The following is a 52,053-nucleotide window of genomic DNA, read 5'->3' as shown; positions in this document are numbered from 1 at the left end:
TATAAGAGACCGGTCCGGCGGCCGGCGCCGCGCCGACGGACCCGGCCGGCTCCGTCACCTCCGGCAGTGGTCCCACCGTCACCCCGGGGCCGTCGGCGTCGGCCGGCAGCTCCAGCAGCCAGCCCTCGCGCAGCACCAGCGGATCGGTGAGCCGCGCACCGTCCGGCTGCAGACGGTCCCGATTGAGGTCGAAGATCTCCCGGAACCGGTTGCCGTCGCCGAGGGTGCGTGCCGCGATCTGGTACAGGAACTCCGGTGCGCCCTGATCGGTCGCGCCGACGACGTAGTACCGGGTCGTGGCGGACCCCGTGGTCGCCGGTGTCGGCGTGTCCGCAGGTGCGGCGGCGCGGGCCGGGCCGGCAGTCGCGAGCGCCAACAGGGCGGACACCAGCACCACGGCAGCCAGGCCACCGGTACGGCGTCGACTGACGCGAAGCCCCATCGTCGACCGTCCCTTCCCGACTGGAATCCACTCCGGACCACCGGCCCGCTGCACCCGGGTTGCCGCACCCACTACGCACGCCGCCACCGTCTGGTTCACACGGTGGCGGGAGCGCGGTGATCGGTCAACGGCCGCGACGGACCCGGGTATCTTGCAAGACGGCGGGGCAGTCGTGACGGGGCCGGCTGGGGTGACCTGGAGGTGTGATCGTTGGGAGCACCACGGCGGTTCGTCGCACCGTTGGTCGCCGCCCTGCTGTGTCTCGGCGCCCCGGTGCCGGCCCGGGCCGAACCGGTGCCGAATCCGGCCGGTTCCCACGTCAAGTACTACGTCGTGCGGGGCACCGGCAGCGGCGCGCCGGAGTCGCTGTGGGACATCTCGACCCGGCTGCTGGGCAGTGGCGACCGCTACCTGTCGATCGTCGCGCTGAACGAGGGACGGATCCAGCCGGACGGTGGCGTGCTCACCGACCCGACGGCGCTCCGGGTCGGCTGGTTGCTCGTCCTGCCCTGGGACGCGTACGGCGACGGGGTCCTGCACGGACTCCTGCCGACCCGCGTACCGACCCCGCCCACGCCACCGCCGCCGAGAGCGGACGGCCGCTCCTCCGGCGACGGTTGCGGTTCGGCGGCCACCACCAGCGACATGGCGGTGCCGTGGGCGCAGTTGCGGCTCGCGCCGAGCGTCGCCTGGCAGCGGAGCACCGGCAACGGGGTGACCGTGGCCGTGGTCGACTCCGGCGTCGACGCCACCGTGCCGGCGCTCGCCGGGCGGGTCCGCCCCGGTGCCGACGTGAACGTCGTCGACGGCCGGGGCGACACCGACTGCCTCGGGCGGGGCACGGCCCTGGCCGGCATCGTCGCGGCACAGGCACGCCCAGGAAGTCACTTCACCGGGATGGCACCCGGGGCCGTGATCCTCCCGGTCCGGATCCCGTTGCGTGACGGGAAGGCTGCCGGCGACGACGTGGTAGACGCCGTCGGGCTGGCGATCGACGCAGGTGCCGACGTGGTGATGGTGCCGGCCGAGGTGACTCTGACCGAGGCGCACCGCGCCGCCCTGCTCGGCTTCGCGGCCGACGCCGACGTGGTGCTCGTGGTCGCCGCCCCGCCGGCCGGCTCCGCGCTCGGCGACGGCCCGTACGACGGTCTGCTGCGCGTCGGGGCGGTCGGCACGGACGACGAACCGGCGTACCCGTACCCGAAACGGGCCGTGGACGTGCTCGCGCCCGGCGTCGCGGTGGCCAGTGTCGGGCTGGGCGGCACCGGGGAGGTCGAGGCCAGCGGCACCGACTTCGCCGTGCCGTTCGTGGCCGGCCTGGTCGCGCTGGTCCGCTCCGCCCACCCGGACCTGGACGCCGCCGCCGTGGTCGCCCGCGTCGTCTACGGCGCCGAACTGGGTCAGGAACGGGCGCCGGATCCCCGGTACGGCTGGGGTGTCATCGACCCCGCCGCCACCGTCGGTGCCGCCGCGCAGGCGGAGACCACAGGCGGGCGGACCGGCACGTTCACCGTCGACCGGGGTCCGGGCCTCGCCGTCGTGGTGGTGGTCCTGCTGGGGATGATCGGGTTGCTGGTGGTCGGTGTCCGACAGGGGCGACGGCGACAGTGACCGGTGTGCGGGTCCCGCTGCCTACCTGAGGAGCCTCGCCAACATGCTCCAGGCGACAGCGCGGACGCCGACGAGACGTCAGGCGATGCGGTCGTCGGCGCGCTTCGAGGCGGCCCGCTTGTCGACTCCCGGCAGCATCTTCGCCGGGTCCCGGGTCACCACCACGTCGACGACGCTCGGGCCGGGCGTGGTCACCGCCTCGGTGAGAGCCGGCGCCAACGCCTCCGGGTCCTCGATCCGGACGCCGTGGCAGCCGAGTGCCGACGCCACCGCGCCGTAGTCGATCTCGGACAGGTCGGAGGACTGGTAGCCGCCGTCGAAGAGCACGTGCTGCAGGGCCTTCACGTATCCGGAGGCCGCGTTGTTCACCACCACGATGGTGGCGTTGACGTCCGCTCGACGCAGTGTCTCGAGGTCACCGAGGGACATGTTGAGACCGCCGTCGCCGGAGAGCGCCACCACCGGGCGGTCGGGCACGGCCAGCGCCGCGCCGAGCGCACCGGGTACGCCGTAGCCGATCGAGGCGAGGCCGCGGTCCGCCACGTACCCGCGCCCGGCCTGTTTGGTGTCGTAGAGCAGCCCGGTCCAGTGGGCGGCGAACCCGCCGTCGGCGATCAGCACGGCGTCGGCGGGCAGCATGCCGTTGAGTTCGTGCACCAGGCGGGCGACGTTGATCGGACGCTCGTCAGTGGTCAGTCTGGGCCGGGTCCGCTCCTGCCAGGTCCGGCGCCGCCCGTCGATCTCCTCAAGGTAGCCGGTCCGGGTGGTGGCGGAGGAGGCAGCGGCGAGATCGGTCAGGGTGCTGGCCGCGTCGCCCCACAGCGCGACGGTGGGTCGGGCGGTTCGTCCGAAGTCCTCGCTGAGGACGTCGATGTGGATCATCGGGGTGGCCGGCGGCAGCAGGTCGTACCGCTCGGTGGCTATCTCGCCCAGCTTGCACCCCGCCACCACGACGAGGTCGGCGGTTTTGATCAGGTCGTTGGCGTAGCGCGAGTAGCGCCCGAACAGACCGATCGACAGCGGGTCGAGACAGGACACCGAGCCCTTACCGCTCATCGTGTGCGCCACCGGGACTCCCCAGGCGCGGACGAACGCAGCCAGCGCCTCATGTGCACCGGAGAGATGGATGCCGCCGCCGGCCAGCAGGACGGGACGTTCGGCAGTGGCCAGCAGCGCCACCGCGCGGTCCAGCGTGTGCTGGTCGGGCCGGGTGCGTCGGGCCGGTACGCGGTGCGTCTCGGCGTCGGTCCAGAAGGCGTCCTCGGGCATCGTCACCTGGGCGTGGCAGACGTCCTCGGGCACGTCCAGGACCACCGCGCCGGGTCTACCGGAGGTGGCGATCGTGTAGGCCCGTCTGACCAGTTCCGGGATCCGTTCGGGCTGTTCCACCCGCAGCAGTGCCTTGGCCGCCGGGCGCAGGATCTCGACCTGCTGGGTCTCCTGAGTCATGTGCCGGCCGCTGTATCCGCGGTGGGTGTCCCCGGTGACGGCGATCAGCGGTACTCCCGCGTTGGTCGACTCCGCCAGTGCGGTGACGAGGTTGGTCGCGCCCGGGCCGAGGGTGGCGTCACACACGCCCGGGCGGCCGGTCATCCGGGCGTAGGCGTCGGCAGCGAACGCGCCCGTGCGTTCGTCGTTGATCAGGTGGTGGCGCATGCCGAGCGTGCGGACGGCGGCATAGAACGGCAGCAGTTGGAAGCCGCCCATGCCGAACATGTCGCCGGACTCGTGCGCGGCGAAGGACCGGGCGAGCGCTTCGCCCCCGGACATCGTGCTGGTCATGACGCCTCTTTCGGGGTGTGGCGGCGAACGCGGGAGACGACTTGTGGAACGGTCATGCCGGGCCGTATCCCGGCGGCTGCGGCGGGTTCGTTGACGACGGTGACGATGCCGTCGGCGTAGGTCGAGCGGGCGTCACCGATGCGGGCGGTGTCGGCGCCGACCGTGACGGCCGGGATGCCGCGGGCGGCGAGCGCCGGTAACCGGGTGGTGCCACGCCCGTCCGGTCCGCCGCCCGCGTCGTTGAAGACGGCGGCGCGGACGTCCACCTTCACGGCGGAGGCCGGTACGCCGCCGAGCAGTGCACCGTGTGACCCGGTCACCACCACCAGGTCGCGGTCGGCGGGGGTGACCAGGGAGACGGAGTCGAGACCCACCACGCCGGGGGCGAGGGTGTGCCGGGCCTCCTCGACGTCGTCGGCGAAGTCCAGGTCGGACGGGGCGGCGAACTCCATGGACACGGCGACGCGGGCGGGCTGTCCGGGCCGGCATCCGTGGGCGGCGGCCGTCTCGTTGACCACGGAGACCACGCCGGTGTCCAGGACCGCCTGTCCGTCCCCGATCGGCGCGCTCAGGTGCGAGACGGCGATCCCGGGTACGGCGTACCGGTCCAGCCAGGCCAGGCCGGACACGCCGGCGCGGTCCCGGCCGAGCCCGGCGTCGTTGAACACGGCTGCGGCCACCCGGTGCCGGGCTGCGGTGACGGCGGCGAACAGTCCGCCGTGCGAGCCGGTCACCGCGATCACCCCGGCGGCGGGCGCCTCGAGGCGGGTCACCGAGTGCACCACGACGACGGTCGTCACATCAGGTCCCGGACGGCGTCGGCGATGCGCTGCGCGGAGGGGACCGCTGCCTGCTCCAACGGTCTGGTGTACGGGATCGGCACCGGCGCCGCGCAGATCCGTCGTGGCGGTGTCCGCAGCGCCGACAGTGCCGCCGGGTCCTCGCAGACCGACGTGACGATCTCGGATGCGATCGAACACGCGGCGGGTGCCTCGTCCACCACGACGAGTCGACCGGTGCGCCGCACCGAGGCGGTGACCGTCGCGGTGTCCAGCGGCGCGAGGGTACGGGGGTCGATCACCTCGGCGTCGATTCCGGCGGCGGCGAGGTCGGCGGCGGCGGCCAGCGCCTCGTGCACCTGATGGCCGATTGCCACGATGGTCACGTCGTCGCCGGCCCGGGCGGTGCGGGCGACGCCGAACGGGATGGGTTCGCCGAGCGTGTCGGGGACGACGGCGGCCTGCGGGGACAGCCGGACGCCTTCGAAGAACACCACCGGGTTGTCGTCGAGCAGGGCGGTGCGCATCAAGCCGTACGCGTCCTCGCCGGTGGACGGCGCGACCACCTTGAGGCCCGGCATGGCGGCGAACATGGCGTACGGCGACTGCATGTGCTGTGCGGCCAGGCCGGTGCCGGCGCCGTAGCTGACCCGGATCACCAGGGGGATGCGCACCTGCCCGCCGAGCATGAAGCGCAGCTTTGCCGCCTGGTTGAAGACCGGGTCGAGCGCGCCGAAACCGAAGGTGACGTTGCGCCACAGGAAGATCGGGCGGAGCCCGCACATGGCGGCGCCGACGCACATGCCGGTCAACGACGGCTCGGAGATCGGTGTCTGGCGCACGCGCTGCGGGCCGAAGTGCGCGGCCAGCCCGTCCGGTGGGTCGGTGGCGAGGAAGAAGATCCGAGGGTCGCGTTCCATCTCGTGCCGGACCGCGAGGTCGACGGCCTCGTCGTAGGTGGTGGCCGCACTCATCGGGTGACCTCCGCGAAGACGTCCTCGGTCAGGGTGGACGGGTCGGGGTACGGGCTGGCGTCGGCGAAGGACACTGCCGCTTCGATCCGGTTCCGGACCTCGGACTCGACGGCCGTCAGGTCGTGTCCGTCGGCGCGTAGCCGGTTGCCGAGCAGGACGATCGGGTCTCGGGTCGCCCAGTCGTCCCGCTGCTCCTGAGGGCGACGGTCGGGCTGGTTGGCGTACCGGAAGCTGTGCCAGGTGGTGCGGAAGGTGACCGCCTCGATGAAGGTCGGTCCGTCGCCGGACCGGGCCCGGTCGACCGCCTCGGCCGCCGTGGCGTGCACGGCTTCCACGTCGTTGCCGTCGACCCGCACCGACGGCATGCTGGCGGGCGGGACGAGTTCGTGGATCCGCTCGGTGGGCAGCGCGTCGGCGGCCGGGGTGTGTACGGCGTACTGGTTGTTCTCGCACACCCAGACGGTGGGGAGCTTCCAGGTCGCCGAGAGGTGCAGCGACTCCCACAGTGTGCCCTGCCCGGTCGCGCCGTCGCCGAAGAACGCCACCGACACCCGTGGCTCGCCGAGGTAGGTGGCGGCGAAGGCGGACCCGAGGATGAGTGGGACGCCGGCCGCGACGATGCCGTTCGCGCCGAGAATGCCGAGGTCGACGTCGGCGACGTGCATGGATCCGCCGCGACCTCGGCAGTAGCCGTCCACCCGGCCGAACAGTTCGGCCATGGTGCGGTCCGGGTCGCCGCCCTTGGCCAGCAGGTGGCCGTGTCCGCGGTGGGTGGAGGCGATCCGGTCGTCGGTGCCGAGTGCCGCGCACACTCCCGTGGCGACCGCCTCCTGTCCGATGTACGGGTGCACCGTCCCGTGGATGCGGCCCTCGCGGCGCAGCTCCACCGCGCGCTCCTCGAAGACGCGGATGAGCACCATCCGCCGGTAGAGGTCGATGAGGTCAGGGCTGTCCGGCATGGGTGTCTCCTTCCCGGCTGCGGCGCAGGGCCTCGCCCGGGTCGCCACCGACGTAGACCGACATGACGATGTCCTCGGTGAGGTCCGCGCTGGGTGCGTCGAGCACGGCCTGACCGCCGCGCAACAGGACGCACCGGTCCGCGACGCCGAGGGCCAGCTGGACGTTCTGCTCGATCAGCAGGATGGTCACGCCCTCGGCGCGCAGTCGCCGGATCACTTCCGCGACCACTTCGACCTGGGCCGGTGAGAGTCCGAGCAGCGGTTCGTCGAGCAACAGGACCCGGGGTCGGGCCATCAGACCCCGGGCGATCGCCAGCATCTGTTGTTCGCCACCGGAGAGCTGGTGCGCCAGTTGCTTGCCGCGTTCGGCCAGGATCGGGAAGAGCGAGTACGCGTGCTCCTCGGACGCCACGCGGTGTTTGCGCGCCTGCTTGAGGGTGGCGCCGAGGAGCAGGTTCTCGCGTACCGAGAGATAGCCGAAGAGCCGTCGGCGTTCGAGCACGTGGCAGATGCCGAGCGGAACCCGCTGGTGTGCGGGCAGGTGTTGCACCGGTTCGCCGGCGAGCAGGACCTCGCCGCCCCAGGAGCGGTGCACCCCGGACAGCGCGGCCATCATGGTGGATTTTCCGGAGCCGTTCGGGCCGAGAATGGCGGTGATGCCGTGTTCCTCGAGGGTGAGGTCGACACCCCAGAGCACCTGGTAGTCACCGAAACCGGAGGTGATGTCGCGGGCTTCCAGCAGGGGCGTGGTCATGCCTGCCCTCCCAGATATGCCTGGCGGACGCGCTCGTCGGCGATCACGTCGGCGGGTGGGCCGAGGGTGAGTACGCGTCCGAGGTGCAGGGCCAGCACCCGGTGGGCCAGTGACTCCATCACCCGCATGTCGTGCTCGATCAGCACGATGCTCACCCCCTCGGCGTTGAGTCCACGGACCAGGTCGACGAGTTGTTGGCGGGCGCCGGGGTCGACCCCGCCGGTGACCTCGTCGAGCAGCAGCAGCCGGGCGCCGGTGGCCAGGGCGCGCGCCACCTCCAGTCGCTTGCGCTGTCCGGTGGAGAGCCCACGGGCGTGCACGTCGCGGCGGTGTTCCAGGCCGACCCGGTGCAGTGCCGCGTCGGCCGTCTGTCGGGCCCTGGACGTTCGCCGCTCGCCGACCAGCGCGCCGATCATCACGTTCTCGAGGCAGGTCAGGTCGGGGAAGGGCCGCAGCTTCTGGAAGGTTCGGACCACGCCCCGGCGGGACACCGCGGACGGGGACAGGCGGTGGATCGGTCGGCCGGCGTGCAGGATCTCGCCGGAGTCCGGGTTGACGAAGCCGGAGACGAGTTCGAACAGGGTGGACTTGCCGGCGCCGTTCGGACCGATCACGCCGAGGATCTCGCCCTCGTCGACGGTGAAGCTGACGTCGCGGGTGGCGTGTACGCCACCGAAGCGTTTGTCCACGTGGCGGAGTTCGAGCAGGGCGGTCACGAGCGCACCTCCTCGGGCGCGGTGGTGGCCGTCGCCGGTGGTGGGGGCATGGCCGGTGGTGTCGGACCGGGTCGGATCCGTCGGTACGCGCGGGTGGCCAGGTCGACCACGCCGCCGGGGGCGTACCGCAGCACGATGACCAGCAGGAGGCCGTACACGGCGAGGTAGAGGGCGCCGAACCGGCCGCCCAGTTCGGCGCGCAGCAGGAACTGCAGCGGGATGATGCCGATCGCGCCGATCAGCGGGCCGGCGGGGCTGCCCATGCCGCCGATCGCGGCGATGAGGGCGACCTGGATGGACAGTTGCAGGGTCATGGTGCCGGTCGGGTCGACGTAGCCGATACGTGCGGCGTTGAGTGCGCCCATGGCGGCGGCGATGGCGGCCGAGACCGCGAAGACGGCGAGTTTGAGCGCGGTGACCCGGACGCCGAGCGAGGCGGCGGCGACCGGGTCGTCGCGGATCGCGCGCAGGAAGAGGCCGGTGCGTGAGGGGGCCATCCAGGCGGTCGCGGCGGCGATCAGGACCGCGCAGAGCAGGAAGATGATGGCGTAGGTCGCGGGTGATTCGAACATGAGGTTGGCGGGCCCGGGTTCGAACGGCAGGAAGATCCCCTCTGCCCCACCGGTGACGTCTTTCCAGTTCAGTGCGGTGATCGAGGCGACCTGGGCGAAGGCGATGGTGGCGATGGAGAAGTACGGTCCGCGCAGGCGCAGCGTCAGCAGTCCGACGATGGCCGCGATGGCCGCGGCCAGGACCACGCCGAGGAGCAGGCCGACGAGCGCGTTGCTGGTCAGTTTGGTGGCGGCCAGCGCGGTCGAGTACGCCCCGATCCCGCTGAACGCGGCGTGACCGAGCGAGACCTGGCCGGTGTATCCGGCGAGCAGGTTCCACGAACCGGCCAGTGCCGCCCAGAATCCGAGCAGTGCCAGCATGTCCAGCCAGTACGGCTCGTTGGTCAGCGCCAGTGGGAGGGCTATCGCGACCAGGGCCGCGGCGAGGTAGGGGATCGCTCGTCGCATCAGGCCACCCGGAACTCTTCGGCGCCACGGGTGCCGAAGAGGCCGGCCGGACGCAGGAGCAGGACGATGATCAGGGCGATGAAGTAGCACGCCTGTTTGACGGCTTCGCCGATGAAGTAGCCGCTGACGGTCTCGATGACACCGATCAGCAGACCGCCGGCGAGCGCGCCGCCGAACGAGCCGAGCCCGCCCAGCACCACCACGACGAATCCGACGAGCACGAGTTGCTCGCCGACCCCCGGATAGATCGGAATGATCGGTACCAAAAGGCTGCCCGCGACGGCGGCGATGGCGGCGCTGACCGCGACGGTGAGCAGGTAGATGCGGTCGACGCTGATGCCGAGCGTGGACGCGGCGGCCGGGTCCTGGGCGGTCGCCCGGATGGCCCGGCCCCACGTCGTGTGGTGCAGGTACGCCCAGAGCGCCAGCGCGACGACGACCGCCACCCCGAACGCCGCCAGCCGGGTCGTGGACACGACCGTACCGAAGATGCGGACGGTGTTGTCGGTGTAGCTGGTCGTCACTGTGCGATAGGTGCCGCTGACCAGGTAGAGCATGCCGTTGAGCAGCAGGAGTGACAGGCCCAGCGTGGCGAAGACCTGGACGAAGAAGCCCTTGCCCATGATCGGGCGGAGGACGACCACGTACACCAGGGCACCGAGCAGGAATCCGGCCGGAGCGGTGATCAGCACCGACAGGAACGGGTCGATGTTCCACCACTGGTGCAGGAAGTAGGCGGCGAACATCGAGAGCATGACGAGCTCACCGTGCGCGAAGTTCACCACCCGCAGTACTCCGAAGACCAGGTTGAGGCCGACGGCGATCAGCGAGTAGAGGGCGCCGATCAGTACGCCGGAGACGACCAGCTGGGCCAGGGGCATGGCTATCCCGCCGTCCGCGAGGGTGTGGACTCGGACGGGATGGTGATGCCGAGGATGCGGGCCAGGTTGCCGCCGAGGATCGCGGGCATGTCCTCCTCGGCGACACCGGACCATTTGGTGATCTTGTCGAGTTCCTGGCCGTAGGGGAGGTACGGGATGTCCGATCCCCACAGGACCTTGTGCGCGCCGACGATTCGGACCGCTTCGGAGATCCACCACGCCGGGTAGAACTCGGTGGTGTCCAGGTAGAGGTTGTCCAGCCGCTTGCCGAACGCGAACGCCTCGTGGTGGAACCCGTAGAGGCCCATGTGGCCGACGATGAAGTTGATGGTCGGGAAGTCCATCGCCAGGTCGGCCATCAGCGCCGGGGTGGCGGTCCAGACCTCGCCGCAGTGCGCGATGACCGCGAGTTCCCGCTCGGCGATCGTGTCCATCAGTGGCTTGACCAGCCGGGCGTCGTTGATGGGGTAGGCGCCGTCGAGCAGCGGGTGGAACTTCAGTCCCTTGACACCGGCGTCGGCCAGGTCGTTGATCAGGGCTATGTTGTGTTCCACGCCGTAGTTCGGGTTGATCCGGCCGAAGGCGATGATCCGGTCCGGGTGCTGCCGGCCCGCCTCGGCCAGCACCATGCTGGCCTTGGAGTAGTCCGAGATCGGGTTGGACGTCGGGAAGAAGCAGGCCATGTCGACGCCGGCTTCGTCCATGAACTCGATCGCCAGGTCGGGTCCGAACACCCCGGATCGGACGTCGGAGGTCTTGGCGACCAGCTGGCTCTCACCCACGTGGGCGTGCACGTCGACGATGAATGCGTCGGTGCCGTTCGGCAACGTGATCATGGGTTCGGGTCTCCTAAAGTCAGTTGCCCCAGGCAGGCAGTGGCAGGTCGATGGGCTGGGCGGTGGTGAACTCCTTGGGGTAGACCGTCACGAGCTTGCCGTCCTGCCACTGGGTGACAGTGGTCAGCGCCCGGGTGTTGAGGCCGGCGTTAGCCTCGTCGGTCGAGTACTTGATGCCGTAGCCCAGCAGGGTCGAGCCGAGCGGAAGGTCGAGGCTCTGCGCGGCGGCCCGGATGTCGTCGGTGGAGAGTGAGGCAGCCTTCGGCAGGACCTCGTTGAGCAGTACCCAGGTGCCGGAGAAGCCGAGGTCGGAGTTGGTGGAGAGCTTCTCCTCGCCGTACGCCTCGATGTAGCGCTTGCGGTATTCGTCGCGGACGGCCACCGCGTCCGGGGTCAGTGCGGAGTCCGGCAGCGAGGCCGACGCGGGGGTGTCGCCGACCAGGATGCCGTTGGTCTTCTCCTTGAAGGTGTTGAGGAAGGCGGGGTTGGAGACGCCACCGGTGACCAGGACGGCCTTGGGGGCGAAACCGGTCTGTGCGGCCTGCCGGAAGAACAGCACCGTGTCGTCGACCAGCAGGGCGCCGATCATCACGTCGACCCGCTGCTGGTTGAGCTTGAGCACCAGCGACGAGAAGTCCCGGGTCTGTGCCGCGTTGTAGCTCTCGTTGGCCACCACGTTCAGGCCGAGTTCCTCTGCCTTGGCGAGCGCGGCCGCTCCGATCGTCGCGCCGTACGCGCTGTCCTCGGCGACCACCGCGACCCGCAGCGCGCCGGGTGTGGTGTTCAGCGCCGGTGCCAGGAACTCGGCGACCGCGCTGGCCTGCATGGTGCCGATCGCGGTGCCGGTGGCGTTGTACTGGAAGACGTTCTTGAACCCGCGTTTGGTGATCTGGTCGGAGGTGGCGACGGTCTCCCAGTAGATCTTGCCGGCCCGCTCGGCCACCTGAGTGGCGGGCAGGCTCAGCGCGCTCGACTGGGTGCCGATGATGATCGGCACCCGCTGCTGGTTGATCAGGCGGGTCGCCTCGCTGGTGGCGGCGTTCGCGTCGGGCGCATCGGCCTGGGCGAACTCGATCTGACGGCCGTCGAGACCGCCGCGCTCGTTGAACATCTGTCGGGCGATCTCGGCGCCCTGGAAGGTCTCCGTGCCCAGCACCGCGTTGGGGCCGGTGAGCGGGAACAGCGCGCCCAGCCGGACCGGGCCGCTGTCATCGCCGTCGGCGGAGGAGTCGTCGCCGCACGCGGAGGTCGCGACGAGCCCGAGAATCACGAGGGGAATGAGGAATCTATTGCGGAAAGCCATTGCCGTTCTCCTTGTTCGACGGCGGGAACACCTCGAGGTAGATCGCATCGGCCTGGCCGACACCGCCGCAGATCGAGGCGATGGCCAGGCCACCGCCCCGTCGCCGCATCTCATGAATGAGGTGGACCACGATCCGGGCGCCGGACGCGCCCACCGGATGACCGATCGCCACCGCTCCCCCGTCCACGTTGGTCCGGGCACGCAGCCCGGCCACGTCCATCCCGTAGGTCTCCCCCAACTTGTGGGTGGTGACCAGCGCCGTGGCCGCGAACGCCTCGTTGACCTCCAGGAGGTCGACGTCGGCGAGCGTCGCTCCGGCGTTCTTCAGCACCAGCTCGATCGCATCGGCGGGCAGTGCCGCGGCGTACCGCGGATTGCCGGAGACCGAGGCGAAGCCGAGGATCCGCGCCAGCGGGCGCAGCTCCCGTTCGGCGGCCGTCCGTGGTGTCGCGAGCAGCACGGCCGCGGCGCCGTCGTTGAGGCCGGGCGCGTTGCCCGCGGTGACGGTCGGGCTGCCGTAGACCGTCTTGAGCTTGGCCAGATGCTCGGGGGTCACGGCGGGGCGCGGCGGCTCGTCCCGGTCGACGACGCTGCCGTCCGGCCGGGTCACCGGCAGCAGTTCCGCGTCGAAGCGGCCGGCCTCGTGGGCGGCACCCCACCGTCGCTGGCTCGTCAGCGCCCATTCGTCCTGGGCTTCGCGGCCGTATCCGAACTCCAGGCCGACCTCGCCGGTGTACCGGGCCACCGGGGCGCCGAGCACCGGGTTGCGGATGATCAACGGATCCTCGGCCACCACGTCGGCGGGGCGGTTGCCCCAGCGTCGGGGCAACTGGTGGGGCGTCGCGCTCATGTTCTCCATGCCGCCGGCCACGATCAGGTCGGTGAGGCCGGTCCGCAGTTGGGCGTCGGCGACGCCGATGGCGGTCATCGCCGAGCAGCAGGCCCGGTCGACGGTCAGCGACAGTGTCGATTCGGGAAGGCCGGCGAGCATGGCGGCGACCCGGGCGGCGGTCATCGGCGGGCCGGGTAGGCAGGTGCCGAGAACCACCGAGCCCACCTCGTCGGGGGCCACTGCGGCCCGTTCGGCGGCCGCCCCGACCACGAGCGCGCCGAGGTCGACCGTCGGCACGTCGCGGAGGCTGCCGCCGTACCGGCCGACCGGGGTGCGGACGGCGGAGACCACCAGGGTCGCGTCCTCGGATGTCATCCCACTACCCCCTGCTCGCGGAGTTCGGCGATGGTGCCGGTGTCGAGGCCGAGCAGCCCGGACAGGACGACGTCGGTGTCCTGTCCGAGCGTCGGTGCGGCCCGGTCGAATCCGGCCGGGGTGGCGGAGAAGGCCATCGGCAGCTCCGGCGCCGCGATCCCGTCGACGGGCCCGGCGAGCGGATGCTCGACCGGCCGCAGCACGCCACGGAAACGCACATGGGCGTCGTCGACGATCTGCAGGACCTCGAGCACCGGTGCGCACGGCACGCCGTGCTCCCGCAGTGTCTCGATCACGGTGTGTTGGGAGCGGGCGGATGTCCACTGCTCGACGAACGCGTCGACCTCCGCCGCCTCGGCCATCCGTTGTTCCTGTGCGGCGAAGAAACCGGAGGTGACCAGGTCGGCGCGGCCCATCGCGGTGAGCAGCGACCGCCAGTGTCCGTCGTTGCCGCAGGTGATGACGAGCCAGCCGTCGGCGGCCCGGTAACTGTTGAACGGGGTGAGGCGGGTGCGTTGGTTACCGGTGCGCACCGGGATCCCGCGTCGGGTGTAGAGGTCGGGCGCTTCGTCGAACACCGATGCCAGGAGTGCGTCCTGCATCGAGATGTCGAGCAGTTGTCCCTCTCCGGTGCGGTCCCGGTGCCGCAGCGCGGCGAGGATCGCGATGGTGGCGGTCAGTCCGGCGATCACGTCGCCGGAGGCGATTCCGGTGCGTAACGGCGGATCATCCGCTCTGCCGGTCAGCGACATCATCCCGGACAGCGCCTGCGCGACCAGGTCCATCGCGGGCAGGGCCGCGTTCGGGCCGGTCTGACCGAATCCGGATATCGAGCAGACCACCGCGCGGGGGTTGGCCGCCAACAGGGTTGCCGGCGCCAGCCCGAGGGCAGCCATCGTGCCCGGACGGAAGTTCTCCACCACGACGTCGGAGACCGCGAGGAGATCGAGGAAGGTCTGCCGACCGCGATCCTGCTTGAGGTCGATCGCGAGGCTGCGTTTGCCTCGGCCGCGTTTGAGCATGGACAGTGACATCTGGTCGCCGTCCGGGCGGCCGAAGCTGATCCCGTCGCTGCCGAGGTACGGCGGATTGCCGCGTGCCGGGTCGCCAGCGCCGGGACGCTCGATCTTCACCACCTCTGCGCCGAGCCCGGCGAGGTACATCGTGGACAGTGGGCCGGACAGGAAGATGGTGAGGTCGAGGACGCGGACCCCGTCCAGTGGGCGGGCCGTCATCGGCCGCCGCCCAGTGCTGCGGCGCAGGCCTGCGCGGTCCGGACGACGGCCTTGGCCAGTGCGGTGGTCTGCGCGGCGCGGATGCGTTCGGCCGGGCCGTAGACCGAGACGCACAAGGGCGGGCGGCCGGGCACCGCGATCGGTGCCGCGATGCCGATCGCGCCGGTCACCCGCTCACCGTGGCTGAACGCGTACCCGTCGGTGCGGGTACGGGCGATGCCGTCGAGCAGGTCGTCCTTGCCGACGATGGTGCGCCCGGTGACGGGCTTGAGGTCGACGTCGTCCAGGTACTGCTCGATCTCGCCGTCGGGGAACAGGGAGAGCAGCGCGCGTCCGGCCGCACCGGCGTAGAGCGGATACAGCTCCCCGATCGAGGTGGCGAACCGGAGGTCGTGCGGCGACTCGTACTGGAAGATCGTCATGCGTTGCCAGCCGACTGCCATGTGCAGGCAGACCGTCTCGCCGACCTCGGACCAGAGGTCGCTGAGCATCGGACGGGATTCGCCGACCAGGTCACTGCGTCGCGGATAGGTGGCGGCGAGTTCGAGGATCCCCTCGCCGATGGAGTAGCGGCCGGACGGCGAGTCGTAGTGCAGGAAACCGACGTGTTCGAGGGAGACCAGCAGCCGGTGCACCGCGCTCTTGCTGAGGGTGAGATCGGCGGCCAGGTCGCGGACGCTCTTGCCGCCCTGATGGGCGGCGCAGGCCCGTAGCACTGCCGCGACCCGGTCCACCGAGTCGAGCGTCTCGTCACCACGAACCATGATCGCTCCTGTCCCGCTGAACGGCCATCTGTCCCGTTGGGCGACACCATAGGCATCGGCTTTCGTACAAGTCAAGACACTGACCGTTAAAGATTCTCTGATAAAACAGCAGGTCACAGCGCTGTCGGCAAACTCTTGACCCGCCTGTGCAACATGGCGTACGAAAGGCCCATGCCGTTGCTCGAATCCGCAGTGGATCTGCTCGACCTACACCGGGGACTGGACGACGAGGCCGTCGCGATCCGCGACACCACGCGCCGGTTCGTCGACCGCGAGCTGCGCCCGCACCTCGCCGACTGGTACGAAGCCGGGGCGCTACCGGTCCGCGAGATCGCCCGGACTCTCGGAGGTCTCGGACTGCTCGGGATGCACCTGGAGGGCTACGGCTGCGCGGGGGCGACCGCCACCGCGTACGGCCTGGCCTGCCTCGAACTCGAGGCCGGCGACTCCGGCCTCCGCAGCCTCGTCTCGGTGCAGGGCTCGCTGGCGATGTACGCGATCCATCGCTACGGCGGCGAGGAGCAGAAGCAACGCTGGCTCCCGGCGATGGCGACCGGCGAGGCGATCGGTTGCTTCGGGCTGACCGAGCCCGACTTCGGCTCCAACCCCGCAGGCATGCGAACCCACGCCCGGCGCGACGGCGGTGACTGGGTCCTCGCCGGCACGAAGATGTGGATCACCAACGGTTCGGTGGCCGACGTAGCCGTGGTCTGGGCCCGCACCGACGACGGCATCCGGGGCTTCCTCGTGCCGGCCGGTACACCCGGCTTCACCGCACCGGAGATCACCCGCAAGCTCTCGCTGCGCGCCTCGGTCACCAGCGAGCTGATCCTGGACGACGTCCGGCTGCCCGCCGACGCGATGCTGCCGGACGCGGCGGGGCTGTCCGCGCCGCTCTCCTGCCTCAACGAGGCCCGGTTCGGCATCGTCTTCGGTGCCGTCGGCGCGGCCCGCGACTGTCTGGACACCGCGATCGCGTACGCCCGGGAGCGGGAGATCTTCGACCGCAAGCTCGCGGCCTTCCAGGCCACGCAGCTCAAGCTCGCCGACATGGGCGTGGAACTGGGCAAGGCGATGCTGCTGGCACTGCACCTTGCCACGCTCAAGACGCAGGGGTTGCTGCAACCGCACCAGATCAGCGCCGGCAAGCTCAACAACGTCCGCGAGGCGATCCGGATCGCCCGCGAGTCCCGGACGGTGCTCGGCGCGAACGGGATCAGCCTGGAGTATCCGGTGCTGCGGCACGCCAACAACCTGGAGTCGGTGCTCACCTACGAGGGCACGTCGGAGGTGCACCAACTGGTCATCGGTCAGGCGCTCACCGGTACCGCCGCGTTCCGTTGACCAGTCCCACCCTCCGGCACGGTCGGTACCGGACGCGGCGTCGACCGTGCGGGTAGGGCACGCCCCGTTCGAAGGTGGACTCAAGTCCACTTCGCCCGCGCCGGGACGGACGAATAATCAACCCCATGACGACTCATCCGGTGTATTCGTTCGCTGCCCGTCGGCGGTTGCTGGGCTGGGCGTGCGTCCTGATCGGACTGGCGTTCGCCGAGGTGCTGGTGCTGGCCTGGGTGCTGACCACCCTGACGCTCGCCGCGCTGTGGGTCACTCTGCCGCTGTTCACCGGTGCGGTCCTCGCCGCTCGGGCGATGGCCGACAGCCGGCGCCTCCTCGTGCATCGGGAGCTGGGAATCACCGTCGGGCGGCAGTACCGTCCGCTGCCCTCCGCCGGGTGGTGGGCCCGATTCAGCACGGTGTTACGCGATCCAGCGACCTGGCGCGACACCCGCTGGCTGTTCGTGGACACGACCGCCGGGGTGGCGTTGTTGACGGTGCCGGTCGCGGCCTTCCTCGCCGGCGTGCTCGGTCTGCTCCTACCGCTGGTGTGGAGCACGCTGCCCGCCGGTGCGAGTCTCGACTTTCCGTTCGGCACGACGATCCACGACACTCGCAGTGCCGCCGCCAACGGCATCCCGTGGGGGATCTTCTATCTGTGGTTCTGCTGGCTGATCACCCCGGTGATCATGCGCTGGTACGGCGAACTGACAGCCGTCATGTTGCGCCCCGGCCCACGGGCCCTGCTCGCCGAGCGCGTCGACCAGCTCACCACGACCCGCACCCAGACCGTCGACGCCCAGGCGCAGGAACTGCGGCGGATCGAACGCGACCTGCACGACGGCACGCAGGCACATCTGGTCGCACTCGGCATGAGCCTCGGCATGGTGGAGAACCTGATCGGCGACGATCCGACCGTACGACCGCTGCTGGCCGAGGCCCGGACGCACAACGCGCAGGCGATCGCGGAGCTCCGCGCGCTGATCAAGGGCATCCGGCCGCCGGTGCTCAGCGACCGGGGCCTGGTCGGTGCCGTGGAGTCCCTGGCGATCCGGATGCCCCTGCAGATCGACGTCGACATCGACCATGCGGGCCGGCTCAGCGACTCGGTCGAGGCGGCTGCCTACTTCACGATCTCCGAGGCGCTGGCCAACACGGTGAAGCACAGCGGCGCACGCCGGGCATGGGTACATGGCCGCCGGAAGCACGACCGGCTGCTCCTGGAGGTCGGTGACGACGGCCGGGGCGGCGCGGTGTTCGTGCCGGGGGGCGGTCTGGAGGGCGTACGGCAGCGCCTGGCCGCGTTCGACGGCACGCTGGAGATCGGCGGACCGGCCACCGGTGGGACGATACTGACGATCGCGCTGCCCACCGCCGGCGCGTCCGTCGTCGCGGATCCGCTGCCCGGCGAAGCCGATGCCGAGCTCTCGACGCCGACGGGCCTCGACAGCCCGGTGGGCGGCGCCGAGCGGTAGCTCCGGGTCCGGCCCGCACGTCGACCACCCCGGGCCGGCGCTCCGGGTGGTCCGTGTGCCGCTCCGTCAGCTGTCGAGATAGGCGAGCACGGCGAGCACCCGTCGGTTGTCGCTGGTCGAGAGGTACAACCCCAGTTTGGTGAAGATGCTACTGACGTGCTTGACCACTGCCTTCTCGGAGACGAACATCCGGGCGGCGATGGCACCGTTGGACCGGCCTTCGGCCATCAGCGCGAGAACGTCCCGCTCCCGTGGGCTCAACGACTCGAGGGACCGTCCCCGTGCCCGGCCGGCGAGTAGCTCGGCGATGACCTCCGGATCCATCACGGTGCCGCCCGCGGCCACCCGCCGGACGGACTCGATGAACTGAGCGACGTCGAGTACCCGGTCCTTGAGCAGATAGCCGACCGCGCCCGCGCCGTCAACGAGAAGCTCACGCGCGTAGAGCGGCTCGACGAACTGCGAGAGCACGAGCACCGGCAGCCGAGGCACCACCGCACGGGCCTCGATGGCCGCCCGCAACCCGTCGTCGGTGTGGTGCGGTGGCATCCGGACATCGACGACGGCGACGTCGGGCCGCTGCTCGATCAGTGCCGTTCTCAGATCGGGCCCGTTGTTCACGGCGGCGACGACGTCGAAGCCGGAGGCCGTCAGCAACCGGTGGAGACCGTCCCGCAGCAGGGCAAGGTCCTCCGCCAGTACGACCCGCACGCCTGCACCCCGTCATCGGTGGAAATCGGTCGGCGCATCTTCGCACACATCGGGTGCTCGCGGATGTTCCATCGGCCGATCGTCGGGAGTGGACAGACTGCGGTCGGCTCAACCGCCGGACCAGGGGTGGCGGGTCACGGGGTCCAGACCACGTGCGGGTTGACGCGTCCGCTCCAGTCGAAGACGGCCATGTTGTCCCAGCCGTTGCCGCTGCCGTTGATGTCCGCCGGGTCCCAGCCGTTGCCCCGGATCGCGTACCAGGTCGGCTCCCAGTAGAAGACGCCGACGCCGCCGGCGTTGCGCACGGTGTTCTGGACCCAGCTGAACTGTTGTGCCTGCCCGGCCCAGGTGGCCGGGATGTTGTCGCACAGCACGGTGCCGGGGATCGCGTTCCCCTGGTGGTCGGCGTTCGCCGTGGTGAACTGGTACGCGGTCTCGGCGAGCACCACCGGCTTGCCGTAGCGGGACTTCACGTCGGCGATCACGTTGTACAGGTTCGCCAGCGAACCGTGCCACATGCAGTAGTAGGACAGTGCGGTGACGTCCCAGGTGACGCCCTGGGACCGGATGCCGTCGTAGAACCAGCGGGCGTTGGCGAGGCTGTCGGCGTTGGCGGTGTGGATCCACACCTGGGTGCCGCCGTTGCACGCCTTGGTGGCGCGGTGGCCCTGCTTGAGCAGGCTGGCCAGCGGGGCGAAGTCGTCGTTGACGACCCGACCGGTCGGCCACAGCATGCCCACGTTGATCTCGTTGCCGATCTGCACCGCGTCCGGGGTGGTGCCCTGTGCCTTCAGGGCGCTGCACACGTCGTGGGTGTAGGTGTAGACGTCGTTCTGCAACTGGCTCAGGGAGTGGGTGGCCCAGGCCGCGGGCGGATACTGCTTGCCCGGGTCGGCCCAGGTGTCCGAGTAGTGAAAGTCGATCAGGAGTTTGAAGCCCTTCGCCTTGATCGTCCTGGCCTGCTGGAGCACCTTCGCCTTGTTGTTGTAGCCGCTGACCGGGTTGTTCCAGACGCGTAGCCGCAGGTAGTTGACGCCTTTGGCGGCGAGGATGTCGTAGGGGTCGGCCTGAGCGCCGGAGGCGTTGTAGTAGCGCGCCCCGAGGTCGAGGCTGCGTTGCAGGGACGAGACGTCGGCGCCGCGCATGGTGAGGGTGGTGGCCGCCTGCGCGGGGGCGGTCAGGGCCAGCGGGGCGGCGAGGACGACCACCGCCAGGGCGGCCCGGAGGGACCGTTTCATGGCGCTCCTTCACGGGGAGGATGCGATGCCCGCCGGGGAGCGGGCACGTCCGGCGGGGCTGCCGGACGGTTCGGGGACCAGGTGAGGTGGTGGGTACGCCGACCGTGGTCAGAGGCGCATCCAGTGTGGCAGCCAGCCCGCCGGGTGTCGACGCACATCGATGAGTTGGTGGTGGGCGGCACGGGTCAGTGCTCGTGCTCCGCGGCGAGGTCCGCATTCGCGGCCGCACCTCGAAGGGTGACGAGGGACCAGATCGCGGCGAGGACCATGATCCCTGCGCCGATCGCGCCGGTGACGGCGATCGCGTCGGTGAACGCGGTCGTCGCGACATCGAGGATCGAGGCTCCGGTGCCGCTGTCGACCTCGTCGGCGACCAGCAGGGCCTCGGCCATCGTCGAGGATGCCCGTTCGGCCAGGGACTCCGGCAGGTGCAGCGTCTCGGTTCCGGCGGTGAAGGCCCTGGTGTACCAGGCGACAAGCATCCCGCCCAGGACGGCGGTGCCCAGCGTCGTGCCGATCTCGTAGGCGGTCTCCGAGGTCGCGGCGGCCTGACCGGCTCGTTCGGGCTTGACGGAGCTCATGATGATGTCGTTGCTCAGGGTCAGGCCGATGCCCGCGCCGAGCGAGACCAGCGCGAGGGCGGTCGCGACCAGGGCCGGGCTCGACGTCGGCGCCAGGAACGTGGTCAACCCGAAGCCGGCGGCGGCGACCAGGAGGCCGGCCGCGATGACGTACGCGGGCAGGACGCGCTTGACCAGGGTCGCCGCGACGAATCCGGCGGTGCCGGCGAGAACCGCCTGAGGTATGAGCCAGACGGAGGCCTGGAGCGGGTTGAGGCCGAGCACGAGTTGGAGGTGCTGGATGAGGGCGACCAGCGCGCCGACCATCGCGAAAATCGACAGCAGGTCTCCGATCACGGCGCCCCGGAAGTGCCGCACCGTGAACAGCCGGACCTCCATGAGCGGCGTCGGCAGGGTGAGTTGCCTGCGGACGAAGTGGGCGACCGCGATCAGGCCGACGACGAGGGCCGTCACCGCGAGACCGGTGTCCTTGCCACCGGCCAGGGTCTTGAGGGCGTAGACCACACCGATCATGCCCACCAGGGAGAGCACGACACTGAGCAGGTCGATCCGGTGCAGCTCGGGGTTGCGGCTCTCGGGCAGCAGCAGCGGACCGACGATCACGAGAAGCAGCATCACGGGGATGTTCATCAGGAACGCGGCCTGCCAGCTGAATGCCTCGATGACCCAGCCACCGAGGATCGGCCCGACCGCCGCGCCCACCGACGCCATCGCGCCCCACACGGCCATCGCGTAGCGGCGCTGCTGCCGGTCGAGGAACATGTTGCGCACCAGGGACAGCGTCGAGGGCATCATGATCGCTCCGCCGACGCCCAGGAGGGCCCGGGCGCCGATCAGCATCCACGGCGAGGTGGCCAGCGCGCCGGCCACGGAGGCGATCGCGAAGACGACTGCGCCGATGAGCAGGTTACGTCGTCGACCGAAGCGGTCGCCCACGGTGCTCATCGCCACGAGCAGGCCGGCGAGAACGAGCGAGTAGATGTCGATCATCCACAGCTGCTCGATGCCGGTGGGGCTCAGCTCAGCGGAGATCGCCGGTAGGCCCAGGATCAGGACGGTGCCGTCGATCGTGATCAGCAGCAGGGGCAGGACGAGGACGGCGAGACCGATCCAGGTTCTGGCGGTGGCCTTGGGAGGGGCGTCATTCATCGAGACTCCTGTCGGCAGTCGGCGGGGCGGCGACGTCGCCAAGCTACCGTCCAGATGGTCGGTTAGACAACACAGTCGGTTTGTTGTGGCGGACGAGCGTGCCGCCACACTCCTTCGGACGGGCCCTACCAGGACCCCGGCACGCAAAAGGGCCTGCTGTGCCGAACGGCACAGCAGGCCCCAAAGGCCGCAGGAGAGGTCAGATGGGCGCGGGGAAGGTGCCGTCCGTAGCGAGGTCGAGCAGGAGCCGGCGCGCGGTCGCGATGCTCGCCTCGTCCTCCTCCCCGTGCAGGACCGCGATGGCGACCCCCTCGGCGGCGCGACGCACGAGCTGGACGCGCTCGGCACTCAGCCCGTCGGCGGCGAGCTGCTCGCTCCACCACTCACTGCGCTCCCGCACCACAGCGGCAATCCCGGGGACCGCGTACAGGCCGCTCCAGATCGGCACCGACGCGACGTCGCGCGCCGCCACGACGTCGGTGCTTCCCGCGCAGAGGGCGCGAACGTAGGCGCGGAGCATCTTGCCGGGGTAGTTCTCCGACAGGTCGAGATGGCTGAGGACCGCCTCCTGGAAGCGTTCGTACGCATCCTCCACCACGGCCATCACGAGCTGCTCCCGGCTGCCGAAGTGGTGGATCAAGCCGCTCTTCGACACCCCGGCGGCGGTGGCGACCTGGGCCAGGGTGATGCCGTCGCCTCTCTCCAGGATCATCGGGGTGGCCGCATCGAGCACGGCACGCCGAGTGCGCTCCGCGTTTCGCGTCTGCCGCCCCTCAGTCACCGGCGCACCCACCCTCGACTCCGCTACGGACCATTTGGTCGACACTACAACGCAAGCGGACAGATGAGGGCGTCGGCGTGAACGTGCTCAGAGCTCCCGGTTCCGCGCATCCCAGGCGCGGATGCCGTCCAAGCGCTGCCCCGGCCGGAGTGCCTGCGGAGGGAACCAGAAGATCACCACATCGGTGTCCGCACTCCAACGAGCCAACCGCGCCGTGACCGTCTGGCCGCCGACCGTGCCGACGATCCCTGCGGCGGGCCCGACGAAGTATCCGAAGGTGGGCACTGGGTCGTCCGGCAGCACCTCACCCGACGGCTCGTACCCGATCTGGTGGAAACCGGGCCGGCGGTCGGCACCCTCGACGTCGTTGACCAGGAAGTCCAAGGTCAATTGCTGGGTGGGGGTACGCCGTCCGGCGGCCAACCCGATCGTCACCCCGGGCGCGCGGGGCACGCTGACCGGGACGACGTAGAACACCCGCTCCTCGTCGCCATACCAGATGCCGGTCCGCACGACGTCGCCGATCACCGGTGGGGGTGTCGCGACGCCGGTGGGTGTCTGCTCAGTCGATGCGGTGGCGGTCGCGGTGGGTGCCGGGTCCGGTGGCGCGGCCGGTTCCGGGGGGCGAGGTCGGTCCCACGCGACCGCGACGCCGACGACCAGCACGATCGCGAGCACGATGGTGCCACCCTGGACCGCCCAGCGGCGACGGCGCAGCCGACGGCCGTCGCGCATGATGGTCTCGACGTCGAACCGGCTCCACTCGGCCTGTTCCGTCGCCTGCATCGCCGCACGGAGGCGGTCTGCCTCGGTCATCGATCCCCTCCCCGCGTGTCCGGAAACTCGACAAGGGTCTGACGCAGCTTCTCCAGCGCACGGGAACTCGTGCTCTTCACCGTGCCCACCGAGACCTCCAGCTCGCGGGCCACCTGCAGTTCCGGCAGGTCGAAGAAGTAGCGCAACACCACGATCGCCCGTTCACGAGCAGTGAGCGTGCCGAGAGCGTGCTGCAACGTCCGTCTGGCGGCGACCTCGTCCGCGACGTCATCCCGATGCCGGTGCGGCACCTCGTCGGTGGGATGCTCCCGGATCGGACGCCGCCAACCGTCCACGATGTAGTTGGTCATCACCCGTCGGGTGTAGGCGTAGGGGTCGTCGCGTCTGACTCTCGACCAGGAGGCGTACGTCCGGACCAGAGCGGCCTGCGCGGCGTCCTCGGCCTGGTGATGGTCGCCGGTCATCAGGTACGCGGCGTGTGCCAGCCGTCCCGATGCCGCCCGGACGAACTCGACGAACTCCGCGTCACCCCTGGCCATGCTGCCTCACGACGTCTCTGACGGGCAGCACCGCGAAAAGGTTGAGCCGCCAACGGATCAACTTTCCGGAATCGTCGGCCGTCCTTCTCCCACCTGCCACGACCAGCGGCAGGCCCCATGGACGGAGGACCATGAGCTCGTTCGACACCGGGATGCGGACCGCCCGGAATGCGTTTCCGCCGTTGGTCGTACCGCTGATCGCCGTGCTGCTGGCCGGATGTGCCCCGACCGCCGACGCGGACGCGCGGGCCGCCGAACCCCCCGGACCGACGGTGACCGCCGCACCGACGGTGACCGCCGATCCCCTCGCGCAACCGCCTCCGCCGCCGGTCGGCTATCCGGCGACGGGCGACAACACGTGGGACATCGCGCCCGGCGAGCCGGGCTCGGGGCGGCGGGGCGCCGGGCAGTTACTGCGCTACCAGGTCGCGATGGAGCGCGGCATCCGGGGCATTCCGCTTGTTGAGTTCGCCGACCAGGTCACCGAGGCCCTCGCCCACCCGCAGGGCTGGACCGCCGGCGGACAGTGGCAACTGCGCCGGGTCGGCCCCGGCCGCCGGCCCGACTTCACCATCTACCTGGCCACCCCGGTCACCCGGGACGTGCTGTGCCAGGACACGCCGGACGGCTACACCTCCTGCCGCAACGGCGATCGGGTCGTCCTCAACGTCGCCCGGTGGGCCAAAGGAGCACCCGGCTTCGGCAAGGACATCGACCGCTACCGCCAGTACGTGGTCAACCACGAGGTCGGTCACCGCCTCGGCATGGGCCACGAACTGTGCCCGGGACGCGGCCGACCGGCTCCGGTGATGCAGCAGCAGACACTGGGGTTGCACGGCTGCACCGCCAACGGCCTGCCGTACGTCGACGGCAGGCGTCACTCCGGCCCGCCCGGGGCCTACGACGATCGGATCCCGCCCCGCGACCGGGGCATGCCGAGCGACTGAGGCACACCGCTACCGTCAGACCCATCCGTCCCACCTCGGAACGGACTGCGGCAAGCCTGATCGACCGACCACGGTCGCGGCAGGACCGTCACACCGGTGCAGCCCGTCCGGAGGCTGTTGGTGGGTCGGGATGTGATTCTGCGGCACGTGCTCACGCTGTCGACGGCGTGGACACGTGCCGGCCTCTTCACCGTCGGGCTCGTCAGGGCGGGGTCAGTGTGGTTGTCGGCGGGCGGCCCAGGCCCGGACCTTGGAGCGGTTGCCGCAGGTGGCCATGCTGCACCAGCGGCGTCGGCCCCGGGGGTCGAGGAAGAGCCATCCGCAGTCGTCGGCGGGGCAGGCGCGTACCTCGGTGCGGGCGGGGGTGGTGAGCAGGTCGGCGGCGGCGCGGGCACCGGCCAGGAGCGGGAGTCGCAGGCCGAGGTCGTCGGGGAGTGACCAGTGGGCGAGCCCGGTGCGGTCGGTCTCCAGGGTCGCGGCGGCGGCGGCGCGTCGTGCCTCTTCGGCGACGTGCCGGAACGCGTCGGTGTCGTGCGGGTCGAGCAGGACGTCGTGCAGCGCGGTACGCAGTTGGCGAGTCGCCGCGAGCACCTCGTGGGCGGCGGTGGGGTCGCGGCGGCCCTGCTCGCGGAGTCGGGCGACGCTGGTCGGGGTGAGGAGCCTGACGTGCCCGGTCCATACCGCGAGGCGGTCGAAGTCGCGCAGCCATTCGCGTTCCGGGCTGGGTGGAGCGGCCCAGCCGGCCCAGGTGTTGCAGAGTTCGAGGGCGGGATGCCCGCCGATCGGGATGGGCATCGGATAGCCCTCGACGTTCACCCAGTGCATCCCGACAGTGTGCCTTGACTCCGCCCACCTAACCAGTAGTCTCATTAACACCGGTTAATACTTGAGAACTGGTTAGGTGGATGACATGCACCTGGCAAGGACAGTGCTCGCCGCCCTCACGGCCACGGCCCTGCTGCTCGCTCCCGCCGGCCCGGTGGCCGCTCGGGGCACCGGCACACCGCCGACGGCATCGGATCGTCAGGCCGGACGCGGCCTTCACCCCGAGCCCTGGCGCCCCTACGTCCAGCAGGAATGGACCGGCCCGGCCGGCCGTTACTGCTCGTTCCCGCTCGGCGTCCGCGTCGTCTCGCAGGACATCCGGGTCCGGGTGCTCGCCCGGTATCCCGACGGCACCGTCAAACATGAGGAGTTCGCGGGACCGCTGACCGTGGACTTCGTCAACACCGACACCGGGCAGGCCGTACGCCGGGACGCGGGTGGCTCCGGGCTGCTGGAGTACCGGCCGGACGGCGGCTGGCTGCGTTACACCATCGTCGGGCCGGCCGGGTTCGGGTTCCGGCCGGGCGATCTCCACCCGCGTGGCTACTACATTCTCGACGGCCTGCACGTCATCTCGATCGACGCGACCGGCACCCGTGGACTGGCACTCGCCGTCGGCCGGCAGGAGAACGTCTGCGTCGCCCTCGGCGACGCGGCGAACTGAGCGTGCGACGCGGCCCGGCCGCGCGTCCGACGCAGAGGCGGGTGGCAAAGGTCAGCCGGCGGCCGGGTCACGCGTGTCGGCGGGTACGAACAGCGGCGCAGCACGGTGAGCACGTCGATCTGGTGGGCCACGGACAGACGGCCCGGCTACGCCGTTTGCGCCGCTCGCGACGACCAGCCAGCGCATCATGAAGACCTCGGCACCGGCGGCGACGGCGATCCACCCCGTCGGTGCAGGACGGGGCGACGGTGAGGAGGCGGGGTGCTGGCGGCGGACCGCAGACTGGCTGCGCTGCTGCTGCTCACCTCGGTGTCCCCGACCATCGAGGCCGCCGTCGTGGTCTCACTGGGATTCGTCGCGGCGCAGGGTCTGGCGCCGCAGACGGCGGCGGTGTGGCCGTACGACACCTACCACGACCTGCGATGGCTGTACGTCTACCACGACTCCTGGCCCTCGTTCGCGCTCTGGCTCGGCATGCTGGTGGTGGCTCGGGGTCTGTTCCACACGCTGCTGGTGGTGTTGGCGTGGCCGGGCGAGGTGCCACGACCGCCGGTGCGGTGGCTGCTGCGACGCAATCTCGGGCTCGCCGCGCTGGTGGCGGTCTTCGTCGCGCCGTGGGCGCTGATCTCGGTGGCCGCGTCGGTGGTGGCGCTGTCCTGGGTGTTGCTGGCCTCGGTGGTGCCGATGTTCCTGCTGGCGCCGTTCCTGCAACGGGCTGCGGTGCTGGCGCCGTGGTGGCGGGGGCTGCCGTCGATCTCGCTGGTGGGCTGGTCACTGCTGAACTTCGTGGTGCTGACCATGGCCGGCGCGTTGTGTTGGAGTCTGCCGGGATGGTGGACGGTGCCGGTGGCCACCGTGGCAGGGGTGGTCAACGGGCTGTTGTGGAACCGGATCATCCGTACCGCGCTGATCAATCCGTCGACGCGGTGGGCGTGGGTGCCGGCGACCCCCGTCGCGGTGGTGCTGGCCCTCGCGGTGCCGATGCTCATCCCGGTGCTGGTCGACGCCGTACCGGGCAAGGACCTGCGGGCCGAGGCGGTGGTCCTGGACCACCCGCTGCCACCCGACGTGCCGCAGGCGGTCATCGTCCTGGCCGGTTACGGCTCGTCCTACGGGGGCGAGCAGCCTCCCGACGAGCGGGTCGAACGCTTCTCCTACCGAGGGCTGAGCTCGCACGGCGCTCCCCTGCCCTACGGATCGCGCGACACCGCGATCTCGGTGGCCGACAGTGTCCGACTGCTCGACGAGCAGGTGCGACGGCTGCACCAGCGCACCGGACGACCGATCGCCCTCATCGGCGAGAGCGAGGGCGCCATGGTCGCCCGCAGCTACCTGCAGCAGGGGGCGCATCCCGCCGTCGACACCCTGGCCATGTTCAGCCCCCTGATCAACGCGGGACGCGCCTACTACCCGCCGCCGCACGAGAACCGGGGTTTCGGCGTGGCCACCGGGTGGCAACTGCGGCTGGTGTTCGGCGCGATGCGTCTGGTCGGTGGCCCGCACACCGGTCCCGACGAACCGTTCATCCGGTCCCTGGTCGACGACGCGCCGTTCTATCGCAACCAACTCATGTGCCCCGTACCCGGGATCCGGATGGTGGCCTTCATCCCCACCACCACCGCCGCCGAGGCGCCACCGGGCGAGTACAGCCGCATCCCCGTCTTCGAGATGCCGGGCGTGCACGGTGGCCTCCTCAACCGAAGCCTGGTCGCTGACCGGCTGCTCGCCTTCCTCTCCGGCGAACCGATCCGGCACGAACGCGACGAGTACCCCCTGCTGCAGCGTCTCGGTGCGGCCTGGCAGGCGCCTCCGCTGCCGATCGCCGCGAATCCCGCCTGGTCCCGCTTCCAGCAACCCGACCCCGCCTTCACCGGAAAGGTGTGCCAGCCGACCGGCTGATCCGCCCACCTGCCGTCCCGGCTCCGGCACCGCGGGTCGAGCGGCGGTGGCCAGCGCTCGGACGGTGCCGTCGGCGGCGCGTGAATTCCCCGTTGTGGCCGCCGCGCCCCGGCCCGATCGGCACAGTAGGGGCATGAGGGACGGGGGCGCGACACCGGCCGCGCTCCGGCGTCGGTTCCTCGTCCTTCGCACCGAGGGGTCCACCGGCGAGGTGAGCTGGATGGAACTCTTCATCGACCTGTTCTTCGTGTTCGCGTTCCTGCGGGTCACCAACCTGATGGCCAGCCACCTCGAATGGTTGGGGGTCGCCGAGGGCACCATCGTGGTGCTGATGCTGTGGCACTGCTGGAACTCCTGCGCCTGGCTCGGCAACGTCGTGTACCTGGACAAGGGCCTGTTGCCCCTGGTCGTCTTCGGCATCGCCACGACGCTGCTGATCATGGGCGTCGCCATTCCGGGCACCTTCACCGCCGAGTCCGGCGGCGTCTTCGAACCGCTGCTCGTCGCGTCCGGCTACCTGTTGATCATCTATTCCGTGCTGGCGGTGCTCAGTTATCTGCACTGGTCGCAGGGCCCGGCCGGGCGACGTCCGGTGATCGCGTCCTGGCTGACCTACCTGCCGGCCGGGGTGATCCTGGCCTGCGCGATCTGGCTGCCGCCCCGGCTCGACCTGCCGATCGACGACCGGCACCTGCGGACCGTGTTGTTCGCCCTGGTCATCGTGATCAACTTCAGTGCGCTGCGGGTGGTCAGCAGCGGCAACGCGCAGGTGGTGTCCAGCAGACACCTCGCCGAGCGGCATGGCCTGATCATCCTCGTCGCACTCGGCGAGACGGTCATCTCGGTCGGGGTCAGCCAGGGTCTGGGCGGCGACGAGCCCGTCACCTGGCAGCTTCTGGCCGGAGCCGCACTCAGCATCGCCGTGATCTCCGTGCTCTGGTGGACCTACTTCGACGTCGCGAAGGTCGTCGCGGAACACGCGATGCAGGCTCTCCCCCGCGCCGAGCAGTCCCGGATCGCCCGGGACGCCTACAGCGGCCTGCACCTGCCGATGATCTGCGGACTCATCGTGCTCGCGCTCGGCCTGAAGCACGCCGTCTCCTCCGCCACCGGCACCGCCGACCATCCCTGGCACGCCGCGAGCGCCGTTCTGTTGTTCGGGGGCGTCATCGTCTATCTCGGCGGACTGATCGCCTTTCAGCGTCGCGCCCTCGGCATGCTCGGGCGCAGCCCGGTGGTGGGCAGCGTAACGTTGCTGGCGCTGTTGCCACTGGCGGCCCGTACCCCACCTCTGGGTGCGCTCGCGTTGCTCCTGCTCGGGGTCACGGCGATGGTCGTCGCCGACCGCACCGTGTTCCGGCGACGCCACCGGCAACTACACGCGCGGGTCGATCCCGAAGTCGCCAAGATCCCGGGAGCCACCCCGAAGGAACTCCTCGTCGACCTCGTCTTCGTGTTCGCGTTCATCCAGGTCACTGTCCTCATGGTGCGGGAGAACTCGGTCTTCGGGGTGGTGCAGGGGCTGATCCTGCTGGCACTGCTGTGGTGGGCGTGGGCGAGCTTCTCCTGGGTGACCAACGCGATCCGGCACGAGACCGTCCCGGTGCGTCTGGCGATGATCGGCGTCATGGCGTTGACGCTGATTCTGGGCATCGCGCTGCCACACACCTTCGAGTCGACTCCCGGTGGACTCCCCGGTGCCAGCGTCGTGGTGGCCGCGTACCTCGCCGGTTGGATCGTCCAGGCCGCGTTGGTCTGGTATGCCGCGCGGGACCAACCGGACCTGCCGGCCGTGGTCCGGCAGTCGGCGTGGCCCAGTGCGGTGGCGCTGGCGCTGCTGACCGGCAGCATCGTGGTGGAGGTGACCTTCGGCGACGCGCCACCGATCGACCTGATCATCACGATGATGTGGCTGGTCGCGGTGGTGACCGAGATCCTCGGGAGCTACCGGAGCGGGCTGCGCAGGTGGCGGATCCGCACCGTGCGGCACTGGACCGACCGCTACGCGTTGATCATGCTGATCGCGTTCGGTGAGACCATCATCGCCCTCGGGTTCTCCGGCGCGCAGGAAGCGACGTCGCTGCTGCTGGTCCTGCTCCTGGTCGCCGCCTCGATCGCCATCTGCACCATCTGGTGGTCCTACTTCCACACCGACGCCGGGCTCGCGCACGACGCCCTGCAGGCCGCCCGGGGCGAGGAGCGGGTCCACCTGGCCCGGGACGCCTACACGTACCTGCACCTGCCGATGGTCGCCGGGTTGATCCTGTTCGCGTTCGGCCTGCGCGAGACCCTGATCCTGCACGGCAGCCCCCTGGGCGCCCACACGCACGCCCTGGGTCACTACGCGCTCTACCTCGGTGCGGTCGCCTACATCGCGGCGAACCAGGCGTTCTGGTGGCGGGTGTGGAGGCGGGTCAGCGGCTCCAGGATCGGCGGTGCGGTGCTGCTCACCGTGCTCGCGCCCCTGACCGCGCCGCTGTCCGTGCTGTGGAACCTGGTGCTGCTGGCCGGCCTCGGGATCGTGTTCGCGGCGATCGAGATGCTCGCCAGCCGACGGGGGCGCACCGGCGTCGATCCACAGCCGGCCTGACGTCGCCGCCGACCGGCCCGTGCCGGGCGGGACGGTGGCGCGGGGCCCGTCCCCCGCGCGAGCTACCCCCAGGTGTCCTCTGCGTGGTGACGACCGCGGGTTGCCGGATCCACAGGCTTGACAGGTCCCAGGCTTGTCAAGCCCCACCCGCCCTGCTAGCTTTTCACATGTAAGGTTTCTCTTACACATGGAGGCGGATGATGACAGTGGCCCAGCCGACCGGCGACGAGCTGGTCGAGATGCTGGCCGCACTGGCCAATCCGCTCCGGCTGCGGATCATGGCGAAGCTCGCCGGTGGCCGCGACTACGTGAGCCACCTGGCCCGCGAGATCGGCGTGAGCCGACCCCTGCTGCACATGCACCTGCAACGACTGGAAGCCGCCGGCCTGATCATCGGCAGCCTCGAGCTGTCCGACGACGGCAAGGCCATGAAGTACTACGAGGTCGCCGAGTTCGACCTGCACCTGACCGCGTCGGCCCTCGTCGCCGCCGCACAGACCCTCACCAGCTCCGAACCCGCGACGGGTCCGGCACCGAAGGAGCGCTCCCCATGACACAGACCTGGCCCGAGACGGTCCTCGTACTCGGTCTGCTGCTGTTCGCCTTCCTGATCCTCGGCGGTACCGCCGCCACCGTCCTGGAGTTCCGCAAGAACCGGATCGACGCCCAGCGTGACGAGGAGCTACGGCAGCTCGTGGGCCGCTACGAGAAACTGGCCGAGAACACGCTGGACGCTCAGCAGCGGGTGGCCGCCGACGTCGCCGAGCTGCGGACCCGCACCGCCTCCATCGAGCAGATCCTGCGAACCGTCGAATGACCGGCTCGGCGGCGGACACGATGACGGCCATCACCCAGGACCGCTACGGCACACCGGACACGCTGACGCTGCGTGAGGTCGCGCGGCCCGAACCCAGGAAGGGCCACGTCCTGATACGGGTCCGGGCCGCCGGCATCCACCGGGGAGACCGGATCCTGCTCGCGGGACGGCCGTACGCGGTCCGCATCGTCGGACCCCGTGCCCCGAGGCACCGCATCGCGGGGACCGAGGGCGCCGGTGAGGTGCTTTCCGTCGGCAGCGCCGTCACCGAGTTCGCACCCGGTGACGAGGTGCTCGGTTGGGGCACCGGCCTCTATGCCGAATTCGCCTCGATCCCGGCGAAGAACCTCGTACCGAAGCCGGCGGCGCTCACGTTCGCGCAGGCCGCCGCCATGCCGGTCTCCGGCATGACCGCCCTCCAGGCCCTCGACGGCCGGACCCGCCCCCGCCCCGGACAGCGGGTCCTCGTCATCGGCGCCGCCGGCGGGGTCGGCACCTTCGCCGTCCAGATAGCCAGGGCGTACGGCGCCGAGGTGACCGGCGTCGGCAGCTCCACCAAGGTCGACCTGATCCGGTCGCTCGGCGCCGAGCACGTCGTCGACTACACCCGCGAGGACGTGACCCGGAGCCCCCACCGCTTCGACGTCATCATCGACCTGATCGGTGACCGCCCGGTGAACCGGCTCCGTCAGCTCCTCGCCCCGACCGGAACGCTCGTCCTGGTCGGCGTGGAGAAGGGTGGCCGGCTGCTGGGTGGGTTCGAACGCAACCTCATCACGATGCTGACCGCGCCCTTCATGCGGCAGCGTCCGGTGCGACCACTCTCGTCGATCGGCCGCAAGAGTGACCTGCTGGCGCTCACCCAGCTCGTCGACGCGGGCCGCCTCACGCCGGTCGTCGACCGCACCTTTCCACTCGGACGGACCGCCGAGGCGTTCCGCTACCTCGCCGACGAACACGCGCGCGGCAAGGTGGTCATCACCCTGTGAGGCGTCGCCCGGTGCCCGCCTTCGCGCGTGGTGCTGGTCGGCGGGGTGGTTCCATAGACCCGGGGGTGGAAAGCAGTCAAGGGCGTGTGCTGGCCGGCCTGTTGGACGCGGCGGAGGACGCCTCACCGGTCGAGGCGGTCACCCGTGAGGTCGGTGCCGCGCTCGGCGCGTCGGACGTCTCGTTCCTGATCGTCGATCTCAGTGGTCGGGCATTGGTGCGGTTGGCGCACGTGCCGTTCGACGATGCGGGTGGCACCCGCCGCCACGGCGACGAGGTCGCCACCGTGCAGCCGTTCGATCAGGGTCCCGCAGAGCAGGCGTTGCGGACCCAGACGGTGCAGGTGACCAAGCAGGCCCACGGCTGGACGGTGTTGGCGCCGGTCACCGACCGTGGTGAGGCGATCGGTCTGCTGGAGATGACGCTACCCACCGAGCCGACCGCGCAGGCGCTGGGGGAGATCTCCCGCACGGCGCACGCGTTGGCCTTCGTGGTGATCGCCAACCGGAGACACACCGACCTGTTCGAGTGGGGTCAACGCACCACCCCGTTCACGCTGTCCGCGGAGATCCAACGTCGCCTGCTGCCGGGGTCGTTCACCTGTGAGGCGAGCGCGTTCACGCTCTCCGGGTGGCTGGAGCCGGCTGCCAGCATCGGCGGCGACACCTTCGACTACAGCCTGGGCCGCGACGTCCTGCACTTCAGCGTCACCGACGCGATGGGTCACGGCGTGTCCAGCGCGCTGACTGCCACCCTGGGAGTCGGGAGCCTGCGCAACACCCGCCGCCTCCCCGCCGGCCTGGTCGAGCAGGCCGACGTCGCGAACGCCGCGGTGGCCGAACACGCCGTGGTGCGCGGCAGCTACGTCACCGCGGTCCTGGGTCGCCTCGACCTCCGCACCGGGGTCTGCGCGCTGCTCAACGCCGGGCACGTGCCGCCGCTACTGGTGCGCGGCGGGAAGACGCAGCCGGTACGGCTGCCGGGGAACCTCCCGCTGGGCATGTTCGCCGATGCCGAGTACCAGCACGAGGAGGTCACGCTGCAGCCCGGCGATCGCCTGGTCGTGGTCACCGACGGCATGTTGGAACGCAACGCCGCCGGCCTGGACCTTCCGGCGGTGTTGCCGACGCTGCGTGACCTGCACCCGCGCGAGGCCGCCCGGGCGTTGGCCGACGCCGTGCTCGAGGTGGCCGGACCCACCCTGGCCGACGACGCGACGCTGTTGATCCTCGACTGGTACGGAGGGCACGAGCGCGGTCGGCTCGCCAACGCCGGCGCCGATGCGGAACGCGCCAGCGCGGCGCTGCCCGACTGACCGACTCCTGCCGGTCACACCGCCGAAGGGCGATATGTCGCTTCGGCTGCCGGGACGTCGTCGTAGATGTCGATCACCCGATCCACCGAGGTGATGTTCAGCACGCGGCGCACCGCGGGCCGCACGCCGGCCAGGCTGAGCCGTCCGCCGGCCTCGCGCGACGACTTGAACATCACCACCAACGCACCCAGTGCGCTGGAGTCCATGAACGCCACCCCGGCCAGGTCCACCACCACCTGTCGGTCACCGGCGTCGACGAGCTTCTGCAGGGTGCCCCGCAACCGCGGGGAGGTGGCCATGTCGAGGTCACCCTGCACCTCCACCACCGTGCACCCCCGGCCGGGACGGGCCGACACCTGCAGATCCACAACAGCCTCCTCACGCGTGCCGCACACCAGCCTATGCGCGCGGCGGCGAAACCACCGCGAACGGGCACACCGCACGGCGGCACTGTGGCCGTTTCAGCGGATCAGGCCCGGGTACGGTGGATCACAGTCGGTACGGCACCGGGAAACCGACGCGGCCACGGAACGGCCGAGAGGGAGCTGCGGGAATGCGCGTGACCATGACACTGTCACTGCCACGACAGCCCTCTTCGGTGACCCGCGCCCGCCACGTCCTGACCACTCTGCTCAGCCTCACCGACGTCGGTGAGGAGGCACGGGATCACCTCGCGGTGATGATGTCCGAGGCCTGCGCGAACGCGGTGCTGCACGCCGACAGTGGCAGCACCGTCGACGTGACGATCCTCATCGACGGTCACGACTGCCTGATCGAGGTCGGCAATCGCGGCGACACCCCCGACGACACGCAGCTCGCCGCCGAGTTGCCGGATCCGCTGACTGTCGGTGGTCGTGGACTGCCTCTGATCGGCGCCCTCGCCGATACCGCCGCCTTCCTCGACGCGGACCCCGGTCACGTGCTGCTCCGCCTCACCAAATACCTGAGCACGGTGGCGGCGCCGTCCACCTCCTGAGGATCCGGGCTCGTCGGCTGAATCCCCTGCCGATCGCCCGGGCGGTCGGGTCGGCTCGCAGCATCGCGCACACGCGCAGGGTGCCGACCAGGATCACCGGGGCCCCGTCCGAGTGCGCGTGCGGCCGTACTCGGCCAGTGCGTGGAACGCGGCCTTCGGCGTCCACGAGCCGTCCGGCAACACCCGCACGATCCCTCGCGCGGCCAGGTCGTAGTCGTGCGCCGGGTCACCGGTGGTCGGTAGGTGCCGGTTCGCGAAGGTGTACACGAACGCCGCCTCCACCCCGCCGGCTTCGTAGTCGTGCAGCAGATCCAGCACGTAGCGAGCCTGGCCCTCCTCGTCACGCTCCAACTCCGCGGTCAGTTTCGCCGCACGGCCGTGCTCGTCGTACGTCACGGGTTCCGTTCCTCCCGCGACATCGGCCGCGCCGCGATACGTGCAGCAGCCGAACTCGGTCACGGCGTACGGCTTGCCCTGGCCCACCGCCGCCGCCAGGGTCTGCGGGAACGCTGCGGCATTGGTCGCGTCGCGGTAACCGGCGTCGCTGGCGATGATGTCGAACGAGGCCCAGTCGACGTCCTCGAACGGGATCGAGGCGTAGCCGAGGGCACCGCCGAACCGGTCCCGCACCGCGGGCACCGCCTCGGCGAGGAAGTCGCGCACGGCGGCGCGCGCGGCAGGAATCGCTTCCCGCATCCTCATCGGTTCGGTCAACAGCGCCATGCGTTCGGCAAGGTCACGGCCGGGTAGAAAGCCGTTGGTGACCAACGAGATCTCGGAGCCGGCAAGGTACACCACCGAGGCGCCGCTGCGCCTCAGCCGCTCGGCCCGCTCGGCGCCGTCGAGCACGAACGCCATGAGCTCCTTGCGGTCGAGACCGTTGGTGAACGGGCAGTACCAGACCTCGAGTCCCGCCTCGGCGGCGATGTGCGCGGTCAGGTCCAGCCGCTCCTGGACACCGCCGGTGATGCGAACCGCGTCGCAGTGCAGTTCCTGACGGATGACGCGGAGGTCGCGCCGCACGGTCTCGGGGGCGAACGGTTCGTGGGTGGTGGATCCGGCACTGACGAAGCCGGTGTCGTAGTTCATGCCGAAGACGCGCATCGGGGACCCCTTCTCATCTAAGGTACGCCGAGTACCCTATAAGGTACTTCCAGTACCCTGCAAGACATGGGCACCAGGCGCCGGGGCGCGGAGCTGGAACAGGCCATCCTTCACGCGGCGGCGGAGGAACTGCGCGAGTCCGGCTACGCAGGGCTGACCATGGACCGCGTCGCCGCCCGGGCCGGGACCAACAAGAACGCCATCTACCGCCGGTGGCCACATCGGGCAGCACTGGGGATCGCGGCATACCGCTACCTCTCCGACGCCGTGATGCCGAACCCCGACACCGGCAGCCTGCGGGGCGACGCACTCGACATGCTGCGGCGGGCGAACGAGACGTGGTCCTCGCCGCACGGAACGGTCCTCCGCGCCCTGCTGGCGGCGGCGGCGGACGACCCGGCGCTGCTCGACCTCATGCGCGAACGCTCGGGCGCGGACACCATGGACCGCGTCTGGCTGAGCATGCTCGAACGTGCCGTGGCACGCGGCGAGGCACCGCCGAGGGCCGCCCATCCGCGCGTCGCGACAACGCCCATGATGCTGCTACGAGCCGAGTACGCGATGCGCGGCGTCCCCTCGGTCCCCGACGAGGTGCTCCTCGACATCGTCGACGAGGTCTTCCTGCCCCTCGTACGTGGCCGCGCCTGAACACCGACGGACCGAGCAGCATCGTCCATGCGCCGGGATTCGGTATCGGCACCCGGGGCATGGCGCCGGCTCGCGTGGCGGGTCCACCTGTCGGGGGACGCGGACGGTCGGACTCACCCGCCTGGCGTACGCGACGGGTCAGGTCGTGGGCCGACGACCCGAGCCCGTTCTCCGCGCAGCATGTAACGCATCGATCATCGACGGACGCCCTGGGCCGGACATCCGGCCCAGGGCGCGTGGGAGGAGAACCCGATGCGCAAACGATCACTGCGGCAGAGACTGGCCACGACGACCCTGGTGGTCACCCTGGTGGCCAGTGGCCTGGGTACGACCGCCGGGGCCGCCCAGGCCGCTCCCGTCACCGCCGTCACCGCGGCGGTGAGTGCCGCGCCGGTGACGCAGGCCGCGGCGGGCGCCTGGCTGCTCCAGGGTGTCTTCCCCGACCCGATCACCTGCCACATCGCCGGAATCGCCTCCGGGCGGGAGTACGTCTGCGTCTGGTACGTCCTCGCCTGGGCCCTCAACGTCTGGCAGGAGTAGCAAACCCGGCGTCGTCGCTCCCCTCGCACACCGTCGAGGAACACCGCACGGATGACAGCGTCGCCCGGTCCGCGATGACGGACCGGGCGACACCTGTCGGTCCGGCAGTGAACTCGCCGACGGCGACGGCGCAGAGGCCGGGGGCGGCCTGGGCGATCGCGGCGGTCCACCTGGCGCCTCATGGGGCTGGTCCCCGGCGGACCGGGACTGCTGATCGGCGCCGCTCGCGACCGCCGTCATGCCGGCTCGGGTACGCCTCCCGGCTCACCGTCGTCGGGCGACGGCTCGACCGGCGCCTCCGGTAGCTCGCCGGGCGTGTCGGGAAGAAGCTCACCGACGTCGTCCGGCACGGGCTCACGAGGGTCGAGGGGCGGATAGACGTCCGGATCGAGGTCAGGATTTGTCATCGGGCAATTATCCGCCACGACCGGCTCCGCCGCCTCTCACACGGCAGGCCAGGGGGCGGCCGACCCCGGGCCGACCGCCCCACGCGGTCAGGCGGCGCCCACCCGGTCGAGGCCCAGCCGCCGGGCGTACCTGCCGTAGGCCACCGGGCCCAGGCGGGAGAGCACGAACCAGACCGGGCCCGGGATCACCGCTTTGAGGCTCTCGGTGTGCTCGGGCCTGGCGTCGTGCAGCAGCATGCCGAAGATCATCGGCAGCTGGCTCTTCCGCGCCGAGGCCAGCCCGTGTTTCCCGGCTTCGGCCCACTCCTCGTCGGTGAGGTATTTGTCGATCAACGTCAGCACGTGGGCCTCCTCGGCGTCCAGGTGTGCCGACATCGGCGCGATCAACGCGTCGAGGGCTGCGGCCAGCGCTTCCCGGTCAGCCTCAGTCGCGGTACGGCGCCACACGGTCGCCCGCTCCTCCACGTCGGCCAGTGCCGCGTGCAGGCTCTCGTGCTGACTCTCCATGGTCTGGACCAGCGGCGCGATCTCGTCCGGACCGCGTTGCAGCAACTTCGGCCAGACATGCGTGTCCTCACCGGTGTGATGCGTGTGCAACGCGCCGGTGATCAGCAGCACGTGGTCGGCGACGCGGGCGGTGGTCGGGGCGTCATCCGCAGCCACTGTCCGGACCAGTGCCGCGGCGGTCGGGAACTCGCGCCTGAAGAGGCTGTGCACGACGTACATGTCACGGCTGTCGGCCATGGTCCTTCTTTCCGCTCGATTCGAGGAAGGGCGGCTTCCACCTGTGTGGACCGACCTTCCGCTGAAACCCGTACGTGACAGGACATCTCGTCCGGCCGCGTACGGGCCCGAGGTACCCACCGACGACGCTCACCACGCCGGCCGAGCTCGTCGGTTCGGTCGCCGCGCCGACGACGGTGACCGGTTGTTCGTCGCGCACCAGGCTGAACGGAGGCGCTGACTACGGCGAACAGGGAAAGCAGCGGCCGGGGTGTGCTCCGGCTCGCCTATCGCACCTTGAGCACGGTGTGTCGCGCGGCGTCGGTCACCGCCCGCTCGACCGCCGCCACCGCGTCGGGTTTGGCGTAGAGCCGGTCGCCGAGGACGAGGACGTCCAGTCTCGACGAGTCGAAGGTGCGGTACGCCTCCGCGCCCGCCCGGGCGGTGGGCTGGCCCTTCACGTTCAGCGACGTGTTCATCAGCACCGGTGTCCCGGTCAGCCGCTCGAACTCGTCCAGGATCCGCCAGAACCGTGGGTTGTCCGTCTGATGGACGGCCTGCACCCGAGCGGTGCCGTCGTCGTGCACGACCGCCGCGATCCGCTGCGCCATCGGTGGTCGTACCGGCACGGCCACCGTCATGTGCCGCATGTTCGTCCCCGGCGGTATGACGAACCAGTCGTCGGCTCGCTCCGCCTTGACCGCCGGGGCGAGCGGGCGGAACTCCTCGCGGAACTTCACCGCGGCGTTGACCCGCTCCCGCGCGCCACGGTCCCTCGGGTCGGCCAGGATGCTGCGGTTGCCCAGTGCTCTCGGGCCGAACTCCAGCCGGCCCTGGGCCCAGCCGACGATCCGGCCCTCCGTCAGCAGCCGTGCGACCGCCGCCTCGGCGACGCCCTCACCCACCGGCACGGACCAGTACGGTTGGTCGGCCGGAGGTCCGTCCTCGGTGACGTCCGGGCCGAGGTAGGTCATCGACGGGTAGTGGGCGCCGGAGACGGCCGGACCGGCCAGGGCGAGTGCGGCGCCGACCGCCGTTCCCTCGTCGCCGGCGGCCGGTTGCACGTACACGGAGTCGACCAGGCCGGAGGCGGCCAGTTTGCCGATCGCGACGCAGTTCAGCGCGACGCCGCCGGCGAACGCCACCCGCCGCAGCCCGGTCCGCCGTACCCAGTACGACAGCAGGTGGGTCAGGGCCTGTTCCACGCGTTCCTGGGCGGCGCTGGCGAGGTCGATGTGCTCCCGGGTGAGTTCCTCGCCGGCGCGTCGTTGCGGGCAGGCCCGCTCGGTGAGCCAGTCCCGCGAGGTCGCGAAGGTCTCCCGGGCCCACGGCTCCCGGTTGAGTCGCAGCAGCGGCACGTCCAGCCGTCCGTCCGGTTGGCAGTGCACCGCGTCGGCCAGCACGTCGCGGTACCGCGCCGGGTCGCCCATCGCGGCGAGTGCCATCACCTTGTACTCGTCGCTGTTGGGCCAGTAACCCAGGTGCATGGTGAGGATCGCGTAGAGGAGGCCGAGGCTGGCGCGGTAGTCCAGTGCGGCCAGGCGGGTCAGCTGCCCGTGCCGCCACGCGTAGACGCTGATGGCGTACAACTCCCCCATGCCGTCGACGACCACGACCAGTGCGTCGTCGTAGCCGGAGGGGACGGCGGCGGTGAGGGCGTGCGCGTGGTGGTGGGACACCGGTGTCACCCGGTGCCGGGCCAGGGCGGGCATGAACCGGTGCAGCAGCTCGGTCTGTCGGGCCGGGTCGAGGATCTCGCGGTAGCGGCGTCGCGCGTACTCCTCGCCCTCGGCGAAGACCCGCATGTGGGAGTGGTCGAAGTTGTGGGCCACCGCGTCGACGTCGGTGGCGTCCAGACCGGCGATCGTCAGGCAGCTCGCCATCGCGTCGGCCGGGAACGCGTGGTCGAACTTGATCCCGGAGTACCGCTCCTGCTGCACCGCGGCGACCAGTTCGCCGTCGACGACGAGGGCGGCGGCGGAGTCCAGTCCCTGGAACAGGCGCGCCTCCCGCTCGTCGAGGCCCGGGAAGCAGGACTGTTTGAGTTCGGCCGATCCGTGCAGCCCGCTGTAGCCGAGCACGACCGCCCGCCGCTGACCCGTCATCTCTTCTCCTCAGGGGTGCAGTTCATGGTCAGCCGTCGGCGCGGTTGCGCCAGCGGAAGGTGCGTACCGCCACCACGAGTCCGATCAGGCACCAGGCGCCGAGCACCAACGCGATCCGCCCGTGTTCCCAGTCGCCGGCCACCTCGTGCGCGGCGAAGGAGTCGGGCAGGAAGACCGATCTCATCCCTTGTGTCATCCACTTGAGCGGGAAGATCGTGCCGATGCTCTGCATCCAGGTGGGGAGGGAGGCGAAGACGAAGAACACCCCGGAGACGAACTGGAGGACGGTCGCCAGGGGCGACACGATCGCCGGAGCGGTCCGGCCGTTCTTCACGATTCCGGCCACGCCGATGCCGAGCAGGGTGCAGGCGATCGTGCCGAGTGCGGCCACCCAGAGGAAGGTGAGCCAGGGGCCGACGGTGGTGGGCAGGGTCAGGTCGTAGAAGATCACGCCGATCCCGATCAGCAGCACGCTCTGCACCAGCGCGGTGAACGCCACTATCACGATCTTGCCGGCGAAGTAGGCGGACTTCGGCATGGGTGTGCCGGCCAGTCGTTTCAGGCCGCCGATGTCCCGTTCCAGGGGGATGACGATGGCGAGGTTCTGGAAGCTGCATCCGAACAGTCCGGCGGCGATCATGCCGGCGACGAAGTACTGCTCGTAGACGACCCCGGCGGCGATCGGTTGGCCGTGCAGCGCCGAGCCGAAGATGATCAGCAGGGTGAGCGGGAAGGCGAAGGTGAAGACCATCGCCGAGCGTTCGCGGACGAGGGAGAGGAACTCGACGCGGGTGCGGGCGGCCACCACCCGGAGCAGTCTCGGCATGCGGGGGGCCGGTGCACGGTGTCCGCCGGTCGGCGCCGTCATGGCCGGGTGTTCGGGTGTCGGGCGGGCGCCCTCGCTGACGGTGGTCATGCCGGTCCTCCGGTCACCGGTTGGCGGGTGTCCGCGCGCGTCGGCGACTGCCCGATCATCTCCAGGTACACGTCCTCGAGGCTGGGGCGCTGGACGACCAGATCGGGGACGGCGCCGCCGAAGCGCTGGGCGAGTTCGCGCACGACCGCGGTCGGATCACCGGTACGCAGGCTCTGTGTTCCGTCGGGTCCGGTCCACCGCACCGTGGCGGTGGCACTGGCCCGTCCGCCGAGGGTCTGTGGCGTGGCGATCGCGACGATGCGTCCTGCGGCCACCACCGCGACCCGGTCCGCGAGGCGTTCGGCTTCCTCCAGGTAGTGGGTGGTGAGCAGGATCGTGGTGCCGTCGTGGGCGAGCTGGGTCAGCAGTGACCAGAAGCGGACCCGGGCCTCCGGGTCGAATCCGGTGGTGGGTTCGTCCAGGAAGAGCAGCTCGGGTCGGCCGACGATGCCGAGGGCCACGTCGAGCCGGCGACGTTGACCGCCGGAGAGCGCGGAGGCGCGTACCCGCGCTTGGCGGGAGAGCCCGACCAGCTCGATCACCTCGTCCGGGGGGCGGGGCGTCGGGTAGTAGGCGGCGACCGATCGGACCCAGTCGCGTACCGAGAGGACGCTGGAGTAGGTGAGGTCGTCGGCGCGTTGCAGGACGACGCCGATCCGGGCCTTCCACTCCGGTCTGCCGTCGGCGGGGTCGGCGCCGAGTACCCGGACCTCACCGCCGTCGCGGCGGCGGTGCCCGGCCAGGATCTCCACGGTGGTGGTCTTGCCGGCGCCGTTCGGTCCGAGCAGGGCGAAGACCTCGCCTCGACGGACGGTGAAGTCGATCCCGTCGACCGCCGGTCGTCCGTGGTAGGACTTGCGCAGCCCGGACAGCACGATCGCGTCCCCGTCGTGGGAGGTGGTCACTGTGGCGTACCTTCCCGCCCGTCTCCGGTGTGCCGCACCGGCATGCGTCGCCACTGCGACAGGTCGGCCGGATCGTGCGGTGCGCGGGCGCAGACGACGTACCGTCGCGGGGCCATCGCGGTGTCCCGGCCGGGTAGCCGTTCGAGGCAGGCCCGGTGGGCTCGGCCCGGCGTGGTCGCGTCGCCGTTGGCCAGGTACGCCACCAGTTCCGGACGGCCGTGGTCGTCGGGTACGGCGAAGACCCGGGCGCCGGCGGTGGGCAGCGCGTCGTCGAGCAGGTGCTGGGTCTGGGAGAGTTGGATCCAGTTGGAGTCGACGAAGCGCCAGTCGGCATCCCGGGTCAGTGGTGCCACTGCGGTCACCTCGCCGAGCCGGTCCAGGTCGACGTCACCCGCCGCCGCTTCGACGAGCAGCCGTTCGACGGCCGTCAGCAGCAGTGCGCTCTCGGCGTCGGTGATTCGGTGGCGGTCGGCGGTCAGCACGCCGAGGATCATCTGCCCCTCTTTGTCCAGCAGGCGGAAGGCGAGCAGCGCGCGGATCTCCCCCCACGACCGTGGCACCACGGTCGACTCGGTCAGTGCCCGGCGCGCCTCGGTCGGGTCCGTCGCCGTCGCGTCGGTCGCGGCCGGTGTCGGGGGTCCGGACCCCATGGCGGCGCTGGAGTCGTTGAAGGTGCAGCGGCGGGCGACGTGGATGCCGCGCTCGTCGGTGATCCGGGCCAGCCGGTCCATCTCCTGGGGTTGGCCCGCCGGATACCGGTTGGCGCGCAGGACGGCGGTGCCGGCCCGGTGGATGAGTTCGTCGAAGCCGGCGCAGGTGACCTCCACCGACACCAGGCTGTCGGTGGCCAGCGGGCCGATGTAGTCGTGCAGCCGGCGCTCGTAGCGGTTGCTGCACAGGGTCGGCATCGCGATCTGGCGGTGGCCGGTGCGGTGGCTCAGGACCGCGCAGACGGCGGCCAGCACCGCCATCGACGTGCTGGCGCCGGTGCGGGCGGCGATGTGCGGCAGGGCCAGGGCGGCGGCGCGTGACCAGAGCCAGGAGGATGAGGATCCGCCCGGCCCGTCGGGTGCCGGTGGCACCGCGTAGAGGTTCTGCGGGATGGTGGTGAAGATCCGTTCCCAGTAGCGGAGCGCCTCCTCGGCCCGGCGTCGTCCCCGCTCGGAGCGCTCGGCTGCGGCCTGGTCGAGGGGTTGGTGCCCGTGCGGGCCGACCTGTCGGCGGGTGGGATCGGCGGCGAGTTCGGTGAACTGTCGGGCCAGCATCACCATGCTGGGCAGGTCGACCACGACATGCGAGTAGACCACGGCCGCGGCGGTGGGTACGCCGTCCACGGCGGTCACCGCGACCCGGATCGGCAGCTCCTGGGACAGGTCGAACTCCTCGCTGCGCAGGATGCGGATCAGTTCGTTCACGAGCACCTGCGTGTCGGCTTCCTCGTCGGCGGTGAACACGTCGACGGCCAGTTCGCCGGAGCGCAGCACCTGCTGGGTCCGCCCGTCGGCGGGGAAGAGGGTGCGCAGTGCCTCGTGCCGGGCCATCAGCACCTCGACGGCGGCCGTGACGTCGACCATCGAGGCACCGGGTGGCAGTTCCAGGGGGCCGGCGGCGAACCGCCCGTACGGCTTCTCCTTGGCGATCCAGCTGAGCATGTTCGCCTGTCCGAGGGTGATCGGTCCTTCGCCGTCCCGCTCACCGGTGAACCGGACGCGCAGCTGGTCCACGTGCGTCAGCCTCACCGCAGGCGGCGCGTCCTCGGGTGGGGGCACCAGGTCGATAGGTCGGATTCCCATCGTTTCTCTCCTTTGGACCGGCCGCCACCCCATTCCCGGCCCGGTCGACGAAATGGCAGGTCACCGCCATAAGCCAATATCCGGATGGCACCTAACGGCCAACGCTAGATCCGCCCGGACCCTGGAGTCACTTCGGGAAATCCCCACCTTCGGCATTGACGTTTATCAGATCATTACAGGGGTTTCCCCAATTCACCGAAGCATCTGGATCTGCCTATCGTCTGCCGTGTGGCCGGGCGGCCGGCGCTGCCGACCGGCGGGCCGGACCCTCCAGCGAGTCGCCTCGGTCCAGGCATCCGCGCCGACATCGCGCGCCAACGGTGCACCGCCTCGTCGACGCCGCCCGGGCGGGCCGCCCCGCGAATCCGGAGGAACGAGTGGCCGACACCTTCTCCCGTACGCACCGGCCGGACCTGGTCCGGTCGGGTCCCGTCACGACACGTGCCGTCGGGGCACCTGGGGTGCCCCCGACCCCGCAGGCGACGGTCCTGCGGGGCGACACCGTCGATCGGGCGCGGGACGAGGGCCGGCGTGGCGCGATCGCACCGCCGTCCGACCTCGTGCGGGCGGCCACCGTCCTGCACCGGGTCGAGGCGTTCACGCCCGCCCGGTCGTGGACGGTCGAGGAGATCGGGGCGGCCTGCGGGCTCAACCGCTACCAGACGAAGGTGCTACGTCGGATCCGAGGCATGGCGGAGGTCCGGGCAGACCCCGACGGTGACCTGTTCGACCTGCTCGTACCGGCAGCCGGCGCGGCGCTGCGCGGCCTGCCCGATCCCACCGTCGTCCGTTACCTGCTCTACGCGCACACCCTGCCCGATCCCGCTCCGTCGCACGTCCTCGCCGCCGACGAGCTCCGGAAACGGCTCGGCCTGTCCGGAACCGACGCGTTCGCGGTGACCCAGCAGTTCTGTGCCAGTGGACTCGCCGCCGTCGACATCGCCGGTGAGCTGCTGCGTGCCGACGGCGATCCGATGGCCAAGGCCCTCGTGGTCACCGGCGAGAAGGCGTTCAACAGTGTGCTGCGGTACGTCCTGCACGTATCGATCACCGGCGAGGCGTCGACGGCCCTGCTGGTCGGCCTGGACACGCCGGACGGGTACCGCTCCGGTGGGCTCGCCGCCGGTCCCGGCCGGTCACCCGACGGCGCGGGCAGCCGGGTGCTCTCCTACGCGGCCCGCACCGAGGGCGAGTTCGCCGACGGGTTCCGGATGTCCGCCGAGCAACTCCGTCGTTTCGGTGACACCTACAACACCCACCTCTGGACCGCGATGTCGGACGCGCTCGCGCAGGCCGGAAAGGAGCTGTCGGACATCGCCATGGTGATCCCGCACAACGTCAACGCCTCGCTCTGGCTGCGACTCTGCGCCCAGGTGGGCCTGGACCGGCGGCGGGTGTTCCTGGACAACATCCCCCGCTACGGCCACTGCAACTGCTCCGACCCCTTCCTGAACCTGGTCTCGATGCGCGAGCGCGGCCTGCTCCGCGAGGGCGAGTCGTACCTGCTCACCTCGGTCGGGATCGGCTCCAGCTACGCCGCCATGGTCATCGAGTACTGAGAGGACGACGTGGACACGGGCTACCTTCGCTCGCTGAAACAGCGCCTGCTCGGCGATCCCGCCGGCCGGCTGGTCCTGATCTGCAACTTCGAGGCCGAGCACCGCTGGGCCCGCCAGCACGTCGGGCTGCCGAACCCGGGATTCGCCACCGGCACGAACGTGGTGCGGCGGATGGAGGAACTGGGCGTCCTGCTCGCCGGCGCCGACGACGTGCTCGTCTGCAAGTACCCGCTGGATCCGCAGTACCGCGCCTACCTGGACCGGACCGGTCTGCCGGTGCCCGAGATCGTCGTGCCGGAGAACGTCTCCGCCGACCGTTCCACCACTGAGGACGTTCTCGACTCGCCGGTACTGCTGGCCCGGCTCGCTGCGCTCGGTGCCGCCGGCGCGCGGCTGCTTCCGATGGCCACCACGGACCTGGAACAGAAGCTGGCCGAGAGCTGCGGTGTGCCGCTGGCGGTGCCGGACGCGGCGACCTTCGAACGGGTCAACGGCAAGATCTACGGGCGCCGGCTGACCGCCGCCGCCGGGCTGCGCGTCGTGCCGGGCGACGAGTGCGAGACCTGCGACGAGTTGGCCACGGTCCTGGAGCGGTACCGTCCCGCCCTCGCGGCGGGCCGGCGGATCGTCGTGAAGGACTCCTACGGGGTGTCCGGCAAGGGACTGCTGGTCCTGGAGTCGCCCCGCAAGGCGGACCGGATCCTGCGGATGGTGCGCCGGCGGGCCGAACGCAGCGGAGACGACCGGCTGCACGTCGTGGTCGAGGAATGGTTGCCGAAACGGTACGACCTCAACTACCAGGTGACCGTGGCCCGGGACGGCGGGATCCGGCTCGACTTCGTCAAGCAGGCGCTCACCGACGGTGGCGTCCACCAGGGACACATCATGCCCGCCGCGCTGACCGACGCCCAGCATGCCGAGATCGACCGCGCCGCCCGGCTGGTCGGTGCCCGGCTCCGCGACGACGGTTACACCGGAGTGGTCGGGGTGGACGCCATCGTCGACCTCGACGGCGTGGTGTACCCGGTGCTGGAGATCAACGCCCGGCTCAACATGTCGACCTACCAGGGCAGCCTGGCCGAGCTGTGCCAGGCACCCGGGCAGGTCGCGCTGGCCCGGCAGTACCCGCTGACGCTCACCGCGCCGGTGTCGTTCGCCGACATCGACCGGACGCTCGCCACGCTGGTCGACCCGGCCGGTCCCGACCGGGTCGTCGTCACCTGCTTCGGCACCGTCAACGCCGACGCCGACCGGCCGCCACCGTTCCACGGCCGGTTGTACGCCCTGCTCGTCACCACGGACGCCGATCGTCTGAGGGCCCTGGACGATGCCCTGCGCGGGGCGCTCGCCACCCGACTCACCGCCACCCGCCCCAGCCAGGAGGTCTCCCCGTGAGCAGCGGAGCAGAACCGGCCGACGCCACCGGCGAGATCGTCACCGATCCCGCCCTGATCGCCGAGTTGGCGCAGCGATACGGCACACCGCTCTACGTCTACGACGGCGATCACCTGCGGCGCCGCTTCGAGCGGCTGCGTGCCGACCTGGATCCGCGCATCGACATCTTCTACTCCATGAAGGCCAACCCCAACATCAGCCTGTGTGCCCTGTTGCGGTCGCTCGGCGCGGGGCTGGAGGTCTCCTCCCTGGCCGAGTTGACCACCGCCCGGCGGGCCGGGGTCGGCGCGGACGACCTCATCTTCCTCGGACCGGGCAAGTCCGACGACGAGCTGCGGGCCTGCTGCGCCGAGGGCGGGACACACGCGGTGGTCGTGGAGTCCCTCGCCGAACTGGCCGCGTTGGATGCCCTGCCGGAGGCCGCCGGGACGCGAGTGATCCTGCGGGTCAACCCGGAGTTCGAAACGCACGGCTCGCGGCTGGCGATGGGCGGCAAGCCCCGCCAGTTCGGCATCGACGAGGAGATCCTGCGGGGTGCGAAGGCCGCCGTGACCGCGCTGAACCGGGTACGCATCATCGGGGTACACGCCTATCTGGGAACCCGGATCCTGGACGTGGAGACCGTCGTGCACAACACCCGGGGCGTCCTGCGCGTGGCCGAGTCCCTCGCCGGGGAACTCGGCGTACCGCTGGAGACGGTGGACATCGGCGGCGGCTGGGGCGTTCCGTACTTCGACAACGAGAGCGACCTCGACGCGACCGCCGCCGCCGAGGGGGTGAACCGGGCGGTGGACGAGTTCCTGGCGCGTTACCCGGACACCCGGATCATCACCGAACTCGGGCGTTACCTGGTCGGCTGGTCCGGGACGTACGTGCTGCGGGCCCGCTACGTCAAGCAGTCCCGTGGTGAGTGGTTCGTGGTCGCCGACGGCGGCACCAACCACCACATGGCGGCGGTCGGCATCGGCAGCTTCGTCAAACGGAACTTCCCCGTGCGGTCGTTGACCCGGCCGGACACCTCGGCGAGCGAGGTGTACACCGTCACCGGGCCGCTCTGCACCCCCAACGACGTGATCGCCAAGCGGGTCCGGCTGCCCGAGGTACGCCCCGGTGACCTGCTCGGGGTCAGCCGCTCCGGCGCGTACGGTCCCAGCGCCTCACCGGTGCTCTTCCTCAGTCACGGGCACCCGGCCGAGGTGCTCGTGGTGGACGGGGTCGGTCACCTGGTGCGTAGCCGCGACACCGTCGACGATCTGCTGCGATCGCAGCGTCTGGTGTCCTTCCCCGCCTCCTGATCCGCCCGTTGCCGCCATCCCCGGTCGGCCTACCCGAAAGGACCCGTCATGGACCGCAGCAAGGTCGTCTCGCAGATCGAGCAGTCTCTCAGTGACGTGCTGCAACGCCCGATCTCCGGGCTGCCCGAGGAGACGAGGCTCTTCGAGGACCTGCACGTCGACTCGACCTCCGTGCTCGAACTGCTGATGGCGTTGGAGGACGGGGTCGGCATCGACGTCGACCCGGAGCGGCTGGAGATCGCCGACTTCAAGACCATCGGCACGGTGGCCGACTACGTGGTCGCGAACCTGGACGATCACGCCTGAGTGGGAGTGAGCATGCCGCTGTCCCTGACCTCGGCCACCGCGTTGGTGCGCCGCGACCGGCTGCCGCCGGCCACCGACGACGACCGTGACGCCATCCAGCGGGACATCCTGCGCCCGTTCGGGGTACGGCCGGATCCGGGGCGGTTGGCGCAGGCAGCCAACGTCGGGTTCACCGAGTTGGCCGAGGACCTGCTGCGGGAGCTGCCGATCGACAGCCCCGACCTGTTGATCTTCGCCTACGGCATCCCGGATCCGTCGTCGCTCAAGCACGTGACCCCGTACGTGAACCACCTGCTCGGCGATCGCAGCCACAGCTTCGCCATCTCCGAGCAGGGGTTACGTGCCCCGTACACGGCGTTGAAGGTGGCGGACGCGTACGCCCGGTCGGGGCGGTGCGCCAGCCTCGCGCTCTTCGTCTGCGAGCAGAACAGCCTGCCGTACCACGATCCCTTCGTGACGGACCACGAGCTGACCAACTCCGGTGCCCTGCTCGTCTTCGGCGGTGGTGGCGGATGGGAGTTCGTGGGTACCGCGCCGGTGTCAAGCACGTCCGGGCTGGGACGCCTGATCGGGGCGATGACCACCGGGTCGGGCGTGGACTCGACGCTGGTGGTGGCGGGCCCGTGGGTCGACGCGGGCACACTGGCCGCCCTCGGGCTGCCGGTCCACCGGGTCGACGCCGGCAGTTACTGCACCGGCGTCTGGCGGGAGTTGGCCCGGTCGCATCGCGCCTGGGCCGACGGGTACCGCACGCTCGTGCTCTGCGACACCGACCCGCGTACCGGGCGTAGCCAGGCCGGTCTGCTGCGCCGACGAGCGAGCACCGCGCCGGAGTACGCGACCGCCGCACCCGTTTCCGCATCGACCCGAGAGCAGGCACCATGACACCGCCCCGGGCACCCGCCGATGTCGGGTCCATGGTGCCGGACACCACGCTGCCCCCTGCCCCCGCACGGTGGTACGCCGACGCGCTGGACGAGTTGCACCACCGGCTCTCCCCGACCGGCCCGGTGCCCTCCCCCACCGGGCACGTGGTGGCCTCCCCGGCGGCGCTACCCGCCGCTGCGCCCGGTGCACTGGCCCGGTTCGGTGTCGTGGTGTCCCGCGCCGCTTCCGGTGCTGCCACACCGTCGGCGCACCCCACGGTCCCCGACCCCGTCGGCGACGGTCGGTCGACGACGATCGTCCCGGTGCCGCAGGCGGTCGCCGAGGCGTTCGCCACCGGCCTACTCCACCTGCACCGACGGCTGCTGCACGAGGTGCTCCGGCACACCCTGCGTCATCTGGGTGCCCGCACCTCCGCCGGCACCACCCTGCTGGCCAGACAACTCGTGCAGGCCCAACTCGCCGAGGTGGCGATCCGGCTCGCCGAGGTGGACGCGACGCCGCAGGCGCGTCGGGACCAGAACGTGGCGGCCCGGTGGCGTACCCACCGCCGTCTGGTCGGCGTCGGTCGTGACCTGCTTCGGCTGCTCGGCGCCAGTGGCTTCCTGGTCGACGGGCCGGCCGGGGACCTGCATCTGGCCGAGGTCGCCGGCAACGTCTACCTGCACCCGGGAAGGAGACAGGGCGATGGCTGAGGTGAACCGCGGCGGCCCGCTGGTCGGATCGGATCTGCTCGACGACCGGATGCGGGCGCTCGACCGCCACTGCTGGTCGGTGTCGGGCGAGTTCCGCAAGCTCGGCGAACTGCTCGACCAGGATCCGGACGCCATCGACGACCACCTCGATCTGCCCGGTGTCCTGCTCTACCGGTTCTTCTCCATTCCCCGCCGGTACTGGCCCGCACTGGACGTGCCGCCGCAGGTCGCGGCGGTGTGCGGTACGTCGCTGGCGCAGGCCGTCGTCTGGGAACGGTTCTCCTACGCCGACCCGAACGTGCTGCTCGCCGGTCCCGGACCGGCGCTGTCCAGCGACGCCATCCACGCGCTCGCCGACGAGGAACAGACCGACCGCTGGTTCCGTCGGTTCGCCGCACGGCCGGACCACACCTTCTTCGCGGTCACCGAGCCGGCCAAGGGTTCGGCCGCCACGGAGTTGACGACGACGCTGCGGCCGGCGACGGACGGCGACGGCTGGGTGCTCAACGGGGAGAAGACCTACGTGGGCAACGGCGCACGGGGCCAGGTGGGGCTGGTGTTCTGCCGGCGCGCGCCCGGTCCCTGGGGCATCGAGGCGGTGCTGGTGGAGGCCTCGTCCCCCGGTTTCAGCGCCGAGCTTCTGCCGTCGGTCGGCCTGCGTGGTGCACGGATCAGTCGGATGCGTTTCGAGGACGTCCGGATTCCCGCCCGCAACCTGCTGGGTCAGCATCGGCGGCCCACCCAGCGTGGCCTGCACGGGGCCCGACAGGTGTTCTACCGCGCCCGTCCCGGGATCGCCGCGATGGCGGTGGGCTGCGCCCAGGCGGTCTGCGACCACGTACGCGGGCAGGGGGTACGCGACGGTGGGGCCGGTGGGGACCGGTTGGCGGCCGTCGAGGACCGGATCGCGGCGATCCGTCGACTCATCCACCGGATCGCCGCCGACATCGACGGTGGCCTGATCGATCCCCATCGCATCGCCGCGGCGAAGGCCGGGGCCGCCCGGGTCGCCGAGGACGCCACGGTGCTCGCCGCCGAACTGCTGGGACCGGCGTCGTTGCTCGACGATCCCTGGCTGGAGAAGGTCTATCGGGATGTGCGTGCCTTCGAGTTCATGGAGGGCGCCGGCAACGTACACCTGTTGTCGGTCTTCCAGGGACTGCTGAAGGGCAGCGGCGCCGGTGCCGTCGAGCCGGAGGGTGTGCGCTGATGCGCCTCGGCATAGACCTGTTGCCGCTCGGTGCGCTGGATCGTCTCTGCGAGCGGGCCTGGTTCACCCGGTACGCCTTCGCCGCCGCCGAGATCGAGTACGCCACGACGTTGGCTCCCCGACGGCGGCGCGAGTTCCTCGCGGGTCGGTTCGCGGCCAAGGAAGCGGTGTTCAAGGTGCTCGGGACGGGCCTGTTCGAAGGAGTGGCACCGTCCGAGATCGTGGTGGCCCGAGCGCCCGGTGGCGCACCCCAGGTCACCCTGGCCGGGGCCGCCGCCCGGATGGCGGCGCAGGCGGGTGTCTCCGGCCTGACCGTCTCGATCACGCACTCCGACGACATGGTGGCGGCGGTGGCCGCCGGTTGGTGAGCGGGGCGGCTCAGTCCTCGCCCGTGGGGTGGGGCGGGTCCGGTGGCGCATCGGCGGAGGGCAGGCCGCTCGACGCCATCGCGTCCAGGCGTCGGGCGAGCCGCACCCGGTTGCGGACACCGAGCTTGACGAACACGTGGGACAGGTGCATCTCGACCGTCTTCTCGGTGACCACCAGCACGGCGGCGATCTCCCGGTTCGTCAGGCCCTCGCGGACCAGTTCGGCGACCTGCCGCTCCCGGCGGGTCAGGCCGGCCAGTGCTCCACGGCGAAGAGGACGTTCGCGGTCTTGGACTGCCCGTACGCGGTCCACGGCTCGTACTCGCGC

General features: G+C 70.8%; 52 protein-coding genes. 22 read left to right on the top strand and 30 right to left on the bottom strand.

Annotated elements, in window-relative coordinates; translation table 11 throughout:
• On the bottom strand, positions 1–442 hold a 442-nt coding region (locus tag EYA84_RS01650; protein ID WP_394347540.1), incomplete at its 3' end, for a LysM peptidoglycan-binding domain-containing protein.
• A gap of 210 nt (positions 443–652) precedes the next feature.
• On the opposite strand from EYA84_RS01650, the gene EYA84_RS01645 reads away from it, so the two are divergent.
• The gene (locus EYA84_RS01645) at positions 653–2,053 is read left to right on the top strand and encodes a S8 family serine peptidase (protein ID WP_131051192.1); all 1,401 of its coding nucleotides are present in this window, start codon (positions 653–655) and stop codon (positions 2,051–2,053) included.
• 78 nt (positions 2,054–2,131) lie between these two features.
• Here EYA84_RS01645 and EYA84_RS01640 read toward each other — a convergent pair whose 3' ends face one another.
• Genes EYA84_RS01640 through EYA84_RS01580 form a run of 13 tightly spaced genes read right to left on the bottom strand, consistent with a single transcriptional unit; the run spans position 2,132 to position 15,262 of the window.
• Positions 2,132–3,835, bottom strand: a complete 1,704-nt coding sequence (locus EYA84_RS01640) for a thiamine pyrophosphate-binding protein (protein WP_131051191.1) — start codon at positions 3,833–3,835, stop codon at positions 2,132–2,134.
• Positions 3,832–4,608 (bottom strand): hypothetical protein, encoded by a 777-nt coding sequence (locus tag EYA84_RS01635; protein WP_161594882.1) that lies wholly within the window; start codon positions 4,606–4,608, stop codon positions 3,832–3,834. The genes EYA84_RS01640 and EYA84_RS01635 overlap by 4 nt, the downstream gene beginning before the upstream one ends.
• A gap of 23 nt (positions 4,609–4,631) precedes the next feature.
• Positions 4,632–5,588, bottom strand: a complete 957-nt coding sequence (locus tag EYA84_RS01630) for an alpha-ketoacid dehydrogenase subunit beta (RefSeq protein WP_131051189.1) — start codon at positions 5,586–5,588, stop codon at positions 4,632–4,634.
• Positions 5,585–6,547, bottom strand: coding sequence for a thiamine pyrophosphate-dependent dehydrogenase E1 component subunit alpha (locus EYA84_RS01625; RefSeq protein ID WP_131051188.1), 963 nt, complete (start codon positions 6,545–6,547; stop codon positions 5,585–5,587). Before EYA84_RS01625 ends, EYA84_RS01630 begins: the two co-directional genes overlap by 4 nt.
• Complete coding sequence (locus tag EYA84_RS01620) at positions 6,531–7,301, bottom strand: ABC transporter ATP-binding protein (protein ID WP_201272265.1); 771 nt, start codon at positions 7,299–7,301, stop codon at positions 6,531–6,533. The genes EYA84_RS01625 and EYA84_RS01620 overlap by 17 nt, the downstream gene beginning before the upstream one ends.
• Positions 7,298–8,017 carry an ABC transporter ATP-binding protein gene (locus tag EYA84_RS01615; protein ID WP_131051187.1) on the bottom strand — a complete coding sequence of 240 codons (720 nt, stop codon included), beginning with the start codon at positions 8,015–8,017 and terminating at the stop codon, positions 7,298–7,300. Before EYA84_RS01615 ends, EYA84_RS01620 begins: the two co-directional genes overlap by 4 nt.
• Positions 8,014–9,036 carry a branched-chain amino acid ABC transporter permease gene (locus tag EYA84_RS01610; RefSeq protein ID WP_131051186.1) on the bottom strand — a complete coding sequence of 341 codons (1,023 nt, stop codon included), beginning with the start codon at positions 9,034–9,036 and terminating at the stop codon, positions 8,014–8,016. Before EYA84_RS01610 ends, EYA84_RS01615 begins: the two co-directional genes overlap by 4 nt.
• The gene (locus tag EYA84_RS01605) at positions 9,036–9,917 is read right to left on the bottom strand and encodes a branched-chain amino acid ABC transporter permease (protein ID WP_161594881.1); all 882 of its coding nucleotides are present in this window, start codon (positions 9,915–9,917) and stop codon (positions 9,036–9,038) included. The genes EYA84_RS01610 and EYA84_RS01605 overlap by 1 nt, the downstream gene beginning before the upstream one ends.
• Before the next feature lie 2 nt (positions 9,918–9,919).
• On the bottom strand, positions 9,920–10,753 hold the full coding sequence (locus tag EYA84_RS01600; RefSeq protein WP_131051184.1) for an amidohydrolase family protein: 834 nt from the start codon (positions 10,751–10,753) through the stop codon (positions 9,920–9,922).
• 19 nt (positions 10,754–10,772) lie between these two features.
• The gene (locus EYA84_RS01595) at positions 10,773–12,056 is read right to left on the bottom strand and encodes an ABC transporter substrate-binding protein (RefSeq protein ID WP_161594880.1); all 1,284 of its coding nucleotides are present in this window, start codon (positions 12,054–12,056) and stop codon (positions 10,773–10,775) included.
• On the bottom strand, positions 12,040–13,263 hold the full coding sequence (locus EYA84_RS01590; RefSeq protein WP_131051182.1) for a thiolase family protein: 1,224 nt from the start codon (positions 13,261–13,263) through the stop codon (positions 12,040–12,042). Before EYA84_RS01590 ends, EYA84_RS01595 begins: the two co-directional genes overlap by 17 nt.
• Positions 13,260–14,498 (bottom strand): CaiB/BaiF CoA-transferase family protein, encoded by a 1,239-nt coding sequence (locus tag EYA84_RS01585; RefSeq protein WP_131051181.1) that lies wholly within the window; start codon positions 14,496–14,498, stop codon positions 13,260–13,262. Before EYA84_RS01585 ends, EYA84_RS01590 begins: the two co-directional genes overlap by 4 nt.
• Positions 14,495–15,262 carry an IclR family transcriptional regulator gene (locus EYA84_RS01580; RefSeq protein ID WP_131051180.1) on the bottom strand — a complete coding sequence of 256 codons (768 nt, stop codon included), beginning with the start codon at positions 15,260–15,262 and terminating at the stop codon, positions 14,495–14,497. Before EYA84_RS01580 ends, EYA84_RS01585 begins: the two co-directional genes overlap by 4 nt.
• A gap of 171 nt (positions 15,263–15,433) precedes the next feature.
• Between EYA84_RS01580 and EYA84_RS01575 the strand changes: the two genes are divergently transcribed.
• Both EYA84_RS01575 and EYA84_RS01570 read left to right on the top strand, forming a co-directional pair.
• Positions 15,434–16,606, top strand: coding sequence for an acyl-CoA dehydrogenase family protein (locus tag EYA84_RS01575; protein WP_131051179.1), 1,173 nt, complete (start codon positions 15,434–15,436; stop codon positions 16,604–16,606).
• A gap of 125 nt (positions 16,607–16,731) precedes the next feature.
• Entirely contained in the window at positions 16,732–18,075 is a 1,344-nt protein-coding gene (locus EYA84_RS01570; protein ID WP_131051178.1) for a sensor histidine kinase, read from the top strand.
• Positions 18,076–18,141: 66 nt separating this feature from the next.
• Here the strand turns inward: EYA84_RS01570 and EYA84_RS01565 are convergent, their stop codons facing one another.
• From EYA84_RS01565 to EYA84_RS01540, 6 genes are all read right to left on the bottom strand, one after another.
• Positions 18,142–18,786 carry a response regulator transcription factor gene (locus EYA84_RS01565; RefSeq protein WP_131051177.1) on the bottom strand — a complete coding sequence of 215 codons (645 nt, stop codon included), beginning with the start codon at positions 18,784–18,786 and terminating at the stop codon, positions 18,142–18,144.
• A gap of 134 nt (positions 18,787–18,920) precedes the next feature.
• Positions 18,921–20,024, bottom strand: coding sequence for a glycosyl hydrolase 53 family protein (locus EYA84_RS01560; protein WP_131051176.1), 1,104 nt, complete (start codon positions 20,022–20,024; stop codon positions 18,921–18,923).
• Positions 20,025–20,209: 185 nt separating this feature from the next.
• Positions 20,210–21,754: an MFS transporter gene (locus tag EYA84_RS01555; RefSeq protein ID WP_131051175.1), complete on the bottom strand. Its 1,545-nt coding sequence runs from the start codon at positions 21,752–21,754 to the stop codon at positions 20,210–20,212.
• Positions 21,755–21,953: 199 nt separating this feature from the next.
• The gene (locus tag EYA84_RS01550) at positions 21,954–22,487 is read right to left on the bottom strand and encodes a TetR/AcrR family transcriptional regulator (RefSeq protein ID WP_131051174.1); all 534 of its coding nucleotides are present in this window, start codon (positions 22,485–22,487) and stop codon (positions 21,954–21,956) included.
• Between the two features lie 135 nt (positions 22,488–22,622).
• On the bottom strand, positions 22,623–23,351 hold the full coding sequence (locus EYA84_RS01545; RefSeq protein WP_131051173.1) for a hypothetical protein: 729 nt from the start codon (positions 23,349–23,351) through the stop codon (positions 22,623–22,625).
• Entirely contained in the window at positions 23,348–23,851 is a 504-nt protein-coding gene (locus tag EYA84_RS01540; RefSeq protein ID WP_131051172.1) for a SigE family RNA polymerase sigma factor, read from the bottom strand. The genes EYA84_RS01545 and EYA84_RS01540 overlap by 4 nt, the downstream gene beginning before the upstream one ends.
• Positions 23,852–23,982: 131 nt before the next feature.
• Between EYA84_RS01540 and EYA84_RS01535 the strand changes: the two genes are divergently transcribed.
• Complete coding sequence (locus EYA84_RS01535) at positions 23,983–24,798, top strand: DUF3152 domain-containing protein (RefSeq protein WP_236145546.1); 816 nt, start codon at positions 23,983–23,985, stop codon at positions 24,796–24,798.
• A 213-nt stretch (positions 24,799–25,011) separates the two neighbouring features.
• On the opposite strand, the gene EYA84_RS33265 is transcribed toward EYA84_RS01535, so the two are convergent.
• Positions 25,012–25,623 (bottom strand): CGNR zinc finger domain-containing protein, encoded by a 612-nt coding sequence (locus EYA84_RS33265; RefSeq protein WP_131051171.1) that lies wholly within the window; start codon positions 25,621–25,623, stop codon positions 25,012–25,014.
• A gap of 85 nt (positions 25,624–25,708) precedes the next feature.
• Between EYA84_RS33265 and EYA84_RS01525 the strand changes: the two genes are divergently transcribed.
• The 7 genes from EYA84_RS01525 to EYA84_RS01495 all read left to right on the top strand — a co-directional run bounded on the left by EYA84_RS01525 (position 25,709) and on the right by EYA84_RS01495 (position 33,895).
• Positions 25,709–26,287, top strand: a complete 579-nt coding sequence (locus EYA84_RS01525) for a hypothetical protein (protein WP_131051170.1) — start codon at positions 25,709–25,711, stop codon at positions 26,285–26,287.
• Positions 26,288–26,548: 261 nt separating this feature from the next.
• Positions 26,549–28,186 carry a triacylglycerol lipase gene (locus EYA84_RS01520; RefSeq protein ID WP_131051169.1) on the top strand — a complete coding sequence of 546 codons (1,638 nt, stop codon included), beginning with the start codon at positions 26,549–26,551 and terminating at the stop codon, positions 28,184–28,186.
• A gap of 133 nt (positions 28,187–28,319) precedes the next feature.
• A complete protein-coding gene (locus EYA84_RS01515; protein ID WP_131051168.1) occupies positions 28,320–30,776 on the top strand; it encodes a low temperature requirement protein A in 2,457 nt (818 codons plus the stop codon).
• Positions 30,777–30,976: 200 nt separating this feature from the next.
• Positions 30,977–31,330 (top strand): winged helix-turn-helix domain-containing protein, encoded by a 354-nt coding sequence (locus EYA84_RS01510; RefSeq protein ID WP_131051167.1) that lies wholly within the window; start codon positions 30,977–30,979, stop codon positions 31,328–31,330.
• On the top strand, positions 31,327–31,593 hold the full coding sequence (locus EYA84_RS01505; protein WP_131051166.1) for a hypothetical protein: 267 nt from the start codon (positions 31,327–31,329) through the stop codon (positions 31,591–31,593). The genes EYA84_RS01510 and EYA84_RS01505 overlap by 4 nt, the downstream gene beginning before the upstream one ends.
• Before the next feature lie 20 nt (positions 31,594–31,613).
• Positions 31,614–32,582, top strand: coding sequence for an NAD(P)-dependent alcohol dehydrogenase (locus tag EYA84_RS01500; RefSeq protein ID WP_131051165.1), 969 nt, complete (start codon positions 31,614–31,616; stop codon positions 32,580–32,582).
• Between the two features lie 65 nt (positions 32,583–32,647).
• Positions 32,648–33,895, top strand: a complete 1,248-nt coding sequence (locus EYA84_RS01495) for a PP2C family protein-serine/threonine phosphatase (RefSeq protein WP_131051164.1) — start codon at positions 32,648–32,650, stop codon at positions 33,893–33,895.
• Positions 33,896–33,909: 14 nt separating this feature from the next.
• Here the strand turns inward: EYA84_RS01495 and EYA84_RS01490 are convergent, their stop codons facing one another.
• The gene (locus EYA84_RS01490) at positions 33,910–34,263 is read right to left on the bottom strand and encodes an STAS domain-containing protein (protein WP_131051163.1); all 354 of its coding nucleotides are present in this window, start codon (positions 34,261–34,263) and stop codon (positions 33,910–33,912) included.
• Between the two features lie 185 nt (positions 34,264–34,448).
• Here EYA84_RS01490 and EYA84_RS01485 point away from each other — a divergent pair, with 185 nt between their 5' ends.
• Positions 34,449–34,871, top strand: a complete 423-nt coding sequence (locus tag EYA84_RS01485) for an ATP-binding protein (RefSeq protein WP_131051162.1) — start codon at positions 34,449–34,451, stop codon at positions 34,869–34,871.
• Positions 34,872–34,964: 93 nt separating this feature from the next.
• On the opposite strand, the gene EYA84_RS01480 is transcribed toward EYA84_RS01485, so the two are convergent.
• A complete protein-coding gene (locus EYA84_RS01480) occupies positions 34,965–35,975 on the bottom strand; it encodes a hypothetical protein (protein ID WP_131051161.1) in 1,011 nt (336 codons plus the stop codon).
• A 66-nt stretch (positions 35,976–36,041) separates the two neighbouring features.
• Here EYA84_RS01480 and EYA84_RS01475 point away from each other — a divergent pair, with 66 nt between their 5' ends.
• Both EYA84_RS01475 and EYA84_RS01470 read left to right on the top strand, forming a co-directional pair.
• Positions 36,042–36,623: a TetR/AcrR family transcriptional regulator gene (locus EYA84_RS01475; RefSeq protein WP_131051160.1), complete on the top strand. Its 582-nt coding sequence runs from the start codon at positions 36,042–36,044 to the stop codon at positions 36,621–36,623.
• Between the two features lie 252 nt (positions 36,624–36,875).
• Positions 36,876–37,163: a hypothetical protein gene (locus EYA84_RS01470; protein WP_131051159.1), complete on the top strand. Its 288-nt coding sequence runs from the start codon at positions 36,876–36,878 to the stop codon at positions 37,161–37,163.
• Between the two features lie 236 nt (positions 37,164–37,399).
• On the opposite strand, the gene EYA84_RS32910 is transcribed toward EYA84_RS01470, so the two are convergent.
• The 6 genes from EYA84_RS32910 to EYA84_RS01445 form a co-directional block, all read right to left on the bottom strand.
• Entirely contained in the window at positions 37,400–37,570 is a 171-nt protein-coding gene (locus tag EYA84_RS32910; RefSeq protein ID WP_162854322.1) for a hypothetical protein, read from the bottom strand.
• 87 nt (positions 37,571–37,657) lie between these two features.
• Positions 37,658–38,314: a hemerythrin domain-containing protein gene (locus EYA84_RS01465; protein ID WP_131051158.1), complete on the bottom strand. Its 657-nt coding sequence runs from the start codon at positions 38,312–38,314 to the stop codon at positions 37,658–37,660.
• Between the two features lie 266 nt (positions 38,315–38,580).
• The gene (locus EYA84_RS01460) at positions 38,581–40,398 is read right to left on the bottom strand and encodes a carbamoyltransferase C-terminal domain-containing protein (RefSeq protein ID WP_131051157.1); all 1,818 of its coding nucleotides are present in this window, start codon (positions 40,396–40,398) and stop codon (positions 38,581–38,583) included.
• A gap of 28 nt (positions 40,399–40,426) precedes the next feature.
• Positions 40,427–41,314, bottom strand: coding sequence for an ABC transporter permease (locus EYA84_RS01455; RefSeq protein ID WP_236145545.1), 888 nt, complete (start codon positions 41,312–41,314; stop codon positions 40,427–40,429).
• On the bottom strand, positions 41,311–42,219 hold the full coding sequence (locus EYA84_RS01450) for an ABC transporter ATP-binding protein (RefSeq protein ID WP_201272264.1): 909 nt from the start codon (positions 42,217–42,219) through the stop codon (positions 41,311–41,313). The genes EYA84_RS01455 and EYA84_RS01450 overlap by 4 nt, the downstream gene beginning before the upstream one ends.
• Positions 42,216–44,012, bottom strand: coding sequence for a condensation domain-containing protein (locus EYA84_RS01445; RefSeq protein WP_161594878.1), 1,797 nt, complete (start codon positions 44,010–44,012; stop codon positions 42,216–42,218). Before EYA84_RS01445 ends, EYA84_RS01450 begins: the two co-directional genes overlap by 4 nt.
• Positions 44,013–44,473: 461 nt before the next feature.
• Between EYA84_RS01445 and EYA84_RS01440 the strand changes: the two genes are divergently transcribed.
• From EYA84_RS01440 to EYA84_RS01405, 8 genes are read left to right on the top strand one after another with little or no spacing between them, the layout of a single operon-like run.
• On the top strand, positions 44,474–45,571 hold the full coding sequence (locus EYA84_RS01440) for a 3-oxoacyl-[acyl-carrier-protein] synthase III C-terminal domain-containing protein (protein ID WP_201272263.1): 1,098 nt from the start codon (positions 44,474–44,476) through the stop codon (positions 45,569–45,571).
• A 9-nt stretch (positions 45,572–45,580) separates the two neighbouring features.
• Positions 45,581–46,966 (top strand): ATP-grasp domain-containing protein, encoded by a 1,386-nt coding sequence (locus EYA84_RS01435; protein WP_131051155.1) that lies wholly within the window; start codon positions 45,581–45,583, stop codon positions 46,964–46,966.
• Complete coding sequence (locus tag EYA84_RS01430) at positions 46,963–48,261, top strand: alanine racemase (RefSeq protein ID WP_236145544.1); 1,299 nt, start codon at positions 46,963–46,965, stop codon at positions 48,259–48,261. Before EYA84_RS01435 ends, EYA84_RS01430 begins: the two co-directional genes overlap by 4 nt.
• A 48-nt stretch (positions 48,262–48,309) precedes the next feature.
• A complete protein-coding gene (locus tag EYA84_RS01425; RefSeq protein ID WP_131051154.1) occupies positions 48,310–48,567 on the top strand; it encodes an acyl carrier protein in 258 nt (85 codons plus the stop codon).
• A gap of 12 nt (positions 48,568–48,579) precedes the next feature.
• Positions 48,580–49,452 carry a hypothetical protein gene (locus EYA84_RS01420; RefSeq protein WP_131051153.1) on the top strand — a complete coding sequence of 291 codons (873 nt, stop codon included), beginning with the start codon at positions 48,580–48,582 and terminating at the stop codon, positions 49,450–49,452.
• Complete coding sequence (locus tag EYA84_RS01415; protein WP_161594877.1) at positions 49,449–50,147, top strand: acyl-CoA dehydrogenase family protein; 699 nt, start codon at positions 49,449–49,451, stop codon at positions 50,145–50,147. The genes EYA84_RS01420 and EYA84_RS01415 overlap by 4 nt, the downstream gene beginning before the upstream one ends.
• A complete protein-coding gene (locus EYA84_RS01410) occupies positions 50,140–51,357 on the top strand; it encodes an acyl-CoA dehydrogenase family protein (protein WP_131051152.1) in 1,218 nt (405 codons plus the stop codon). Before EYA84_RS01415 ends, EYA84_RS01410 begins: the two co-directional genes overlap by 8 nt.
• A complete protein-coding gene (locus EYA84_RS01405) occupies positions 51,357–51,725 on the top strand; it encodes a holo-ACP synthase (RefSeq protein WP_131051151.1) in 369 nt (122 codons plus the stop codon). Before EYA84_RS01410 ends, EYA84_RS01405 begins: the two co-directional genes overlap by 1 nt.
• A gap of 10 nt (positions 51,726–51,735) precedes the next feature.
• On the opposite strand, the gene EYA84_RS01400 is transcribed toward EYA84_RS01405, so the two are convergent.
• On the bottom strand, positions 51,736–52,053 hold a 318-nt coding region (locus EYA84_RS01400; protein WP_131051150.1), incomplete at its 5' end, for a helix-turn-helix transcriptional regulator.

The organism is Verrucosispora sp. SN26_14.1, from assembly GCF_004307965.1.
Lineage (GTDB): Bacteria > Actinomycetota > Actinomycetes > Mycobacteriales > Micromonosporaceae > Micromonospora.
The sequence above is the reverse complement of the archived record's forward strand: the minus strand, read 5'-3'. Positions and strand labels throughout refer to the sequence as shown.

Coding starts and splice junctions, on each gene's coding strand:
- EYA84_RS01525 (WP_131051170.1), top strand. CDS start 25,709: ATGCACCTGGCAAGGACAGTGCTCGCCGCCCTCACGGCCACGGCCCTG.
- EYA84_RS01515 (WP_131051168.1), top strand. CDS start 28,320: ATGAGGGACGGGGGCGCGACACCGGCCGCGCTCCGGCGTCGGTTCCTC.
- EYA84_RS01545 (WP_131051173.1), bottom strand. CDS start 23,351: ATGACCGAGGCAGACCGCCTCCGTGCGGCGATGCAGGCGACGGAACAG.
- EYA84_RS01610 (WP_131051186.1), bottom strand. CDS start 9,036: ATGCGACGAGCGATCCCCTACCTCGCCGCGGCCCTGGTCGCGATAGCC.
- EYA84_RS01510 (WP_131051167.1), top strand. CDS start 30,977: ATGACAGTGGCCCAGCCGACCGGCGACGAGCTGGTCGAGATGCTGGCC.
- EYA84_RS01595 (WP_161594880.1), bottom strand. CDS start 12,056: ATGGCTTTCCGCAATAGATTCCTCATTCCCCTCGTGATTCTCGGGCTC.
- EYA84_RS01470 (WP_131051159.1), top strand. CDS start 36,876: ATGCGCAAACGATCACTGCGGCAGAGACTGGCCACGACGACCCTGGTG.
- EYA84_RS01600 (WP_131051184.1), bottom strand. CDS start 10,753: ATGATCACGTTGCCGAACGGCACCGACGCATTCATCGTCGACGTGCAC.
- EYA84_RS01420 (WP_131051153.1), top strand. CDS start 48,580: ATGCCGCTGTCCCTGACCTCGGCCACCGCGTTGGTGCGCCGCGACCGG.
- EYA84_RS01625 (WP_131051188.1), bottom strand. CDS start 6,547: ATGCCGGACAGCCCTGACCTCATCGACCTCTACCGGCGGATGGTGCTC.
- EYA84_RS33265 (WP_131051171.1), bottom strand. CDS start 25,623: ATGCACTGGGTGAACGTCGAGGGCTATCCGATGCCCATCCCGATCGGC.
- EYA84_RS01605 (WP_161594881.1), bottom strand. CDS start 9,917: ATGCCCCTGGCCCAGCTGGTCGTCTCCGGCGTACTGATCGGCGCCCTC.
- EYA84_RS01445 (WP_161594878.1), bottom strand. CDS start 44,012: ATGGGAATCCGACCTATCGACCTGGTGCCCCCACCCGAGGACGCGCCG.
- EYA84_RS01465 (WP_131051158.1), bottom strand. CDS start 38,314: ATGGCCGACAGCCGTGACATGTACGTCGTGCACAGCCTCTTCAGGCGC.
- EYA84_RS01460 (WP_131051157.1), bottom strand. CDS start 40,398: ATGACGGGTCAGCGGCGGGCGGTCGTGCTCGGCTACAGCGGGCTGCAC.
- EYA84_RS01630 (WP_131051189.1), bottom strand. CDS start 5,588: ATGAGTGCGGCCACCACCTACGACGAGGCCGTCGACCTCGCGGTCCGG.
- EYA84_RS01575 (WP_131051179.1), top strand. CDS start 15,434: ATGCCGTTGCTCGAATCCGCAGTGGATCTGCTCGACCTACACCGGGGA.
- EYA84_RS01585 (WP_131051181.1), bottom strand. CDS start 14,498: ATGACGGCCCGCCCACTGGACGGGGTCCGCGTCCTCGACCTCACCATC.
- EYA84_RS01570 (WP_131051178.1), top strand. CDS start 16,732: ATGACGACTCATCCGGTGTATTCGTTCGCTGCCCGTCGGCGGTTGCTG.
- EYA84_RS01640 (WP_131051191.1), bottom strand. CDS start 3,835: ATGACCAGCACGATGTCCGGGGGCGAAGCGCTCGCCCGGTCCTTCGCC.
- EYA84_RS01425 (WP_131051154.1), top strand. CDS start 48,310: ATGGACCGCAGCAAGGTCGTCTCGCAGATCGAGCAGTCTCTCAGTGAC.
- EYA84_RS01475 (WP_131051160.1), top strand. CDS start 36,042: ATGGGCACCAGGCGCCGGGGCGCGGAGCTGGAACAGGCCATCCTTCAC.
- EYA84_RS01455 (WP_236145545.1), bottom strand. CDS start 41,314: ATGACCACCGTCAGCGAGGGCGCCCGCCCGACACCCGAACACCCGGCC.
- EYA84_RS01555 (WP_131051175.1), bottom strand. CDS start 21,754: ATGAATGACGCCCCTCCCAAGGCCACCGCCAGAACCTGGATCGGTCTC.
- EYA84_RS01560 (WP_131051176.1), bottom strand. CDS start 20,024: ATGAAACGGTCCCTCCGGGCCGCCCTGGCGGTGGTCGTCCTCGCCGCC.
- EYA84_RS01620 (WP_201272265.1), bottom strand. CDS start 7,301: ATGACCACGCCCCTGCTGGAAGCCCGCGACATCACCTCCGGTTTCGGT.
- EYA84_RS01410 (WP_131051152.1), top strand. CDS start 50,140: ATGGCTGAGGTGAACCGCGGCGGCCCGCTGGTCGGATCGGATCTGCTC.
- EYA84_RS01590 (WP_131051182.1), bottom strand. CDS start 13,263: ATGACATCCGAGGACGCGACCCTGGTGGTCTCCGCCGTCCGCACCCCG.
- EYA84_RS01580 (WP_131051180.1), bottom strand. CDS start 15,262: ATGGTTCGTGGTGACGAGACGCTCGACTCGGTGGACCGGGTCGCGGCA.
- EYA84_RS01480 (WP_131051161.1), bottom strand. CDS start 35,975: ATGCGCGTCTTCGGCATGAACTACGACACCGGCTTCGTCAGTGCCGGA.
- EYA84_RS01505 (WP_131051166.1), top strand. CDS start 31,327: ATGACACAGACCTGGCCCGAGACGGTCCTCGTACTCGGTCTGCTGCTG.
- EYA84_RS01405 (WP_131051151.1), top strand. CDS start 51,357: ATGCGCCTCGGCATAGACCTGTTGCCGCTCGGTGCGCTGGATCGTCTC.
- EYA84_RS01535 (WP_236145546.1), top strand. CDS start 23,983: ATGAGCTCGTTCGACACCGGGATGCGGACCGCCCGGAATGCGTTTCCG.
- EYA84_RS01415 (WP_161594877.1), top strand. CDS start 49,449: ATGACACCGCCCCGGGCACCCGCCGATGTCGGGTCCATGGTGCCGGAC.
- EYA84_RS01485 (WP_131051162.1), top strand. CDS start 34,449: ATGCGCGTGACCATGACACTGTCACTGCCACGACAGCCCTCTTCGGTG.
- EYA84_RS32910 (WP_162854322.1), bottom strand. CDS start 37,570: ATGACAAATCCTGACCTCGATCCGGACGTCTATCCGCCCCTCGACCCT.
- EYA84_RS01540 (WP_131051172.1), bottom strand. CDS start 23,851: ATGGCCAGGGGTGACGCGGAGTTCGTCGAGTTCGTCCGGGCGGCATCG.
- EYA84_RS01500 (WP_131051165.1), top strand. CDS start 31,614: ATGACGGCCATCACCCAGGACCGCTACGGCACACCGGACACGCTGACG.